The following is a 57671-nucleotide window of genomic DNA, read 5'->3' as shown; positions in this document are numbered from 1 at the left end:
GAAAATGAGGAACTAAAGATGAACAATGACGTTCAAGTAATATCGAAAGAGTTAAGATCTACATTTCCAAGTAACCTTGGAACATATGAAAAGATTGGACCACATACATGGAAATGGGCATTGCTATTTGCCTATTTTGCGATGGTGGTCGATGGTGTTGATATTATGCTGCTGTCGTATAGCCTCACTAGTTTAAAGGCAGAGTTTGGCCTAAGTACCTTTCAAGCGGGTGCTTTAGGTAGTGCTTCTTTAGCTGGTATGGGTATTGGCGGTATTTTGGGTGGCTGGGCATGTGACAAGTTTGGTCGCGTACGAACCATTGCTAACTCAGTAACCTTCTTTTCGGTAGCGACCTGTTTATTGGGCTTTACGCAAAGCTTCGAGCAATTTATGGCTTTACGTTTTATTGGTGCTTTGGGTATTGGAGCACTCTATATGGCCTGTAATACCTTAATGGCTGAATATGTGCCGACCACTTACCGTACAACAGTCTTGGGCACGTTACAGACGGGTCAAACCGTAGGTTATATTGCGGCAACCCTCTTAGCAGGGGCGATTATTCCAGATCATGGTTGGCGTATTTTGTTCTTCCTAACCGTCGTGCCTGCTTTTGTTAATATTTTCCTACAACGATTTGTGCCAGAGCCAAAATCTTGGCAGCTCACTAAAATTGAAAGCTTGCAAGGCAACAGACAACCTAAAGAAATAGCAGTGGCTGAAAAGCCTAAAAGTGGCAGTATTTATAAGCAAATTTTTAATAACTTTAAGCACCGTAAAATGTTTTTGTTGTGGATGACGACAGCATTCTTCTTACAGTTTGGTTATTACGGTATTAACAACTGGATGCCAAGTTATTTAGAAACAGAAGTGCATATGAACTTTAAAAACTTAACCAGTTATATGGTGGGTTCATATACTGCAATGATTCTAGGCAAAATTTTAGCGGGTTATCTTGCAGACAAATTTAACCGCCGTGCTGTTTTCGTGTTTGGCACAATAGCCAGCGCCGTGTTCTTACCAATCATTATTTTCTTCAATACCCCTGACAACATTTTGTATTTATTAATCACTTTTGGCTTTTTATATGGCATTCCATACGGTGTGAACGCGACCTATATGGCTGAAAGTTTTTCAACCGATGTGCGCGGAACAGCCATTGGCGGTGCTTATAACATTGGTCGTGTGGGGGCAGCGATTGCACCAGCAACCATTGGTTTCTTGGCTTCGGGTGGTACGTTTACCATGGCCTTTATTGTGATGGGTGCTGCGTATTTTGTTGCGGGTGTATTGCCAGGCTTATTTATTAAAGATCGTCAGTATGATCCGCAAAGACAATCATAAACAATGACAAGAAGGTGCGTTGAGTGCCTTCTAAAAAGATAAGGGTATCGTTATGGGTGCATTACAAGGAATTCGGGTTTTAGATTTAAGTCGTGTGCTTGCAGGGCCGTGGTGTGGACAAATATTGGCAGACCTTGGCGCGGAAGTGATTAAAATTGAACGTCCTCGAGTAGGTGATGACACACGTATGTGGGGGCCACCATGGATGCCCGATCAAGACGGAAACATGACCCGTGAATCGGGCTATTTTCAGTGTACGAATCGGAATAAATATTCAGTTGCGGTGGACATTACCACACCTGAAGGTCAGGCCCTAATTTATGAAATTGCCAAGACTGCCGACGTGGTGATTGAAAATTATAAGACAGGGTCTTTGGCTAAATATGGTTTGGACTATGCGTCCTTAAGTGCGTTAAACCCAAATATTGTTTATTGCTCGATTACTGGTTTTGGGCAAGATGGCCCACGTGCAGACGAACCTGGTTATGATTTTATTATTCAGGGTATGTCTGGCTTAATGAGCATTACTGGCGAGCCTGATGATGTGGCAGGCGGTGGTGCGCAAAAAGTTGGTGTGGCTGTTGTAGACATTCAAACTGGATTGTATTCCACCATCGCGATTCAAGCTGCCTTGATTGCACGCTCGCACACGGGGCGTGGTCAATATATTGATATGTCTTTGCTTGATGTACAGGTCGCGGCACTGGCAAATCAGGGAATGAACTATTTAGCTTCAGGTAAAGCCCCGCAGCGCATGGGTAATCAACACCCAAGCATTGTGCCGTATCAAACTTTTAAGGCTAAAGATAAAGAATTTATTATTGCTTGTGGTAATGATAAACAGTTTAAAGATTTGTGTATTGCGATTGGTTATGCAGAGTTACTCGAAAATGAAAAGTTTGTACGCAATCAAGACCGCGTCAAATATCGAAATGAGCTGATTCCTTTATTGTCGGAGCACTTTTTACAGAAAACTGCCAAAGAATGGGTTGAGATGATTCATGCACTTAAAGTACCCGTAGGTGTTATCAACTCTATTGAAGATGCTTTGGCTGAACCACAAATTGTACATCGCAATTTGGTGGTGAATATTCCTCATCGTTTAAATGAAAACTTCCAAACCATTGGCTCACCCATCAAGTTGTCTGATACTCCAGTTGAATATCATCATGCGCCGCCAGAGTTGGGTGAACATACCGCTCAAATCTTATCGAGATTTAAAACAGCAGAAGAGCTCGCCACGTTAAAGGAAAAGGGCATTATTGATGGGAAAATTGCTTAGGGCATTGCCGTTTTTAATGTTATTCAATTTAAATATAAACTGTGATTTGAAATAAATCACAGTTTTTTATTAGAAAATGAGAGTCTTAATATTTAAAAATAAGTGGCAACTCTGGTCTGAAATCATGAATCATTCCTAGAGGCTCATGATCAAAACTGATTTCCATTAAATGCTCCGATCCATCAGTCACTTCAAAACTATCAAGCGAATTGAACAGTAACGAAGTCGGATGCTGCTCTAGATTTGGAATAGAAACCTTGATCGCAGTGATTTTTGATAAATCTTTGCTATGCACAAGAGGTTGTTGTTTTTCTTTTGCAGCAAGGTCTGGTCGTGAAGCAAATGAAAGGAAGAACCACATTGGCTCAGATACAACAGAATCTTTGGCAACATTTACTTCTAAGCTGGCTGGTAAATAGCTTGGCTTGTAGACCCAATTAGGAAATTTTGCGCTGTTATCATCTTTATTTTTAGGCCTAAAACAAATACCAAAAGGGGATACGATATTGTCTTTAGCACTGAGTCGTTCAAAGAGTAGAGTGGGTTTGGTTAGATTACTTGAGGCTTCTTCTGGGTTATTTAAAAAGATTAATTCGATAAAGCTATTTTTAAAGAAAAAACGTCTGTTTTCTGTGCCTTGACCCGGATGCTTATTGGATGAACCTTCTGTTAGACCAAATTTTTTTAAAGTTTCAGCTTCAGGAGCTTCTGGTTTTACACAAATAAAAATATGGTCTACTTCCATTTTAAGTTCTCATGTTTTGTGGATGAATATTAAATAATTGATTAATCGAATTTTTCATGTTTATCGCAAGTGTTTCATCGAACCCATCGACTAAAAAGCGGCTAATGAGGCCTTCAATGACCGTATAGATCAGCTCAGATAAAGCTTCACCATTGGGTATATTGCAGTTCTGTGCAATCAGTACTTTAATCCATTGTTTATGGGCTTTAGAAATAGAAATAATGTCTTGGTCATCTTGATTAGATTCAGCGACTGCTCTTACAAATAAACAGCCTTTAAAAAAATCTTGTCTAAACCAATGGGTGTGCCAGTCCAGAATTTTATTGATGGCCTCTAACCCCGTTGCATCTCCAACATAGCCTAAAAGACTTTGCTTGAATCGTTCATCACGAGCGATCAGCACAGACTGAACCAGTTGATTTTTATTTTTATAGTACGTGTACATGGTGGTTTTGGAACAGCCCGATTCATCGCGAATCAGGTCGACACCAACCCCCACAAAACTATTTTCATTAAATAACTTCTCGGCTGTATCTAATATTTTTAAGGCAGATTTTGACATAAAACTTTTCCAAAAAATAAAATAGTACAGATCTGTACTATTTTTAATTTTATCTATATGCTTTTTAAAAAGCAACTTTTTGTTTGAGGAATACAACCCATGTTCTCGATCTTTTATGGCAAAGAAAAACTGGCTCCATCGCCCACAAAAGCTGATATTTTAAGAAGCCTTATTGGGGGGGCGGTCAGTATTTTTATACTTCTGTGGTTGAGTAAGCTCACACACAATATCTTTATCATGGCGCCGTTTGGTGCAACCTGTGTATTGCTCTATACCGTGTCGCAGTCACCTTTGGCACAGCCCAGAAATATTATATTTGGGCATCTTATCTCGGCTTTTGTGGGTTTGTTTTTTCTAAAATTTGTCGGTGTTTCCATTTTTACAATTGCTTTATCAGTGGGCTGCGCAATTGCGCTCATGCAGATTTTTAAGTGTGTTCATCCACCAGCAGGTGCCAATCCTTTAGTTATTTTGCTCACCGCGAGCAGCATTCACTACGAATGGAGTTTTCTGGTTTTTCCTGTTTTGGTGGGCGCAGTGTCTTTAGTTTTGGTGGCGATGCTGATTAATAATATTAAAGCGAGTACCAAGTGGCCTATGTATGGTTTGGGAATTTTAAATAGTAAAAAGTAGGCAAGGCATGAATGTTTTAAGCTTAAAAATAATAAAAGTATTCACTATGCCAAGACAGTGAATACTTTTGAGTGAAATTATGACTTTTTAGAAATACGTTCTTCGATGGCAAATTTGAGTAAAGAAGCGCTGCGGTAAAAACCATGTGCGAACTTTCCAAATGGCATGGTAATAAAAAACGTCATGACCGTAGCTAAATGGAAAATCAGTAAAAGTGCCATGTAAGGTGTATTGCGAAATGCCATAAGAGCTAAGCCTGAAGCACTGACTAAAATTAAAAGAAAAATAAAGCCTCGATCTACAGGTTTTTGCTCACGGTCACCATGTAGTGGATGGCGTTTAAGATTTAAATAGAGCAAGCCAGATGGTCCAATCACTAAGCCAAGCCCACCCAAAGTACCCAAAATAACAGGCAAGCTAAAGATAGGGTACGGCGCATGCAGGTTAAGGAAATAGTGATATAAAGTCGCTACGCCTGTGGCTGCAAAGCAAAGCATAAAGCCATAAAAGGTGAGGTGATGGAACACACGGCGGATTTGTGTGTAACGGTCATCTTGTTCATTACAGCCTTTGCCATGCCCACCATCTAAATATTTAAGCGTTAATACATTTTGGGTAGCTTGAACTAGGTCTGGTTTCTCAACTTTGCCATGAATAACTTTAGACGTCTGTCGCCAAAATTTACTAATCCCAATACCGAGCAGAACAATCGCAACTGTAAAGGTCGCTCCAAACAATAGCGCTAAAAAGTTATGCGGGAAAATTGCATAGAAATTACCTTGGTAGCCTGCAAATAGGTCGGTGCCTTTGTACCACACCACAGCTAACATGCATAAAAAGAAAATAACTGATAACGCCGAAACAAAAGGAATCCCAACAGACTTATAAAGTCGGCCTAAAGGCTGAGGGGTTGCAAACTCTTGGTAAGTTTCCAAACGTACTTGCGCCATCGCTTTTGGAATGTTTACACCAAACTCGTGCGGCGGGGCATATTGGCAAGCGTGTAGACAAGCACCACAGTTATGGCACAGATTTGCGAGGTAATGAATATCGGCTTGATTAAACTCAAGACGCTTAGTCATCGCCGCAAATACAGCACAAAAAGACTCACAGTAGCGACAAGCATTACAAATCTGTAGGGCTCTTTGAACTTCCTGCTCATGGTCAGAGAGCTGAACAACTGGAATTAGGGCTTTGGTACTAGCATTCATGTTCAACTCCTTGTGAAAGTGCATAGTGGGCTGCATTTTTTCCGGCAATGCGTCCAAAGGTCGTGCCAATCGACATGCCGACCCCTGCGGTATAGCCCTGACCGAGTACGTTACCTGCCATCATTTCACCTGCCACAAACAGGTTGCGGCTGGCTTTATTGTTAAAACGTACCGCAGCATCGTCTTCGACCTTTAAGCCTAAATAGGTAAAAGTAATGCCGGGTTTAAGCGCATAGGCATAGAACGGTGGGCGATCAAGAGGAACGGCCCAATGGGTCTTGTTGGGAACAATATTTTGGGTGGTGCAGTCATCTAAAACTGTGTGGTTAAAGGTGCCTTGCACACAGGCTTGATTAAATTCTTCTACCGTGTGACAGAAGGTTTTTGCATCTAGCCCGATTTTTTCGGCCAGTTCTTGAATGCTATTTGCTTTCACACCCTCAAACACAGGTGGCATAAAGCGACCAATCGCTTTTGAGTCGATAATCGAATAGGCGATTTGCTGAGGCTGTTTGGCAACAAGACGTCCCCAAATCGCATAACGTTTTGGCCAGAAGTCTTCGCCTTCATCGTAAAAACGTTCAGCTTTGTTATTGACCACAATTCCTAATGAAACGCAGTCAATACGAGTGCAGATGCCGCCGTCATATAGCGGTGCACGTGCATCTACGGCGACACAATGAGATTGTGATGGGTCACCAATAATATCGGCGCCTTGATCTATCATAAATTTGAGCAAGTTACCTTGATTAAAGCGGGTTCCGCGAATAATGAAATTATCGGCAGGCCATTCGCCGTTTTCATTTTGTCCCCATGCTTCTCTTAACCATTCCAGATTTGACTCAAAACCACCTGCGGCCAATACACAGCTTTTCGCTTTAAATACACGGCCATCTTCCGCAATTGCAGCTTCAAAATGTCCTTGGTTTAACTTTAGATCTTTAATTTTTGTGTTGTATAAAATCTCAATGCCAAGCTCTTGGGCACTACGGTAATACGCATTAATGAGGGCTTTACCGCCACCCATAAAAAAGGCATTGGTACGTGCAACATGCAAAGCACCCGATAGTGGCGGCTGAAAATTCACACCATGTTTACGCATCCAGTCGCGACATGTTGCCGTGCTACGAATGACCAGACGAGCTAAGTGCTCATTGGTTTTTCCAGCAGTGACTTTAAGTAGGTCTTGCCAATATTCTTCTTCGGGGTAAGCATCGACTAATACATCTTGAGGAGCATCATGCATGCAGCGAAGGTTACGAGTGTGTTGTGAGTTACCACCACGCCATTCTTTAGGTGCTGCTTCTATGACAAGCACAGACGCGCCACTTTCTTTTGCCGTGAGTGCGGCACACAGTGCGGCATTCCCACCACCAATTACAATCACATCATGCATGGATTTCTCCCTTTCTCAGCTAGGGCTAATGTAGCTTTAAAAGGGAGGATGAAGTGAGAGGCTAAACTTGAATGGGTGTTTAGTAAAAATAAACACTAATGGCTTAAGTGTTTATCAGCTCCGCACCGGGCCAGCGCTTTTCATTAATCAGGTTAGTCACACAAGCACGAATCACTACTTTGGTGGCTAAAGTAGCAGGCGAAAGTTCTTCTTCAGACAGACTAATTAAATAGTTAATACGCTCAATGGCAGGTTCTACAACGCGCAGTAAGCATAGGTCTTGCCGCGAGTTTAACGATGCACCAGCAGGTTGGATGGTTGCCATTTCGAGTTGGCTAATACTTTCCATTAACAAATGCAGCCCATCAATTTCATAGGCCACTTTAAGCTGATGAATTTTCTGTTCGAGCAACAAGCGCAGTCCATGCCGTTGGCTCGGTAAAATTAGCGGAAGTTCTTTTAGCTGTGAATGGGTAATGGTTTGAGTGTCTATACAGCTTTCAAGGTGGTACTGACTCAGCACTTCTTTAGGCGAGATTAAAAACATTTGTTCTTTGACTAAAGGCTGTATCGCCCACTGTGGGTCGACATCGTCGCTAAAGATGATAGCGACATCGAGCTGCCTTGCATTAACTAATGCCTTGAGGTCACCCGATAATCCTTCAATTAAACGGACTTTAATATCGGGATAACGATTTCTCATGAGTTTTAAAAAATGCGTACCAATAACCGCTGCAACGCTTGGCGAAAACCCCACGGTAACATGTCCACTTAAACGTGACGAATGAGCAGAATCTACGGCATGGTCTAGGTGTCTAAGTGCAAGTTGAACCTGTTGAAAAAAAGCTAAACCCGCAGGGGTGGGAACTGTACCCAAGGCAGTGCGTTGTAAAAGGCGAATGGAGAGTTCGCTTTCTAATTTTGAGATTTGCTGACTTAATGCCGACGTTCCAATATCGAGATTTTTTGCAGCTTTACCCAAGCTTCCTGACTCGATCACTGCAATAAAATACTTTAATTGTTTGAGTTCCACGGCAAATACTACATTAACCTTTATTGATTATTCTACACTGGTTTATCGCTATACATTTTGTTCTATTAGGCTGAGTAAACCACCAACAGAGTAAAGGCAACATTACCTCAAGACGTTGCCTTTTAGAGCTTTTATTGTTTAACCTGCTCCAGACCCTGTTCTTCAATAATTTGTGTTGCTTGTGGTGATTTCACAAACTTGATTAACTCTTTTGCAACTTTTTCATGTTCAGAGTTTTTACCAATGCCAGCCGCAAATACGGTGACTTTCTGATAAGGTGCAGGAATTGGACCGACTAAATCAACTTGACCATTTTGGCCAGTAAAAGGTTTGATTTCACTCACTTGCTGGAAACCAATATCGAACTGGCCTTCAACAATACGTTTTGCAACGCGGTCACCTACCACTTTTTCTGCTTTACCAGAAATCACTTTGTACTCGACAGGTGGGAAGCTTGGAAAAACATCTTTTTCAAGATGCGTACCGCTTGCACTTGCTGAATAGCCGATGTGCTTAGCATTTAATAAAACTTTTTCGAATTTTGCCGCAGAGCTAATATCTGGTTTTGGCGCACCTTTAGGTACAGCCATGCCAATGCTTGAATTGACTAAAGCACTTTGTGAATTTGAGTCGACATAACCTTTTTCTGCAAGCTTGTTCAGTTCAGGAGCAGCCAACACCACCACATCAAAATGTTCCCCACGATCGAGTCGATTTGGAATCGCAGTTGGCGATGCGCCCATTGATGAACCAGACGAAAGGTGAACCGTGTGACCAGTTTGCTTTTCAAATATTGGAATGAGTTTTTCCATAGATGAATAAAAACCGCCTGAGCTAATCACTTCGAGTGTATCTGCGTTAGCAAGGGTTGATCCCAAGCCTGCGCCAGCTAGACAAATGGTCATGAAGATAGGGGACTTTTTCATAGTATCTCGCTTTAATGATAGGAGAGCACAGTACGGCTGCAACATGCGCCGTACTGTTCATTAAAATTTCAGGTTAAGTTGTTGTTTTAAGCGCTAACCTTCGCAGGTTCAGCAATTGGGTCTGCATTCTTCTGCTTAGAACCACGACATAAATATAAGCTTGAGATGAGGCTACATACCGCTGCTAACATCAGCCAGAATGCTGGTGTACTTGCGTTACCTGTGTGTTCAACTAGATATGTACATGCAATTGGAGTCATGCCACCAAAAATAGCTGCTGCAAGGCTGAATGCTAAAGAGAAGCCAACTGTACGTACGCGTTTTGGCATTACTTCGGCAAGCGTTGCGACCATGGTGCCGTTGTACAGACCAAAGAAGAACGAGAAGTAAGCAAGCGTAATAATCAGATTGGTAAAGCTAATGTCACTCACCAACCAGCTTAAAACCGGATACGTTGTAAAGATGGCAAGGGTTGTGATGCCGACTAAAACTGGACGACGACCAATTTTGTCTGAAAGTAAGCCACCCATTGGTAACCAGAAGAAATTCGATAAACCCACAAATACAGTCGCTAAAAGGCTATCAGTTACCGACATTTCTAGAGTACGTTTTGCATACACCGTGGTGTAAACCGTAATGAAATAGAAAGTGGTTGTGGTCATGGCGCTCATCATCATGCCCGCAAGTACGATGCGCCAGTTGCTCGCAAGCGTGCTGAAAATTTCTTTGGTCGATGGATGAGTTTTTTGTGCTTTAAAGTCTTCAGTTTCTTCTAACGTGCGGCGGAACAAGAAGATTAAAGGAATAATCAAACAACCAATTAAGAACGGAATACGCCAGCCCCATTCACCCACTTGAGCATGCGTTAAAATGGTGTTGAGCCAGTAGCCAAGTAATGCTGCGAATACCACCGCAATTTGTTGGCTGCCAGATTGCCAGCTTGTGATAAACCCACGGTTTTTATCTGTTGCAATTTCAGCGAGATAAATCGATACACCGCCAGATTCAACACCTGCCGAGAAGCCTTGTAATAGACGTCCAATCACCACCAAAATTGGGGCAAGAATACCAATCGTCTCATAACCCGGTACAAAGGTAATTAAGATGGTTCCGATTGCCATAAGGCTTAAAGTCACAATAAGACCTTTACGTCGCCCAACTCTGTCGACATAAGCGCCCAAGAAAATAGCGCCGAGAGGACGCATAAGAAAGCCTGCAGCAAACACGGTAAATGTCATCATTAAAGAGACATATTCATTTTCAGAGTGGAAAAATTTTGCTGCGATGTAAGTGGCATAGAAACCAAAAAGAAAAAAATCGTACTGTTCTAAAAAGTTGCCACTCGTTACATTTAATATTTTTTTAAAAGTAGCCCTACGATTATTCACGACATCCATTGGAGACCTCCTTGGCCTGACAAAATGGAAACATTCACGATTTTCAATAGAGGGCTTTAAATCGACTCATTCAATAAACCTAAATAGCAAATGGGTTAGAGATGAGGTTTAAAGGTGTTTCTCGTAGAAAATGTGATGCCTTGTTTCCAGTTCAAACTACACATCTATAATTCGATAAACAGAAATCCACTTATCATTCGAAAGAAAATGTAATCTCAAACAGCAGGAGGGAGTGAGAGGGCAAAATTAATTAGGTCTTTAATAAAATTAATGACTCTTTATAAAATAATTTCAGAACACGGCCAAATTTGATTTTGAATTAACTCTTTCACACACGCTTTAATTGCCGATTTTGCAGCGAGTGCAGCAGGTGACAATTCTTCTTCAGCAAGGCTCACCAAGTAATTGATTCGCTCAACTTCAGGGTCGATCAATTTTAGTAATTGAAGCTTATGTTTGTATTCTTGCAGACAGGCACTTCCGGGGCGAACACTTGCAAGGTCAAGGTGAATCAGGCTGTCCATGAGTAAGTGTAGACCATCAATTTCATAGACGACATTAAGCTGTCCAATCTTGTGTTCAAGCAGTTTTCTTAAGCTATGACGCTGCCGTGGTAGTACTAAAGGAATATCACCAATTTGTTGAGACTGGATAATTCCACTTTTGATGCACTCGGCAAGACCATATTTTTCGAGTACTTCTTTTCGTGCCATTAAATACATTTGTTCGCGTACCAAAGGCTGTATCGACCACTGCTTATCAATTTCATTGGTAAAAATAATGGCAATATCAAGCTGACGCGAATTAATCGACTGAATCAGGTTGCCCGACAGGGTTTCCACAATTTCTAGACGAATGTCTGGATAGCGTTCAGACATTAGTTTCATTAAAGGGATGCCAATTAAAGCAGTAATGGTTGGTGGAAAACCAAGGCTGACATGACCTGAAAGCCGTGCTGAATGTGCAGCGTCTATTGCAAAGTTAACTTGACGCAAAATAAGTTGAGAGTGTTTTAAAAACGCGAGGCCTGCTGGGGTGGGAGTCACACCAAAAGCATTCCGCTGTAATAAGCGAATGCTTAGCTCCTGTTCTAGTTTACTAATTTGCTGACTAATAGCCGAAGCGCCGACATCGAGTTTTTGGGCAGCTTTACCGATACTGCCTGCTTCAACCACTGTCAAAAAATATTTTATTTGTTTGATTTCCATAATAAATATATTCGCTCATCATCCTTGATTTATAGAAATATGAAGGATTGGAAAATCTATCATGCGTTTTAATATTAACAGTAATAAAGATCAAAGTTCTCTCAAAATAGAGCAACTTTTTGATTTTAGTTTTATTAAATCTTTTTTATTTGGATAGAAGATAAGCAGGAAATTAAATATACAACTTTTAATAAAACTTAATAATAATTATTTTCATTTAGATTTAGTTTATTTATAATGTTATTGTTTTATACCGTTGTTTAAAATTTTGTAATTTTGAGCTGAAAATAGGGTTGCTTTAAGTTGTTGTATTTATGATTAAATTGCGTTTACTAAGCACCCAACCATCTTTTGCTTTTACACTTTCTAGTAAAAAGGCACTTAGTATTTGGGTAATAATCTGTATCTTACATGTGCTTTTTGTACTGTGGATTATCTATTCTTTGAATCAGATAACTGTCTTTCAAAATTCTTCTTCTTCAAATAATGGTTCACCAATTCAAGTTAAATTTTTAAGAACGTTGGTAAATTCCACGGCTATACCAGTAAGTAATAATGTTGACGTTAAAGAACAAAAAACTCAAATAGCCAAACAAGAATCAAAAATTATTACCTCTGAAATATCTCAAAAAGAAATTTCGCATCATCAAAATATTCCTAAAGTTGAGGATAAAAAAGAAAATCTAAAAGTTGTAGAAAAAAACCAAAAAAATCTAAATGAGCAAGTAGAAGAACCCAGTTCTACATCCCCAAAGAAAGAGTCATTAACAAAGCATGAGGGAGACACACCAACCCTTTCTATGACTGCAGCAAGCTTTTCAGTATCAAATAATACAAGTCATTCATCTCAACAACAGAAATCATCATCTTCAGAATCTTTAGAAAAATCAAAAACAACAAGTGTTGCATTAAAAGCGCTTAATCGACGTTTAAATTATCCCACACGTGCACGTTCGTTGGGGGTGGAAGGTCGTATTCGCATGCAATTTGATATTACCAGCAATGGCACTGTGACCAATATTCGTGTTGTGTCAGAAACTCCTGTTGGCGTTTTTACAGATTCAGTTGTTAAAGATATGGCCCGTTGGCGTTATCAAACTACGGGCGAAGTCAAAAATCAGATTGTCAATATTGTATTTAAGTTAGATGGACGAGTTGTTCTGGATAACTAACACCTAATGACCAAATTTCTACTATAGGTTGAATGATTCATGTATCGAAAGGCATATTTAGTTCTGGCTATGGCCGCACTTGCTCCATTTGCAGCTTATGCTGTGGAAAATGATATTACTCCAGTAGATGTTGATACCAAAAATTCAACACAAACTGATGCTGATAAAGGAGGGGAAGATACGCTGATTGTTCGCTCAACACCTACTAGTCAAACCATGGGAACCCAAATTATTACGGCTGAACAAATTAGTAAAATGCCGACAAGAAATGGTTCAGTGACAGAGTTATTAAAAAACAACCCAAATGTTCAGTTTGCGAATGCTGCCGATAACGGCAACACCCAAGGTGAAATCCAACCTGAAAATGTGTCATTTCATGGTGAAAAGTTTTATCAAAACAACTATATGATTGATGGATTATCAAATAATAACACCATTAATCCTGGTGCTAATGGGGGAGATTTAACAGCTGACCCTGACGGTTATTCTCCTACCGATTTACCGGCAGGTGGAGCACAATCATTTTGGATTAATTCTGAGTTAATCGAGTCACTAGAAGTTTTTGATAGCAATATTGCTGCTAAGTATGGAGACTTTACTGGTGGTGTGGTTGATGCAAAGTTAAAAGATCCTGATTTGCAAAAAGCTTCTGGAAGAGTCTCATTTCGTACAACGAGTGATAGTTTGACTGAATATCATGTTGATGAAAAAATTCAGGAAGATTTTAATCAGGCATCTAGTTTGTATTATCAGCCTAAATTTACCAAAAAATTCTATTCTGCAACGATCAATCAACCATTAAGCGATAAAGCTGGCTTAATTTTTTCATATAACCGCCAAGAGTCTGAAATTCCTTACTATCATTCCATTATTGGAGCATGGGAAAACCAAGAGCGTCTTGCAGAAACATTTTTATTAAAAGGTAACTATCTCGCAGATAACGGTGATACCTTTCGTGCAACAGCGATGTATTCACCTCATGAGTCGACCTATTTAAAGCGTAATGTAAAAAATGGTGCTTTTACTAATGAAGGCGGTGGGTACAGATTTAATGTTGAATGGGAGCATCTGGCAGATTGGGGTAAGTTAAGTAGTCTAGTGGGATATCAGCATGAGCAAAATCATATTGAACATGCTGCGGATTATTATGCGAGTTGGTATAGCAGATATAAAAATGAAGAGTCTGACCAGATTAATTGGTATTCATCAGGTAGTGAAACAGCAGCCAACCGTTTTGGATACTATGGTGGATATGGTGAATTTGAAACAGAAAAAAATACTTATACAGCCAAACAAAATTATGAGTTTAATCCTTTTAAGCTGGCTCAATTAAATCATCAAATTGATTTAGGTTGGCAGTTAGATTTGTATGATGCCTCTTACCGACGTTTCAGAGATGTATATCTTGGACGTAGTACTCCAACTTGGGACAGTTCGACGGTTTGTCAGGCGGGTGACAGCTTATGTATTGATGGGGAACAATACTATAAAAGTCGAACACTTTATCCTACGCGAAGTGTTGAAGGAAATTACACCAATTATGCAGCATACTTGCAAGACAGTATGACATGGGGACGACTTGAGGTAACTCCAGGAGTGCGTGTTTCATATGACAATTATTTGGAAAATGTGAACATTGCTCCACGTCTAGCAGCATCATTTGATGTTTTTGGAGATCGTAAAAGTCGTATTTTCACAGGTGCCAATCGATACTACGCTCAGAATATGTTGGCTTATAAATTGCGTAGTGGTATTAGCCAATACTATGTAGAGACTCGTACAGATGCTAGTTCACCATGGGTGAGTGGTGATTTGACGACATCAAGTTATGATTATGATGTTTCAAAACTTAAAACACCTTATAGCGATGAGCTTAATTTGGGGTTGTCTCAGCGTATTTTAGATACTGTTTGGACAGTAAAATATGTACATCGTGATGGAAAGAATCAATTTGGTCGTAGTTCGACAACTGATGAAAATGGGAAAAAATATTATGTCTTGACCAATGAGGCAACCACGCAAGGAGACACTGTTTCACTTAGCATTGAACCGATCAGTCCATACAAATTTAAATATGCAGATGTGAACTGGAGCTTAGGTGCAAATTATTCGAATAATAAATCCAGTTCTCAAACCTATTATGATCAAAGTAGCTCCGATGACAATATGGTCATTTTTAAAGGAAAACTAATGGAGAAAGGGGATATGGATGCATTGGATTACAATACTCCTTGGACTGTTTTCTTGAATGTAGATACGCATATTCCTTTATTAAATCTTAATTGGTCACAACGCCTTGGTTATACCTCTGGTTACACAGGCTATTCAACCTCAACAGAAACATGTGTTGAGGGGAATATTATTTGTGGAAATTACACGGGTAACGCAACTTTATATACAGAAGAAAAATATGACGATTACTTTTCTTATGATTGGCGTTTGATGTATAACCAGCCGATCTTTAAAGATCAAAGTTTACAAATTAGTTTAGATATCTTGAACGTCTTTAATACAGCAGTTGAAACCCATAAATCGACTAGCTCCAGCTCAGCAACAACTTATAAAACCGGACGTCAAATCTGGTTAGGGGCTTCTTGGAGCTGGTAAGTCTTTTTCTTGCATTTATGGATGGAAAATTCTGATCCATCCATTCTTTTCCTTTTATTGAATTTAAGTTGTATTAAATGAAAAACTCTATTCTGACGGTTTGTTTATTAATGGTTGTACCCGGTTTTCCTGTTTATGCTGCTAAGAGCCCTTTGCCGCAAATTACCGAAGGTACCTTAGAAAATGGTCTTAAATACACTTTGGTGCCATTAATTGGCCAACAAAAACGTATTGATATTCGATTATTAGTAAATGCCGGTTCACTTAACGAAAATTCCCAGCAGTTAGGGGTTGCACATATGCTTGAGCATATGGTGTTTCACCAAAGCGAAGCTTTCCCATTGGGGGTTGCCCAAACATTGCACCAGCAGGGTTGGACCAGAGGTAAAAATTATAATGCCGTGACAAATCACGAACGCACTATGTATATGTTTAGTCCGCCAAAAGGAAGTCAGCAAACACAAGACAGTTTAAAAGTACTGAGCCAAATGGTAGGCCATACAACTTTTACAGCTCAAGATCTGGAAAAAGAGCGCCCAATTATTTTGGAAGAGTGGCGAGGGAAGCTAGGAGTTGCTGAACGGATGAATCAACAACGCATGCAGGCTTTAAGAGCAGGTTCCCTTTATCCTGAAAGACCAGTTATTGGTACTGAAGATTCGATTCGAACTACAAATGTCGAAACTATTCATCAATTTCACAACACATGGTATCAACCTCAAAATATGCAATTAATGCTAATTGGGGATGTGGATCCTAAACAAGTTATTCCTCAAATACGACAATATTTTGGGTCACTTCAGTCGAGAAGTCTTCCAGAGCAAAAAAATTATGATCCACAACTGACTAAACAATTGCGAATCGTGCGGTTATACGATAGTGAAAGTGGGAGCAGCCAAATTTCATATGTGTTTCGTTTAGATGATCAGTTAAGCAAACAAAATAGCCGTGAAGGCATGCGTCAGCGTTTGCTAGATCAAATTGCGACCACGGTCTTGACTCAACAAGTGCGACGTCAAGCTGAAAATTTACCTGATCATATTGCCAGTATGGTGATTCGAAAGGCTGATATTGGTCAACACACCACTGCTGTTGGATTGTTTGTAGATGTGTTGCCAACACAACATGAAGCTGCATTGCCAGTTTTATTGGAAGAAATTACTCGTTTGCAACGTTACCCTTTAAGCTCAAAAGAAATAGAACAAGCCAAAGCTGATGTCCTGAATGTTGCCAGAAAAATGTTAAAGCAACCTGAGCAGCGCGACTTTGAAGAATGGGTGCAAAAATTGACTTTGAATTGGCAACAAGGCCGAGACTTCAAAGGAAGTTGGGCAGTTGCAAAAGATGCATTGGCTATTTTACCGACAATCACAACTCAAGAAGTAAATCAACGTATACAAACTTGGTTAAGCTCTCCAGATCAGGTTTTACAATATAGCGTACCTGGTCGTGCTGACTTTGAGTTACCTCAAGCTCAGGAAATTTATCAACTTCAAGCGGAAATACAGCAACGAACGCTTTCTCCATTACAACAGGCAATTCAAATAAAAACTCAGGTATTGGCGCCAGTAAAAAAACAGGGGAAAATTACAGCTATTCGTTCTCAAAATGAAAATCATGTTGAGGAATGGACACTTAGTAATGGGGATAAGGTCGTATGGTTAAAAACCCCATTAGCAAAAGACAAAATCTATTTTACTGCCCACAGCTCAGCTGGTTTTATGGCACAAGGTTTAAGCCCATGGAAGGCTCAAATTGCCAGTCAAATTATTGGTCAAACTGGCCCAGCAGGATGGCAAGCCAATGAATTGAACGCATGGAAAAAGCAGCATGGTATTTCTTTTAATATTTCCCAAAATATGAATGAACTAGTTCTTAATGGTCAAAGTTCTGAAAGAGAATTTAAGCAGCTTCTTCACCTTTATCATGCAGTACAACAAAAACCACAACTTGAATCTCAAACTCTCAAAAATACATTAGCTGCATTAATGCGCCGCAAAGCACATTCTGATTCATCTGTGTCAGGCAAACGTGAAATGGAGATTAAAGAGCTACGTTTTGGATCACAGCAAGATCAGCAACCGACTTTAAGTGAACTACAGCATGTCACGGAATCAGATTTGACAGAGCAATGGGTAAAGTCAACTCAGGCGCCTGTAACCTATTATATTTTGGCAAATCTTAATGCCAAAAAAATGAAAGCGCCCATAGAAACTTATTTAGCTAGTATTTCGCGTCAGCAGGTATTCACTGAAAATACTTTCTTGGCGCAAGTTGGCAATCGCCATAAGACATCTGCTATTAACATAGAACCACGTGCAGAAATACGTGCTTGGAGCTTTTCTCCTATGCAATGGTCTCCAGAAGAGGCTGTTAAAGTGAGTATTGCTCGTAATCTGGCCGAAAAATATTTAAAAAATACTTTAAGAGATCAAGAACAAGGCATTTATCGAATGAAGATAAATAGTACTTTAAATGATCAAAATCAGCGCATTGAAACAGATGTCAGTTATACAGCATCACCTGATCGTGTAAATGAATTGTGGGAAAAAACGCAGGTAACGCTGAAACAACTTCCACAATTGATTAGTGATGAAGATGTTTTGCTGCAACGACAAAACTTTGAACGCAGTGAAAAAGCACGAGTTCAGGATATTTATACGTTGCAAAAACGATTATTGCTGAGTTACGAACACTACGGTGATGCCCGTTATCTTTCATCTGTCGATCACCTATCTACAGCCATAACCACTCCTCAAATACGTGATATGGCTGCTCGTCTGCTCAACATAGATAATCAGGTTTTATACATTACATTGCCACGACCTGAAATCTCTACTGAATAACTCAGCCTTTTACATGTGCTCATAAGCGGTCTGCTTATGGGCCTGTTTTGTCTTATCTAATAAATCGAGTTTGAACATGTTTATCACTTTAAAACGACTTTCCTTAAGCTTATGTCTTCTTGGATTAACGCCTGCTGTATGGGCTGATATAGAAAAAGTGACTCAACACCAAGGTATTGAAGAATATAAATTAAATAATGGATTGCGTGTTTTAGTTGCACCGAATGATCAAGAAACCAAGGTCATGTTAGATGTTTTATATTTCACAGGTTCACTTAATGACCCTCAGGGAAAAAGTGGTCTGGCTCATTTACTTGAGCATTTAGCGTTTAAAGGAACCAAAAATATTGTAGGAGATGATTTTCAAAGACGCTTAGATAAATACACATTACGGGCAAATGCAGTTACAAACCATTATGCAACTCGTTATCTCAATGTCGTACGACCTGACTCCAATGCTATTTCTCAGGTCTTATTGCTTGAAGCTGAGCGTATGAATAATTTGGTGTTAAAAAAAGAATATGTTGCTCCTGAAATTGAAATCGTTAAACGTGAACGTGAAGTACGAATGGATAAACCCACTGCTCTTATGGTAGATCGGGTGCTTAAAAATCTCTATGGTGAACAATCATTAGGAAGGATGCCGATAGGAAGCCTCGAAGAGCTTCAAACAATAGAGTTACCCGAAATAGAGCAGTATTATAAAACTTGGTATGCCCCAAATAATGCGGTACTCATTCTGACAGGAAAATTTAATAAACAAGATATCCTTAAACAAGTTGATCAAACCTTTTCAGCGCTACCTTCAAAAGTATTACCACAGGTAAAAGAACCTCCTAAACCAGCCATTCAACAAGTGGCAGAAAAAACATTTACAGTTCAAAAGGGACGCGATTATTCAACACAGTTGATTTATGTTGCAGGACAAAATGATCAATTACAAAAAGCTTTATCGTTTGTTCCATATCTATATAGTGCGCAACCCACGGGACAGTTATATAAAAGTATGGTGATGAATGGTGATGCTAATAATGTGAATGCAAGCACATGGCTGACCAAAGACTTTAATATTGTATATATGGGAGCCGGCTATAACGAAAAATTAAAAGTTCAGGGAATAACGTCGACTTTGATTAAAGAAAGTGAACAGCCTGCTCAATTTGATCAAACACAATTGCAACGCGCTAAAAACCAAATGAAAAATGCACACGAGCAGATGATGTCTGATTCAAGTGCAATTAGTTCAATGCTAGGTGGAGTTTTAATTCAGGAAAAAGGAAACTGGAAAGAATATTTCAATAGGTATAACGCATTACAAACAATTAATGTGTCAGACGTTAATCATGAACTAAAGACATTCTTTAATCCTGAACGACGCCTGATGACTTACATTGAGCCGACACCTTATACCCAGCAAAAGCAACTGCAAACATTAGTGCCTCAAGCAATGCAGGTTGCAAACAAGGTTGCCGAACAACCTGCTTGGTCTAAAAAAGATTTCATGCGTTTTGATAAAGAATTAAAGCAATTACAGCAACAATCTCAGACACAATTGGTTAATTTAGATAAAAATATTTATCGCGGACAGCTCAAAAATGGATTGAAATACGCCATTTTTTCAACGCCGACGCCAGATAAACTGACTTACGCTACGCTGACGATGAACTTTGGTACGGAGAAATCATTGGCAGCTCAAGGGGCTGCACTTGAACTGATGAATAGCTTGTTGTTCAAAGGTACTAAGAAATATACATATGAACAAATTATTGACCAGTCTATTAAGCTACAAGGGCAGGTAAAGTCGAGTATTGAAAATAATCAACTGAAAGTAGACATTCAAGCACCAAAGGAACAATTCGAAGCATATCTGTCCTTTATTAGTGAGTTAATAAAAGATGCAAGTTTTGATCAACCTGAATTCGAGATATTAAAAAAACAGCGTCTCGCACATTTGCAACAGAGCTTTACAGAGCCTAAATTCGTATCAGAAATACAGATGGGGCGTTTATTAGAGCATTATGGAGCAGATGATTTACGCTACCATTTTGAACCTAAGAATCTTTATGCTCAATATAAAGCTGTGACTCAGCAGCAAGTGAAACAACTTCATCAAAAAATGATGGGTATGACTCACGCACAGATTGCGATCACGGGTGAGGTTCAGCAGGCAAATATGCAAGCATTTATACAAAAAGAGTTTGAAAACTGGAATGCTACAACGCCGTTTACTCGTATTGGGCAGCAATATACTCAATCTTTAGTCCAGCATTTGCACGTACAGTCAGAACCGCGTGAGTTCGGATCTTATAAAAGTTATTTAAACTTTCCTGTTGGGGCTGAACATCGTGATGCTGCAGCCATAACTATATTTGCTCAAGTTTTGGGGAATTCACAATTGTCTTCACGTCTAGCAATGGAGTTAAGAGAAAAGAATGCTTTGGTCTATGGCTTTAGTAGCCGCTTAAATTTAGATGCTTTTGAACAAGTGGGTACCCTAAAAATTTCGGCAGACTATAGCACGGAAAAAACCTCCCAAATTTCGACAGCAGTTCATAAAACTTTGTCAGACTTGGTGGAAACTGGATTAACTCCCCAAGAAGTTGAAGTGGCTAAGCTGGAAATCATGAAACAACGTGCTGCTGCAGCATATGATGTAAGCCGTGTACACCGCTTATTGAATAGCCAACTAGAACGCGATTTGGCGATGGATAGTCGAATATTGCGAGATAAAGAGATTACTTCATTAACAGCTGAAGAGGTCAATCGTGTTATTAGAAAATATATTGATCCTAATAAAATGATTGAAGTTCGTGCTGACCAGTTTGGTCAAGTGGAAATTGCTCAGCAATTATTAAAATAGTGTGGTGATTTATAGTGCGCACATTTAAATAAAGTTATCACACGACAGACTATCCCTTTTCATCAAAGGGATAGTCTGAAGAACTGGCTTTTAAAAAGAAAAACTCAATCTAGAGAAACGACAAGCTCACTTTACAGTTTCTTAGAAATTAGTAAAAAGCAAAATCACCCCTAATACACATAAAATTGAGCCAATCACTTTATTAATTTGCACTTGCTTGGCTAACATTTTTTGCCTTAACAGCATGGATGAAAAAAGCACTGCGACAAGTGAAAACCATACAAAATGAGCAAAGGACATAAAAAAGCCATAAGCCAAAAGAACGGTTTTAGGCGTAGTTAAACTTACAATTTGCGTATAGGTACTAATTACAAATAGTGTGGTTTTAGGGTTCAGGGCATTGGTAAAGAAGCCGTATTTTATGGCTTGCAAAGTGCCTATAGAAGTTAAGGCAGCGTTGTCTAAAACAGGTTCTTGAGTAAAAGTTTTATAGCCAATATAAATCAAATAAATCGCACCAATATATTTAACAATATTCAAAATTTGCGGCGTATAAGTCATCACAAACGCAACGGCAATTAATGTGTAGGTAACATGTACCAACACGCCAAACGATATTCCGAGTGAAGTGAACACACCTATTTTTCTGCCGTACAGATAACTGTTTTTTGTCACAATCGCGAAGTCAGCGCCGGGGCTTACCACTGCCAAAATCGTAATGAGAATAACCGCAATGAACTCTGCCATTATCTTGTACCCTCACTGAAAGCGAGAGGGTTAATCTGTACTTTTTGGAATGTATTTGAGAGGGGTGCTGTTTTACTTAAAGCTGCTATTCTTTTAGTGAGAAAGATTGGGGCTTTACATTTGTGAAGATAGATATCGATATTCAATATGTTTTTCATCATCTAAAATAGGGTTTAATCAAGATGATTTTTATTTTGAACAGAAGCCTAGAAATAAAAATCGATAAAAACGACTACATATCTATGAGTTTTTAGAATGATCGAAAGAATATCGCTGAATTCACTAAAATTTTTCTATTTTGTGGCGAAGTATGGCAGCGTCACTTTAGCTGCAAAGAAATTATTTGTGACGCAAAGTGCGGTCAGTAAACAGATTTATAATTTAGAAGAAGCCTTAAATACGCCTTTGTTCGACCGTAAAAATAAAACACTAGTGATGACTGAGCAGGGCGAAATTTTATTGAATTGTTGCCATCAAGTTTTTGGTCAACTTGATGAATGTTTAATAGAGCTAAGCCAGCCTAAAACTGAAAACAAACAACTGGTTTTATCGTGTGAACCGACTCTTTCCATGAAATGGCTCATTCCACGGTTATCAAAATTTAAAAAGCTCGGCCATGATTTTGAGGTTGTACTACTCACCGCAGGCGGGGTGGTCGACTTTGAAAAAGATAATATTGATATCGCAATTCGTAGAAATGATTTTGATTGGGGAGAGCATATCTATAGCGAAAAAATTGCCGATGAATATATCGCTCTAGTTCAAGCAACCAAGCCATCGGACACCAAAGACGTACTTATTTCGATCTCTAGACCGAATTTTTTCAAAAGCGTTAGCCGCATTGCTGAGCTAAAGCAGAGTTTAAAAGGCTACACGAAAGTTGAACTCGAACATTTTTATCTGTGTTTAGAAGGTTGTTTGGCTGGACTCGGCGCAACGGTCATCTCAATTTATATGATTGAAAAAGAGCTTGAGTGGAACTTACTGAAAAAAATTTCACCTGTTGTGCAAGATAATTCAGCCTATTTTTTACTTTCTCATAGTGCTTTTGAGGAAGATTCACGGAAGATTATATTTTTAGAATGGCTAAAAGCAGAGATGAATGAAAGTCAGCATAAATTACTTTAAGTCTAGGCATTCTCTTAAAGGTTTTGTTATTTAAGTTGTTGAAAATACTAATAAATATTTAGGTTTGTAAAGGTGATTTGCGAGCGCCGTATATTGAATTTCTGCTGTCTAAAATTCCCCGAGATGAAAAAAATTTAACTTCATACTTATTTATTAAACCCTAAACATGAATTTCACTCAGTTTTGAATGAGACTAAATCATTTTTATTCATGTTGTGATTGCGGTATAAATCTATTCACGCTCTGAAGCGCTCCAGTAATTCAGTTTTGATAAGACCTTAAGGCACAAATCTGACAAGGCTGGAAAGTTTAAAAAGAGCTCGAAATTTTTTTAGGTTTATCTCAGAAATTAGGGTACTGATCAAAATGAGTAAAGAATTTACATTTACGATTAAGAGTATTTGTTTCGATGAAAACTATCGTCCAGCAGACAATACGCGTATTACAACCAACTTTGCTAACTTGGCGAGAGGGATGAGCCGCCAAGAAAATCTGCGCAACACATTACAGATGATCGACAATCGTTTCAATACTTTAGCTCATTGGGACAACCCTAAAGGCGACCGCTATGCGGTTGAACTTGAAATTATTTCAGTTGAAATGAATGTTGATGCTGCAAGCCAAAACAGTGCGCTTCCTTTAATCGAAATATTGAAAACCAATATTGTTGATAAAAAAACCAATGAACGTATTGAAGGTATTGTAGGCAATAACTTCTCTTCTTATGTACGTGACTATGACTTTAGTGTGCTGTTGCTAGACCACAATAAAAATCAGTCTACTTTTAGCACTCCAGAGAAATTTGGTGAATTGCACGGTAACTTGTTTAAGAGCTTTATTAACTCTGAAACTTATAAAGCCAACTTTAAAAAAGCGCCTGTGATTTGCTTAAGCGTTTCAACAACGAAAGAGTACCACCGTACTGAAAACGAACATCCAGTTTTGGGCGTCGAATACAAGCAAGAAGACTATTCACTCACTGATGAATATTTCCAAAAAATGGGCTTAAAAGTTCGCTATTTCATGCCTAAAAACAGTGCTGCACCTTTGGCGTTCTATTTTACTGGTGATTTGCTGAGTGATTACACCAACCTTGAGTTGATCAGCACCATCAGCACCATGGAATCGTTCCAAAAGATTTACCGTCCTGAAATTTACAACGCAAATTCAGTGGCTGGAAAATCTTATCAGCCAAGCTTGAAGAACGAAGATTACTCACTTACTCGAATTGTGTATGACCGTGAAGAACGTAGCCGCCTCGCTATTGAGCAAGGGAAGTTTGTTGAAGAGCAATTTATCAAACCATACCAAGCGATTCTTGAGCAGTGGTCTGCTAATTACGCTCTTAATTAATCAACATATAGGTCATTGATCATGAAAAAATTACTACCGACTTCAACTGCTGGCAGCTTACCTAAACCGTCTTGGCTTGCAGAACCTGAAAAGCTTTGGTCGCCTTGGAAACTCGAAAACGAAGGTCTACTTGAAGGTAAAAAAGATGCTTTACGTTTAGCGTTGCACGAACAGCGCCTTGCTGGCATCGACATTGTGAGCGATGGTGAACAAACCCGCCAACACTTTGTGACCACGTTTATCGAACACTTAAATGGCGTAGATTTTGAGAAGCGCGAAACAGTTCGAATTCGTGACCGTTACGACGCAAGCGTACCGTCTGTAGTAGGTGCAGTGTCTCGTCAAAAGCCTGTGTTTGTTGAAGATGCTAAGTTTTTACGTCAGCAAACTGATCAACCAATTAAGTGGGCATTACCTGGCCCAATGACCATGATTGATACGCTTTACGATGGTCACTACAAGAGCCGTGAAAAACTTGCTTGGGAATTTGCAAAAATTTTGAACCAAGAAGCACGTGAGTTAGAAGCTGCTGGTGTAGATATTATTCAGTTTGACGAACCAGCATTTAACGTATTCTTTGACGAAGTAAATGATTGGGGCGTTGCGACTTTAGAGCGTGCAATTGAAGGTCTTAAGTGTGAAACTGCGGTTCACATTTGCTATGGTTACGGCATTAAAGCCAACACTGACTGGAAAAAGACACTTGGTTCAGAATGGCGCCAGTACGAAGAAGCTTTCCCGAAACTGCAAAAATCTAACATCGATATTATCTCGTTAGAATGTCACAACTCACATGTGCCTATCGATTTGCTCGAACTCATTCGCGGTAAAAAAGTGATGGTCGGCGCAATTGATGTTGCATCTAACCAAATTGAAACACCAGAAGAAGTGGCGAACACACTTCGTAAAGCGCTTCAGTTTGTAGATGCTGACAAGCTTTACCCTTGCACAAACTGTGGTATGGCGCCTCTTTCACGTGAAGTGGCACGTGGCAAGCTAAATGCTTTAACGGCAGGTGCAGAAATCGTTCGCAGAGAACTTACTGGTTTTGATCTTACTGCTTAATATTTACCAATAAGTGGTATAAAGGGTTACTTTTTTGATGGCAGTTGATAATCAAACAAGTAACCCTCATTTTACTTACTACATGTAGTTCTAATCAGGACTCATGTTGATAAAGTACCTTCCTGATGGAGTTGGGCGGTATAGCAAACCCTCAGGACAAGGTACGATTCAATTTAGGAATAATGTCATGGTTCAAGCAACAGACTTTAGAAATGCAATGTCTTTACTCACAAGTGCGGTTAGTGTTGTGACTACGGCAGGCATGTCTGGCCGTTTTGGATTTACTGCCTCTGCTGTTTGTAGTGTGACTGACACACCTCCGACATTATTGGTGTGTATGAACCAATCTGCGAGTTCACATGCACATTTCCTAGATAACAAAATCTTAACTGTGAATGTTTTAGGCGCACACCACGAACATATTTCAAAAGCATTTTCATCTAAGCTCACGCCAGAAGAACGCTTTAAACATGGCGCATGGATTGAGTTAGAAACGGGTTCACCTGTGTTAGATGATGCTTTGGTAAGTTTCGATTGCGAGATTGAGCAAGTTCAACAAGTGGGCACACACACTATTCTTATTTGTCCGATTGTGGCGATTAAACAAAGCCAGCATGACCAAAGTTTGGTTTATTTTAATCGTGCTTATCACCAAGTGGGGCAGACGGAGATTGTCTAAACCGACTTTCCGCTGTGTATTCGCACATTAAAAAGTTAAAAGATAGAAATGAATAAGCATGGATCGCTTCATTTAATTTAAAAATACAATTAAATATAATATCTAAAATAATAATTAAGTTAATCTAATGAAAAATAATAATAAATTTAAATGCTTGTCATAAAAGCTACATTGACACCTATCAACTCTCGGATTATCCTTTGCCTGCTGGCCACATTGCCAGCCGGCTTTGACAGGCTGTTTTTTCGAGTACATTGAAAAGACTTGTTTTTTTTGATGTATACCCACTCGTCTCCCTTTTTGTAGCGGTAGGACGGAAGGGGGACGCCTTCGTGCGTGCTGGGTTCTCGAAAACCAGTCTGTCAACCCTCTTTCGTTCTGCCACCATAATTCCAAATGAATGCTTTGGCAGAACTCCCAAAATCAGGAGTTGGCTATGCACATCCATCATTTTTTGGCACTCATTGCCAAAAGTTATAACAACACAGCTTAAAAAATTACAGCAGCTTGAACGCCGTAGGGTTTTCAGGCTTTAAGTCATTTTTACTTAAAACTTAGCAACAACAAAACTTGAGATGTGCCAAGCATCGTCTTACGGCTTTGCTGTGCCTTTTTTTCTCCCAGAAAGGGCACAGGCTTTTTATCTCAGCCAGACATAACAACTTATTTTTATAATGGTAAAACTATGCCAACTTTAGAAACGGCTTCAAAAAAATTAAAAGTTATTCATAGCGCAGTAGATCTATTTAATCACTATGGATTTCACAACACGGGCGTAGACCTGATTGCCAAAGAAACTAAAATTCCTAAAGCCACGCTTTATAACTACTTCCACTCAAAAGAAAAGCTCGTTGAAACCTGCATAAGCTTTCAAAAAAGCCGACTGAAAGAAGAAGTACTGGCAATTGTCTATTCACACCGCTACCCAAAACCAAGTGATAAACTTAAAGAAATTGTGCGTTTACATGTTGATGTAAATAGCCTTTACCACCTGTTGTTTAAAGCCATATTTGAGATCAAACAGCTTTATCCAACGGCTTACCGCATAGCCGTTGAATATCGGAAATGGCTACTTCGAGAGCTTTTTGATTTGGTCTTTAGTCTGGAAACCAATGCATTTAACCCCGATGCCAACATGGTTTTAAACCTAATTGATGGCTTGATGTTACAGGTTTTGAGTTCAAATCGTGTGGATGAACGGGATGTGGTGTTGGAGAGGTTTTGGGGGAGGGGGTATAAATAATAAAATAGTATACGGTAACTATACTTAAGGTTATTCAATAAAAATTTTTTTTCATGCTAATATTTACCCGCTAAGAGTATATGAAACATATTTATATATTATTTTTAGTTGAGTTGAAATTCTTTTATTTTGATCGGGATATATATTAATAATGAAATTATTTATAAAAATTATTTTATCCTTACTAGCTGTTTTTCTTATTTTATTAGTTGTAACTTCATCTTTTAACCTACAATCAAAAGTTTTTAAATTATTTCATCCTGACTGGATTGAGATAAAAGATTATGAAATTTTAGATTATAACGTTTATTGTAAAAGAAAATATTGGCGACGAGGAATGGATAGAAGTGCTCGTGGAGATATAAGGTATCAATATACATATCAAAATAAAGTTTATAAATCAGAAGAAAAAGATTTTTTGGTTGTATATAGATTGTTTATTTCTGAGAATTGTGATGAGATGAAAGACCAAAATGTATCTATATTTAATGAGATAAAGAAAAAGAATGAAATAAAAGTTTTTATTTCACAAGATACAAAAAAATCGAAAATATTAATAACAAAAAAAGGTTTATCATTTAGAAACTCATGGATGATAAACCTTTTTTTAGAGATTCAGTTAATATTCTTGGTCTTAATTGGATTAATTGTATATTTGATGGTGACTTCTAAGAAGTAAATTACTTAGAACTATTGGAACTGTTCTAAAGCTTCTTTTGCTGGCTCATATCCATTGTCGGCAGATTTTTGGAACCAAAATTTTGCTTTTTCATAATCTGAGTAAACATTAGCATACATATAGGCGAGGTTATTTTGAGCCTCAGGTACGCCTTTTTCTGCTACCTTTGTATATAACTCTAGAGCTTTTTCATTATCTTGTTTAACTAGACTGCCATCAGAATAAATATTTGCTAAATTATATTGAGCTTCAGAAAGATTTTGATCCGCAGCTTTCTTATATAATTCTAGAGCTAAATTAATATCTTTATTTATTCCATTCCCTGAAAGATAAGCATTTGCTAAATTATATTGAGCTTTAGCATATCCTTGATCAGAAGATAATTTATAAAATTCTAAAGCTTTTGATCTATCTTTATTTACATAATAGCCATTATCGTACATCAAACCCAAATTATATTGAGCTTCCGGAAAGTTGTTTTTAGCAGCTTTCTCATACCAATAGTAAGCTTTTTCTTCATTTTTCGGGGTACCTATTCCTTTGGAATACATTCCTGCTAAATCATTTTGTGCAATAGGTAAGCCTTTTTCAGCTGCCATTTGGAAATAAGAAAAAGCTTTTTGATAATCTTTAGGAGCATCTTTACCTAAAAAATATTTACCGCCTTGTTCATATAATTGGCTTGCTTCACTTTGAGTCTTATTTTGTGGGGGAATAGGTTCTGAGCAGCCTGCACTACCTAATAAAAATATACTTATGAGGCTAGAAATCATTAAATACTTTAAATTCATAATATATCTCTTTTAAATTAATCTGCTCCAACTATATGCCATTCTACCATTGGATCTTTTTTTATAGCCTCTTGTCTCTCTCTCTCAGCCGCTTTTGTCTCAACTTGATCCAATATGTCTACTGCATCGAGAACGCCTTGAGCTGTCTGGATGGCAGTATTTGTTTTTCCAACCGTATTTCCTAACTCATCTCCTTTGTCTTTTAACCAGTATTTCACACCTATGGCTGCACCAGCACAGGTGAGACCAACAACTGTAGCTTTTCTAGGATCTAACCGTTTTATTGCTACTTTTGCACATTTTCCAGCAGCAGCAAGTCCAGCAACTTCACCCGTTTTTTCTCCAGCTTTAGATAGCACTAATGTAGAAGATTTTGTTGCAAGGGCTTCAGGGTTTCTATCGACAATAGCTAATGCTAACTCTACTCCATCTCCAAAATTACCTGCTTTTGACCCTAATTTATCAATCTTGGTTCCGAATTTTTTAGTATCGAATACTTTTGTATGCTGATTACCTTTAAAAATTCGTCCTGTCTGAGGGTTTTCTTTATAAAATCGGAATTCCCTAGCTTTTTCTAACCTTTCTTTACTAAACAAAGGCGTATTTTTTGAGTGGATAAGACCCCATCTAAAATTGTAATTATCTACAACAGAAGTTCCATCTTTTAAATAACCTAATATATCTGAAGATTCTGAGGCTACATTAGCAGCTGTTTCGAGATGTTCTCTAGTAAACACTGAAACAGGCCTACCATTTTGGTTTACTTTCTGTTGTAAATCTTTCTGTTCATTTGCCATCTTTATCACTCACAATACTTTTTGAATATTCAATTATTTATGATAGTTACTTCTTAAATAATCGCCTTTCTCATCTGTTTCTTGTAATAAATCGATTTCTTTTAAGATCTTAGGACTTACTAAAATTATTTCTCTTACTAAGTTATTTTCTATTCTTAGTATTGGCTTAAATTCATTAGTAATTAAACTTTTAACGGATAGGATTGGAAAGTCATCTTTAGGACATACAAATACGGCTTCACCATCATTATTTGTTCTACATTCCATAAGAGTTTTATTATTATCATTGCTTAAGTTAAATTCTAAATTTGGTATAGGATCTCCTATAAAATCTAGGAATTTAATATAAGTATTATCCTCAATAGTTCCACCAAAACGGCTAATATAATAGTGCCATTCATCGCCACCAATCAGAACTTTAACTTTTTCCTGTTCCTGAGATCTGATGCGTCCAGTCCTACCATACTGGTCAAGGAAGCCAGTTTTTACTTGTCCATTTGAATGTAAAACAGAATATTTAATATGAGATGTTTCCTTAAATAGATTATAAACATCTAATTTATTACTAAAAGGAGATTGAACATTAGGGATTTCTGGCAAAGAAAAATTAGCCTTTTCACCACTTTTAAAAAGGTGTTGTCCAGCTTTCGGCTCAAATTTTCCTGGTGTAATCAGGGTAATACCATCTTTATTAATAATGATTTGAGAACCACCAGCCATTAATAACCTCAATTTTTATAAAAAATATTCAGAACTTTGCATAGATATAGCCTAAAATAAATGTATATCAAATGTCTCGTTATTTTACGTAAAATATGACTTTCATCTTAGCTATTCAATTAAACGATAGCATTATTGTTGCAGTTGACAATAAAAGAGTAACTGTAAATGAAACCTTAGATGTGGAGCTTTCTACTACACATTACTCGAAGTTATACGCTTGGGAGCAAGGTATTATTACTGGTACTGGCGAATCAAGAGTGGTTCAGCAATCAGTTGATATATTTAAAAATATAGCAAAATCTAAATTAATAACTTTACCTGAATGTCTAGATATTTCTAAGAGAATACGTACCTTAGAATTAGGTCAAGACCTTGATCAAGTTCATAATGGAAAACTACTTTGCACTAGTTATAGTCAATCTGGTGCACAATTATATAAAATTGAAAGATTTGATAAAACATCCCAGCATACGCTGAAAAAAGTTTCTCCTATGGAGATTATTATTTGGTTGTTTCATCCAAATGTAGAATTGATTGCGGATAACTTGGATAGCCTATATTTTGACCTTAAAGATTATTCTTATTTTTCAAATCAAGTTGATTGGATCAATTATTATATCAATAGGCTTACACCAATTTACCAAAAACAAAGTGAAGTCGATCCATTTATGAGTCAAAGCTTTGATATTTTTTTCCAAACAAAAGATGAGCATTTCTTTGGGCATATACCTAATACACAAAATATTCCTTTAAGTTTCAAACAAGTTTTTAAAAAGAATAGCTACATTAAATAGATATAAAAAACTCGAAATAAAGCTAGATTTTACGATGGCTATTACCTTAGGCATAGCCATAAAATTACTGGCTTGTGCATCACTGGTTTGATAAAAAGTTATACGCGTTTTTACGAGAAACATTCTTCATACTCCACATACCCATCTTCAATTGCAGGAATAATCTCTACAAACTCAAAGTAGGGCACTGTACAAAACTCAGAGTCTCGAATGGCATCAATCACAAAATAATAATCTTGTAGAGATGTGGTCTCAAACACAGCAATATCACTGGCTTTAGTGCTAAACGCTTCAACGTCATACCACCGAACTTTTACAGTTGGGTACTTCGCAAAAATAGGTTCAAGCTTCTGTGTACTAAACTCAGCCCGCTTTTCACGAGCTAAAGCCAACCAAGCAGGCAAAGCTCTTAAATGAATAAAAAAAGTATAGGTTCTAGACATAACCACTCCATGACTGGGCCGAGTTATAGTTCAATTGAAAAGACAGCATTTGCTTGTCATATCAACATGACTCAGTCAGTATATGAGTGATTACTCACATTACATACTCGTATTTCGGCTCATGTCAGAAACACTTCCAGACCCACGCAAACGCCCGCGTCAAGCACGCTCAGTGGCTACTTTTGAAGCAATTTTAGAGGCGGCTGCTCGCATTCTGGAGTCTTTAGGCTTTGCTGGATTTAACACAAATGCCGTGGCTGAACTTGCTGGCGTAAGCATTGGTAGCCTATATCAATACTTTCCTTCTAAAGATGCCTTAATCGTCGAGTTAATTCGACGTGAGCGCGCCAAGCTTTCAAATCGTATCGTTGAAGCCATACAGCAACATGACGCCGCAGACTTAAAAGAAAAACTAAAACTCACCATACACGCTGCTGTGCAACATCAATTAAGCCGTCCGCAGTTGGCACGAACCTTAGAGTTTGCTTCTGAAATCATTGGTAAAGACACTGAGGAAAATGAGCATCAACACGAACTTGAAACCATAATTTCCGATCTGTTTATACGTTCGGGTATTTCACATGCACAGTTAGCCGCACAAGATGTGATTGCTTTAAGTAAAGGAATGATTAACGCGGCAGGCATAGCTGGGGAAAGTGATTTAAATCATTTACAGCAGCGAGTTGAAAAAGCTGTATTTGGTTATTTGGATTTGAGCTAGCGGACATAAGCCAATGTTACAGCGGCACAACCCATGTCATTATGAAGAAAGAGCATATAGATTTGATAAATTCATTGGAAGATGCTTTTAGATACTCGAATTACTTAAGTGTATGTATGCAGGATAGGGCAGTGAGTCATTGTAAGAAGGATTTAGATTAGAGTGGATATTTATCTCCTTTACAATTAATAGAGATTACATGAAATTGTGGAGAGTTGATCAATAAGTAATCTTGAAAGGTGACAAATCATTAAAAAAGCCCAAGTACTATGAGTCGGGCTTTTTTAAGCATTAAGACTATAATTTATATCAGATAAAATTAAATTTCGTATAAAGCGTATTATGTTGATTTTAGGAAAACTTAACTCCCATTCAATCTGAAGTGTGTTTCAAAAATATATTTAATTTTTAAAAGTATGTGTAAATTAAGCAGAAATTAGGTCTTGCTTCAATTCATTTAGTAGACTGGTGAACTCTTCTAATGGAAATTTGAATATTACCTGATCTGGTAATATTCTCCACTCATGAAAAAACTGAATTTCGATATTGTCATTCCCCTTATCTTTATTCAATTGACAAAGTATTTGGTTTTTATATGAGATTTCTATTGTAATCTTTTCATATCTAGTATCACTGAGATAATCAACACTAAAGTCGTTATATGTGGTCATTTATTAAGCTTTTTTATTAGGGTATCAATAGATTATCCTATGATTTAAAGATATCAAAGCATCTATCCATTTAACATAATGGGTGTTGTCTGAAACCATATTTAAAAAGATTTTTAAATCAAAGTTTTAAGAATTTTTATCTACCGTAAAAAAGCAAAATTCCAATTTTGACACAAGTCAGATTTTTGAGGAAAGTGAGTTTCAACATGAACTTGAAACCATAATTTCTGACCTGCTTACGCGTTCTGACATTTCACATGCACAGATAGCCGCACAAGATGTGATTGCTTTAAGCAAAGGAATGATTAACGCAGCAGGTATAACAGGGGAAAGTGATTTAAACCATTTACAGCAGCGAGTTGAAAAGGCTGTATTTAGTTATTTGGATTTGAGCTAGCGGACATAAGCCAATGTTACAGAAGAATTTTAAAGATCCTTCATCTCTGTGGGTAATATTTTTTAACTATGCTATATTTTTGATGCACTTAGAATAATTTAGTGGAGAAATAGTTATGTTTAAAAGAAATTTTTATCGTATTTTTTCCTATTTATTTGTTTCTCTATTAACTTCAACTTATTTTAACTTAGTGGATGAGTTCTTTTCTGAGCTTTTAAAGGTACTTCAGATCGAAAATAAGTCTGTTGTATATTTAATTGTTGCCTTGGGTATTTTTTTAACAAACCCCTATTTTCAAGAACTGTTTAGAAAAAGAATTCGAGAGGCATGCTTAATAAATTTTATGACATATCGATTGAATTTTGAAATTTCTAGATTTAAGTGATTTCTCTTTAAAATATTTTATAAAAAATAAAAAAGCCCAAGTACTATGAGTCGGGCTTTTTTTAAAATAAGACTTTGATTTATATCAGATAAAATTAAATTTCATATAAGGCGCATTATGTTGATTTTAGAAAATTTAGAATAGTTCCTCTTGGTCCTAAATTTAATAATTTATAGTATAACTTAGCACAAAAGTACGACCTTCGGCTGGGATTGCTAACAATGAGTTAGCATTGGTTACTGCTGCTTGTTGAGCGAATACAGTTTTATATTGATTTCCCCATAGATTATAGACACCAAAGTCCACACGACCTTTCGCCACAGGGAAATGTGCTAATACATCCATGGTTGTATAACCTTTAATCTCTGCTGCGCTATTACTATCACTCAGTCCAGCTGATTTTAACTCTAGATCGTCTTTATAAGCTTTATCAGTTCCTTTGATTGCAAGCATTTGAGCACGTACACCATAGCCTTCCGTATTATTCCATTCAGCAAACAACGTACCTTTCATTGGTGAAACTGCAAAAGCATTTAACTCATGCCAATTATTGGCCTCATCCTTGTACTGGCCTCTTGTATAACCTAAAGTCCCACCTACCTTATAATTTTCCATGAATGGGTAACTTACTGTTGCTTCAGCCCCATAAACTCGCTGGTCGGTATCAACAACATTTACAGAACGATCCGAGTTAAATTGAACGACTTTATCAGAAGTATTATAAAAACCTGTTAGGCCTAAATTTAAACCTTTATCTTGGTTCAAGCGCCAGCCTAGTTCATAGCTATTCACAGTGATTGGAGCAATACCAGACGTAGTTAAGGTATATGCTGCAACATCACGTAATACACGTTGCACATCTGGATAACTGTAGCCTTGTGAAAAGTTAGCATAGACTTGCTGAGCATCAGTGAGTTTATAGACGGCACCTAGGTTAAACAGGAATTTATCTGAATCTGTAGAGTCTGCAGCCATTAATGTATACGGCTTACGTGCAGTTAAATAGCTGTCTGTGTCCGCTTGAACATATTGGTAACGCACTCCAGCTTGAATATTAAGCTGATCTGTTACTGCATAGTCCCCTTGTATAAAGGTACCAATATTCTGAATTTCAGTATCTGGTCCTGAGCCTTGTTTTTCTCCAGTTGGGGTATAAGCTAAACCATTATTGCTTGGCATGTAGTAGTCAGCCCACTGATGATCTTTTTCCCAGTCATAGTCTAAGCCATAAGTTAGTTTTAAATCACGGTCAGCAACCACAAGATCAGACTGTAAAGTTGAACGAATACCTGCATAATCCACATTTGATTGACTTTGCTTTACACTAACACCGTCAGCTGAATAACCATAAGGTACAAAGCGTGACTTCTCCTTTCGATAGTAAGCTTCTACATTCAGAACTTGACCTAAGAAATCCTGATTTTGGTACTGTGTATTAAAAGCATAACGTTCAGTAAACGGCTGATTATCTAAGCTCCAACCTTTGACAGCTTTGTAAGATGGATCTGTTTTTGTGAGTAAATAAGAATAATCAGGCCCATATTCTGTATCTTGTTCATCTTTATAGTACTGAGCACCAAAACTAAGAGTCTGATTATCTGTTAAATTAAAGTTTACACGACCATTTACATCAATGGTGTCGGTATCCATAGTGCTACCCTGCCAAGGGCTTAATGAAATACGATCCCCATTACCATCAAATTGAGAGCCTCGATTGGTATAGTCGATGCCAAGAAAACCATCGACTTTATCATTTGCAAATGAAGCCGTTTGGCCAACTTGATAAGCTAGGCTGTCACCGCGGAAATTATCGGCCGATGTCACACCTAATTTTGTTTGAAAGCTAACAGGCTTAGACTTGTCAGCACGTTTGGTAATAATATTAATAATTCCGCCAGTCGCACCTGAACCATAGATACTGGTCGCACCTGAAACTACCTCAATATGATCAATCATATTTGGGCTAATACTATTCAACTGACGTGCTACATCACGTGAACCCGTTTGTGATACGCCATCAATCATCACCAGTACATTACGTCCACGCATAGTTTGACCATAATTACTACTTGTTCCACTGCTTGGTGCTAAAGATGGAACTAGTTGTGCCAAAACATCTGCAACTTTACGACTTGGACCAGCCTGTTGCGCAATTTCATCAGCAGAAATGGTTTGAACTGTTCCTGCAATTTCAGCAATGCTTTTGGGTGTACGTGTCGCTGTTATCACAATTGTCGGAAGTTTAGCTTCAGCATTTTGTGATTCGGTAGTTGTTTTAATTGAACCATCGGCATAGAGATGGGTACAAATTGCTGTTGTAAGTAAGCAAAGACTGAAGGGTAACAAGCGCATTTTTATTCCCAATTAGTAAGTGTTAATATTAATGCAAATAGTAGTCATTATCATTATGGATGTAAAATCTTTATTGGTTATTTAATATAATGGGTGTTATCTGAACCATATTTAAAAAGATTTTAAAAATCAAAATATTAAGAGCTTTTATTTACTAAAAAATTCCGTTTTTGACACAAGTTAGATTTTTTATGAGCAGATTTGATAGTTCTCGGACAAGCCGTTTTAGTTGGCTCAGTTTTGTACTCTGGAAAAGATTGATTATATTTAAGAAATCATGAGATTTTGAGTAATAAAAAATCCGACATAGAGTCAGATTTTTTATAGCTTTAAGTTACTTTAAAATTAATGTACTGCCAGTTTGGTAGTCTGTTACCGCATTTTAACTAATGTTGAATTTAATGAGGGTTTAATTAGTTTTACTAATTAATTACATGTGTGGTGCTCATTTAATTAAAATAAATAATGATTATTTAGCATAAGTAATACAATTGTAGTATTTCGTATTGCCATGCCCATTACTATGATTAAGAAATATAACTTTAATTAATATAGATAAAATTTAAAAATGCTAGACAAAATTAAATGCGATGCCTTTTCTGCTGTTGTTGAAACAGGAAGTTTCGAAAAAGCTGGTAAAAAATTATGTGTATCTCAGTCAGCAATTTCTCAAAGAGTTCGATTATTAGAGGAAAGATTAGGGAATGTATTATTAGTTAGAGAAAGACCATGTAAACCAACACCATTTGGTGCGGAGTTATTTGCTTATCTTCAGCGAGCATCTTTATTAGAGAATGTTTTTTTAAAGACAGTCATCAATAATAATAAATTTAAACCATTACCCATTGCTGCGAGTATCGGTACATTTGAGTCATTGCTTTTCCCTATATTAGCCAAGTACTGTCTTTCTGAGGCTATTACAATAGACATAAAGATTGATACGCTTTGCAATACCATCGAACTTTTAAAAAAAGGAGAAGTGCAGGCCTGCATTTCTTCAGAGTCTGAGATAATCAGAGGTTGTACAAGTGTATATTTAGGTAATATGGTTTATTGTCTTGTTGCCTCAGAGACTTTCATTGATAAATGGTTTAAAAAAGGAATTAATAGAGAGAGTCTGCGTTTAGCTCCTTTGGTTTTATTTAATGAGAATGAAAGAATATATTTCGATTTTTTAGAATCTAACTTCGGACTAAAAAAATCAATGATTCCTTTTCATATTATTCCTTCGACTGACTCTTATATCTCTGGACTTGCTTGTGATATGGGCTATGGAATAATACCTATATGCAAAATGAATCAGGATTTATTGAATCAGGGGATAAAGGAAATTTCAAAAGAATATAGAATTAAGATTCCATTATACTGGCATCAGCTCTCTTATCTTTCTCCAGCAGTTTTAATAATGAATGATATTATTATTAACCACTCAACAACAATCTTGGCTACCGTAGGGAATGAAGATGCTTAAGCATGAGGGTCAAAGTCCAATCGAGATATACAACTCCATGATTGATACTGGCGTTGTTCTTGCAGATCCGTCTCAGCGACAAGCTATTGAAACATTGGATGAGATTTGGAATAAACTTGAAACCCAGTCTAATCATTTCTTTAGTCCCCAGATTAAAGGTCTCTATATGTGGGGGAGTGTAGGAACAGGCAAGACATGGATTATGGACTTGTTCTATAACTCTCTTAATTTTAAAAAGAAAATGAGAGTGCATTTTCATCATTTCCTAAAAGATATTCACAAACAACTTATGGGCTATCGTGGAAATAAAGATCCTTTAAAACTGATCGCTAATGACATAGCAAGCAACTATAAACTGATTTGCTTCGATGAGTTTTTTGTTTCAAATGTTGCCGATGCAATGATACTTTCAAATCTATTTAATATGCTTTTTTCAAAGAAAGTGATATTGGTTGCTACCTCGAATATTGATCCGAAGGATCTTTATAAAGATGGCTTAAATCGCGATAGATTTTTAGAGACCATAGATCATATCAATCAGAATTGCACAGTCTTGAAGATCGGTAATCAACTAGATTATAGAACCATCAAAGAAAGTAATGCCAATGACGATTTCTATAGATTTCCATTAAATGAAGAATCAGAACAATGGCTTCATTCGGTTTACCAGCAACTTACAAATAACCAGAAAGAACTCAAGACGAGCATCTTAATCAACCATAGATCAATAGATGTTAAATCTTGTGATAAGAACGTGATTTGGTTCGACTTTGAAGCCCTTTGCAGAGAAGCCAGAAGCCCAGCTGATTACATTGAGATCGCTACGCAATATGACTATGTTCTAATCAGCGGAATTGGTGATTTAACAGATAGAATTTATGATAGCGTGAGACGTTTTATTTATTTGATTGATGAACTTTATGATCAAAAAATCAAACTATACTTTGTTGCTTCACAACCATTAAATCAATTATATAAAGGTGAGAGGCTTAAATTTGAATTTCAAAGAACTTACTCACGATTACAGGAAATGCAAAGCATAAGTTATAACAAGGAACTTCAGGAGCCTGCTTGAATATATGATTATGCTTTGCATGGCTAACACGCAGTGGGATTAAGCAAAAAAGTACGATTTATCTGGAAATTTTGACTTATACCCATTCTGCAAGAAAACTTCTAATGCTTGAATAATGTCTGCTTGTTCCTCGGTACTAATTTCCTTTTTTCTATTCTTTTGAAAGTCTTCAATAATATATTGAATGTCAGCGTTATAGTCCTTAATAAAAATATCTGAACTCAGTCGAATTTTAGGTTCAATATTGGCAAGTAGTGGTTCTATCTCTTCAATATTTTTAAAAAACTCAATACTAAATTCTCCAATTTGAAGAATGATATAACGGCTTTCAACCTCAATATCTTTATTTGCAAATCTGTGTCTAACATTTGGGGGAATTTGAAAAAAGTCACCCTGATTAACAATATATTTCTGCTGCAAATCTGGTAACTCAACCTGAATAGCACCTTTTGAGCAGTACACAAGATCGGGGATATTAGTATGTCTATGAAACGGAAACAGGCTATCTTTTAAGTTGCACAGCACTATCCTAATATCACGGTCATAACAAAACTGATGCATTTCCATTGATCATTTTCCTAGTCCGATTAACTAATTTTATAAAGTTGTTCTGGCGTAAATATTGGTTCACTGAGATGTTTTTGAAGCAATTCAACCCAATCAGTCGAGACAGAATCAGCAGCATCAACAATCGCTTTGGAAAAGTTACGTTCATTCTGCCAGTATCGGGTAAGCACACCAAAAGAGTAAAAATACTCCGAGGGCTTTATGGATCCTCTACGGTTTTCCATGAGTTTGTAGGTCTCGAAACCATCCAGCATTAAACCCCCAGTGTTATATTCATCCTCCACATTTGGGACAATATTCTTTTTCTCTAACAACGATTTAACCAATGTTGAGGGATGCTTATAGATATCAAAGTCTTGACTGATCGTATTCACCACAAGATCAAAATCAAATGAATACCCTAGACAATCAGTGAGTTGTACACGGCCATCCATTATCTTTAGAGGTTTGCTGTTATAGCCAAGTTTAATTGATTGGAGTAGACCAGCTTCAAATAAGCATTTCAGCTTTTGTGCATTTTCCAGTGGAATGGGTACGGCAAGACGAATGAATAAATGATCAAATTCTTGGTCGTAGCGTTTTTTATCATGACCGCTTAAATAACGATAAAACTTCATTCTTCGTACTTTGAGAATGATCATATTAATTAAGTCATTAAGCTCTTGGTGCTCCAGATCATATTTCAACTTTTCATAGGCATTTGCAAATTTCAAGTTGCATAGATCATTGAATGAAACTTCACCATTAGTTGCATTTTTAAGCTCAAGGTCAAGCAGATGAAGAATATCATCCAGTGATAAAACCTTATTTAAGTGCTGCTGCAACTCAGGAAAAGATTCATGAGTGAAATACTTAAAATCATAGTCTGGTTTATTGCCTCGTACTGCTGGAAAGTACCCTGAACGACTGACAACATAGGCTTTGAAGTATTCATCTGTCTGTGCCTTCTGATAGCTTGAAAAGGCTCCATTTTCAGTTAGAAACGATCCTTCACTAAATAAAGTAATGACCGTATCAACTCCACTAGGCCCCATACCACGCACAAGAACATTTGGCTTATGATCTTGTTTTATAATTTGATTAAGTCTCATTAAGACTTTTTGGAAAGGGTATGGTTTCACGAATAAACTGTGCTCGGAGTCTAAACGACTTGCAGTCCAGTGTCCGATAGTGAGTAACAGCTTAGAAAACCCTTTTAATTCAATTGTTCGATTTAAGTTTTGATTCTTAATAACGAGATTGTAACCACCTTTAGTTTCGTAGCCATCGATAGCTTCATACCCATTGTAAACTTCAATTTTAATGAGATTGGATTTAGCTAATTCTAAGTATTTTTTGAATCTATCATTGAGATAGACACCAAACAAAGCTCTAGGGTAAAAAGCGTTAGGATCGGGGAAGACTTGCGGTTCACCAGTCAAAGATTTCTTATAAATTAGATGTGGATAATGAGTAATCAGGCGATCTTTATTTTCTTCCATCCAATCCACAAAGTCGTTATCCCAAAGCGACATTGAATGGGCAGGGTTATTACACAGATGACCAGCTAACAATTCGTCTTTATCGTATGGATTCCCATGTCCAATTGATTCACGCATTTCAACAAGAGTGATAGAACATGACTTATGATCAATATCTTGATTCAGTATTTTTTTTACAAAGCTAATGAAGGTACATGTACCTGAGAATCCCATTCCAATGATACAGAACTTTTTCAAAGTAATATCGTCCATAAAAATGTAAATTCAGGAAGTTAAAACTTAACTTCCTGAATAATATGAGTTAGTTTAATTTCTGAAGGGCTTCTTTAATACGTGCTGCTGCAGCCTTTAGAGTCACTGGGTCACGTCCACAATTCATGCGAATGTAATGTCGGAGGCTATCGATGTTTTCACCAAAATGCATGCCTCCAATAGAAGCAACTTTTGCTGTTTCCAAAAGATATTGATCGGCTGAATCAAATCCTAGCTTTTGGATTTTGTCGCCATACTTTGATAAGTCCAAGAATAAGAAAAATCCACCTTCAGGCTCAGTCACTTCTAAATCTTTGCAGCTTTTTAAATCCTCAATGAATGTCTGCATGTTCTGTCTTGCCACTACCGCACGTTTCTTTGCAACGTCATCCATATATTCTTGCATTGCTTCATGTGTAGCAATTTGGGCATAGGTCGAAGCAAACGAATTTAAGTTAACCTGTACCTTTTCCATAACTTTAATCAGTTTGTCCGAAGCACAAATATATCCAGATCGGTCGCCATGCATTCCATAGGTTTTACCGGGACCAGTAATATAAATTGTGTAGTCCCACATAGAGTGTGTCTGGGCCTTAAACTGCTGCGTAATATTTGAAATGTTTGCAGGCTTAGTGTTCAAAATATGTGATTCATATGGGCAATCAAAAAGCACATAAATTGGGCTTAGACCTTTTGATAAACGTTCGGCATTGGCACTCAAAATCACCTTCGAAATCGACTCTAAGTCATCACGAGTATAAATTTTGCCAGAAGGGTTTAGACAGTCACCAAGAATGATAATTTTGGTTTTATCTGTAATAATCTTTTCTAATTCAACTACATCAATTGCTTGATTATAAAAGTCTTTGACATAGATTGGCTTAGCTTTACCTAAGTGCAATTCAATCATGTCTGCGTAATGGGGCCAGTTTGGTACCGGGTAAATCACTTCATCGTCTGGATTTAGAAGTGTGTGGAATACAACGGTGATAGCGCCTTTAATACCGCCGGGAGTCACCATGATTTCAGTATCTGGATTGAAACTGATGTCACGTAAACGCTTCACACGCTCAGCAATAGACTTTCGTAAGAAAGGGAAGCCTTTAACTGGAGCAAACTCATGGATAATTGCAGCATTATTCGAGATATAACTCTTAACTGCATCATCAATGCCGCTATTGGTCTTTTCATCCAATGTGCCAATACTTAAATCAATGACCTGATCATCTACACTAGACTTTTTATTTAGTTCTAAAATTTTTGCCTTGGTTCCATGTGTAATTGATTCACGTAAATTCAAGGCTGCTTGTGAAATACCTAAGTTTTGCATGATTAGATCTCAAAATCCGTTTTTAATTAAAGTGATACAGCTTGATCAAACATTGCATTCCACATCTTAAGCTGGGCTTTCAATGTTTCATTCGCACCGAACTTAATCTCATCAAGGTCTTCTTGATCATTACAGTTGTTATGGACACATTGTTTAGCATCTTGAGCGTGACGATCTTCGACGCCATTTTCGATATGGGCATTAAAGTAGACTTCAACTTTCTTAACGAATTCATTTGGATCAAGGTTTTTGTTATTAAATCGGAATGCTTCACGGAATACTGTAAGCATCTTATCAGCATGGTTTTCTAGGGCCATTACTGCTCCCAGCATGCGAGGATAACTGCCTGTAATCAAACCTTGGATAGTATCTCGATACTGCAATGTCTCTGCGATGATTCGATCACTATCCTTAGCTTTTTGAACCTTCATCTCTGGAAGATTGTATTCTGCGGCGCCAAATATATTGAGCGCATTCTCCATAAAGATTTCATGACACTTTGCCTTTTCCCCCATACCTGTTTCTTCACTTAAGATGTGGGTGAATAGGACTAGCGTGTCCATATCATTTTCAAAAGCAGATCGAGAACATACATGAGCAATTCCTTTTACGGTCAGCTCGGTACGATAGAAAAAGTTGTCACGAAATAAGATATATGATTCTTGCGTCCAAGACGTAGAAGTCAAATGCTTGAAATAATTGTTTTGGAAAATTTCATGATCATCCATTTTAGTAATGAATTCATCTAACTCAGCACTAATAGTTCCTTTACAATCAACATTTCCATTGATGATTACTTTAGAATTCATTCTTGAATTTCCTTTTATAATGAAATTTATTTTTACAGCAAAATTTTTATAACAAAGAAATAATCAAAAAAAATGAGTATTAATTATTTTAATGTTTGATAAAATTATCTAATATTTATGTGGTAATTCATGTTTTAGTGTAGTTTGGCTTGGTTAAAAAACGAAAATGGAATTTTAAATGTATCTTTTGGAATATTTTTCAGCGCTGCAACTTTCAATAATGTTAATAACAATAGTTTTTTCTTATATTATTTTTGGAATGGTTGGTTTTGGAACTGCGTTAATTGCGAGTCCTGTATTACTTAACTTTCTCCCTCTTTCACAAATTATTCCCCTTTTAGCCCTACTAGATATGTTTGCTGCCATTTCGAACGTCATTAAAGACGGTAAGAAGGCAGACTTTTCTGAATTAAAATTTCTAATACCACTTATGTTTGTTGGTAGTTTTCTTGGCTTTATACTGCTGATGAGAGTTAATGCAAGTTACGCACTTCTAGCATTTGGTATATTTACTCTTTTATATGCTATTTACTCATTAAGTGGCTTTAAACCACAGAAAAAACTAGAGAAAAAATTTGTTTTCCCTTTTGGGTTATCTGGTGGTTTCTTAGGAGCTATGTTTGGTAGTGGTGGGTTTTTATATGCGATTTACCTCAATGGGCGAATTGAAACCCCAGAAAAAATTCGTGTCACTCAAACCACATTAATTGGGTGCAGTACGGTTTTTCGAGTCATTCTATTTACTACAGCGGGTGTGTACTTTTCCGATAATTTATTGTCACTTGCGCTTCTGTTTATCCCATCAATGTTGATAGGTGCATTCATTGGCAAGCGGATTACACTCAAATTGTCTAAACAACAATTCTTGAAAATTATTAATGTCATTGTACTGCTATCAGGAATCTCTATTATTGTTAAATATGCTTTAACAATATAGATTCATTATTATTGGTGTCTAAACTAATTGATTTAGATATTAATGATTTTAATCTTAAATTTATTCTACTTGTTTTAATGATGAAGGGTAAGGTGCGTATATTGTTTTGTAGGAAATATTAATTAATACCTTGGTGCCTGTGGTGAGTTTAAACCAATTAATAAACACCTAGTTATAGCTTTTGATTTTGATGGTGTGATAGTGGATTTAAAAAACTATCTTTAGACGCAATAAACTTTGCATTAAACTCATTTAAAATTAATTTAAATGAGAAAGTCATAAGGGATAAGTATAGGGATAGTCAATTTAGTAAGATTGCTGAAGATTGATACATACTTGCACGTGATGTGCGTGAGATACAGCAGGCGATAGCCAATAAGAAACCGCTATAGATAGCGGTTTTTTATTTAGTAGATGCTTAAACTTACCAGCTTAATGCACCACCAGTTTGGTAGTCAGTTACGTGAGTTCCAAAGAAGCTCTTCTCTTTATGGCAGCGAGTTGAAAAGGCCGGATTGGGTTATTGAGATTTGACTTAAAGATCATCATTTTATGAATATATAGATATGGAAAAGGGTTGCTATTGGCACCTCTTTTTGAAAGTTATATATTGTGTTTCTAAAATAGATAGAGAATACTTCTTATTAATTCTATATGATTTTTAATCATATGTTTTAATTTTATTTAAATTAATCATTATTGATGATTTTAAATAAATAATATATCTTTAATAATATTATTTTTTAGAGTTTATAGCCTACCACTTCCCCAAGGGGTAGGTTTTTTTTATGGAAATTATTTATTCTAGTTGTTGATTTTATAATTTCATAGGTTTTAAATTTATATGTTTTAAATCTATTTTAATAATTTAAATTTTAATAAAATTAAGCAGTTAGTTATTGTTGTTGAAAATTAATCATTTTTCACTTTATTTTTTTGCAAAGAAAATTATTCTGAAAATTATTTATTTAAAATATGGGATTTAATAATTTTAAATGAGTTTTTGATTGTTTTACAATATTTCAAGAGATTAGATCTTCTAATGAGTAAATTTCCTTTTTCCCACAATGATTTCCAACTTATAATCAGATCGGGTACTAAATTATTTTTATATTTTTGTATTGCTTCTAGTGTTTCAATATCAATCACAAAGGCAGAGACCACGTCTGTTAACTCGGGAAAAAGCTTAACAAAAAAAGTTTCTCAACTCTTTAAACCCACATCGGACGAAAGCTACCGATCTGTCGATTTTCAAAAATTAAGCAATTTAGGATTTGATCAAAACCAATTTCAGCGGCTAGGAAATGATGGGAACTATTTACCTACTTCCACTGCTATGTGGAACAATCAAGTCAGTTTAATTGATGCAATTCAATATGCAGTTCAACGAAACCCCAATATTTCTCAAGCCATTTCAACTTTAGCAAGCCAAAACGCAGGTATTGATTATGCCAAAGCTGGTTATTATCCCCAGCTTTCAGGTGGTATCACTACAGGTGATTTAAGTAGTGGTGAGCGAGGGAGACAGTTACTCACATTATCTGCGACTCAAATGGTTTATGATTTTGGTAAAGTTAAATCAGGTGTATCAGTTCAGCGCGCCAAAGTACTAGTTGAGCAGGCCAATGTGCTGGTCAGTATTGATGATATTTCACTTGATGTTGCGCAGTCGATTGTCAATATTCAGCGCTATCTTCAATTAAATAAAATTGCCGAACAGCAAATTGCGGGTATCCAGCGCATTCAGGAAATTGCCAATTTACGTGCAAATGCCGGTATTAGCAGCCAAGCTGATCCAGTTCAGGCACAAACATATTTAGAATCTGCACAGTCGACGCTAATTGCTCAACAATCTTTATTGCGTCAGTACCAGCAACATCTAAGAACTCTGGTAGGTGTAGATGTTTTTAATAAGATATGGGTTATCCCTGATGATCTGGTGAAACAGTCGGGTCTCTACAGCGAACCTGAGTTTAATACCATCCCAAAAATGATCGCGGCTCAAGCCAGTGTTGAAGTCGCTAAAGCCCAAAAGGAACAGACGCGTTTAACACGTTATCCGACCTTGTCGGTTAAAGGTTCCTTGAGTCAGGCCATTAATGGCAGAAACCCAAACAATGATAAAGACGACGGTCTATATAGTTCAGTCATGCTTGAAGCAAGCAGTCAGTTTTATCAAGGTGGGGCCGTTTCTTCTCAGGTAAAAATGGCAAGTTATGCCGAAGAAGCTGCTAAATCTCAGGTCAATTCAGTTTATCTGGATGTTCTGGATCAAATTAGAACGAGCCGTGAGCAAATTGAAAATAAACAACGTCAAATGCAGGTGTTGACCAATCGTCAAGCCACCACGGTTCGTACACGTGAACTTTATCAAGAGCAGTACAAGCTCGGGACACGTTCACTGGTCGATTTATTGAATGCGGAACAGGCCATTCATAGTGCTAATTCAGAACTTGAGTCGGCACGTTATGACATCTACAACAGTATTGTTCAGTATATTTCGGCAACAGGACGTTCCCGCCAAGCCTATGGCTTAAATAATATTTCAATTCAGGGGTTCGAAGTACAACCATGATGACAAAAATAAACTACCAGCCCTGGTTACAGGCGGTCTTAACGATTGCTAAACATTACCGAATTGAGCCTTCAGAAGAAAGAATCCGTTTACAACTTGACTGGAATCAGAATCAAAACCTTGATGATATTTTACAGCTCATTACGCGTCAGGTTGGACTAAATTCACGTAAAGTACCATTTTCCTTAGATGTGCTGAACCCGTGGCGCCTGCCTGTTATGGTCGAGTTTAACGACGGACAGGTCGGTGTTGTTGATAAAGCTGATACTCAAGGAAATGTCAGTATCCAGTTTAGTGGGGATCAGGGACTTTCACAGAACGTGTCTTTAGGTGCTTTAAAAGATACGCTAAAAAATATTTATATCTTGCGTCCTGAGAGTTCTATTCCCGATGCGCGTATTGACGAATATATCAAACCGTATGAAGCAAGCTGGTTCTGGTCAATTGTACTCAGAGACTGGAAGCGCTACATTGATATTATGTTTGCCTCACTCATTGCCAATGTCTTGGCACTGGCGACTATTGTTTTCTCAATGCAGGTCTATGACCGCGTTGTTCCATCACAGTCTGTTCCAACCTTGTGGGTTCTTGCAGGCGGTGTACTCATTGCAGCGCTCTTCGAATTTACCTTACGTGTAGCCAGAGTTTATTTATCCGATATTATTGGTAAACGTGCGGACTTACGGGTTTCTGACCGTGTATTTGGTCATGCCTTGCGCATCAGAAATAAAGACCGCTCAAAGTCTACAGGTAGTTTTATTTCCCAGATTCGTGAGCTTGAAGGTGTTCGTGAACTGGTGACTTCAACCACCATTAGTGCAATTGCCGATTTCCCATTCTTTTTCTTGTTCCTCACGATCTTTGCCATTATTGGCGGGAAGTTGTTCTGGGTGATGTTGCTGGTTGTTCCGCTGATGATTTTGCCGGGCATTCTCGTGCAGAAAAAGCTAGCTCAACTCGCACAAGAGGGCATGAGAGAATCTTCAATTCGTAATGCCATTCTTGTAGAAGCAGTGCAAGGTATTGAAGACATCAAGCTATTACGTGCTGAATCCCGTTTCCAAAACCAGTGGAACCACATGAACGAGGTTTCAGCTGATATTGCTATGAGACAACGTAAAATCGTTGGTACTTTAATGGCATGGACTCAAAAGATTCAAGGCTTGACCTACGCACTTGTCGTTTTGGTGGGATGTTTTGCGGTAATGGATGGTGAAATGACGACAGGTGCGTTAGTGGCCTGTTCAATTTTATCTTCACGAATGTTGGCGCCGATTGCACAGATTACAGGCGTTTTAGGACGTTTACAGCAGGCGAAAGTTGCAAAACAAAGTTTAGATGAGCTTATGCAACGTCCAATTGATCAGGCTGACCGTTCACATCTGGTACATAAAGCTGTTTTAAATGGCGATTACGAATTAAAAAATGTCTTATTCCAATATAGTGAGGATGAACCACGTCCTAGCTTGGCAATCCGTCATTTAAAAATTCGTGCTGGTGAAAAAATTGCAATTTTGGGGCGTAATGGTGCAGGTAAATCGACACTGCTTCAGCTTTTATCAGGCATGCAAGTTCCAATTCAAGGTGCTGTGCATTTAGATGGTCTGGATCTATCTTTAATTGACCCATCTGATGTACGTCGTGATATGGGTTTACTCAACCAGAATGCGCATATTTTCTACGGTACGATTCGTGAAAACCTGACTTTGGGTGCGCCACTTGCAACGGATGAAGATATTCTTCGGGCTTTAGTGGTGACGGGCGCATTACCTTTTGTCCAAGAGAAAAAAGAAGGATTAGATCACCTGATTTTAGAGGGTGGCGTTGGTTTCTCGGGTGGTCAGAAACAAGCATTGTTATTGGCCCGTTTATTGATTCGTCAACCTAACATTTTATTACTGGATGAACCAACAGCAGCCATTGATGATGTGGCAGAGAAACAACTGATTGATCATTTAAAAGGATGGCTGGCACATCGGACCTTGGTCGTTGCGACCCACCGCCGAGCTGTTTTAGAACTGGTGGACCGTATCATTGTGGTTAACGATGGCAAAATCGTGATGGATGGTCCAAGAGATCAAGTCCTTAATCAATCAATAGCCCAACAAAAACAAGTGCAAGGGGGTAATTCATGAGCGAACCACAACAAGAACAAGAACTCACCCGTTCAATGAATGTCTCTTATACTGAACCACCATTACCACGTGCCAGTTTAGTGATCTGGATTGTGGGGATTGGTTTGGTTATTTTCTTTATCTGGGCATGGGTATTTAAACTTGAGGAAGTTTCTACTGGTACGGGTAAAGTGATTCCATCATCTAAAGAGCAGGTTATTCAGTCTTTGGAAGGTGGTATTTTAACCAAGCTTAATGTACAAGAAGGCGATATTGTTCAAAAGGGCGAAATTCTTGCGCAATTAGATCCAACCCGTTTTGCATCTAATGTGGGTGAATCAAGATCTTTACTGATTTCTGCTCAGGCGACAGCAGCGCGTTTGCGTGCGGAAGTAAACGGTACACCATTGGTTTTTCCAGAAATTGTGATGAAAGAACCAAAACTTGTACATGAAGAAACGGCATTATATGCGTCCCGCAGAGCTAATCTCGAACAAACACTTGCAGGTTTTAGACAGGCTTTGCAACTGGTACAACAAGAACTGGCAATGACCGAACCGTTAGTTGCTAAAGGCGCGGCCAGTGAGGTTGAAGTTTTACGTTTACGTCGTGAAGCAAATGATTTGCAAAATAAAATGAATGATGTGCAGAACCAGTATTTTGTGCAGGCTCGTGAAGAGTTATCGAAAGCCAATACGGATAGTGAAACGCAGCAACAAGTCGTACTTGGTCGTAGTGACAGCTTGGATCGTGCCGTGTTTAAAGCACCGGTACGTGGTGTTGTAAAAGAAATTGCGGTTACCACCCATGGTGGTGTTATTCCACAAAACGGTAAATTAATGACCATTGTTCCGATTGATGAGCAGCTGCTCATTGAAGCGCGTATTTTACCGCGTGACATTGCTTTTATTCGTCCAGGACAAGAAGCACTGGTTAAGATTACTGCCTATGACTACTCAATCTATGGTGGTTTAAAGGGTAAGGTTACGGTGATTTCACCGGATACGATTCGTGATGAAGTTAAACAAGACCAATTCTATTATCGTGTTTATATTCGAACCGATTCCGACAAGCTTTATAATAAAGACGGTAAAGCATTTGGAATTACACCGGGTATGGTGGCAACAGTAGATATTCGTACGGGTGAAAAAACAGTACTCGATTACTTACTTAAACCATTTAATAAAGCCAAAGAAGCTTTAAGAGAAAGATAATAAATATATATCTATATGGTTTTTAAATATTTAAAGCCATATAGATATTAATAAAGATAATATCTTGTTTTAAATGTGTGGTTTTTATTGATTATGTTTTAAAACATAAAAATATTAAAAGCATATTATTGTTTGAAATAGGTTCTAATACTTTGAAAAATAATAATTAATCTTTAATTTTTTCTTTTGGTTAATAAATAAACTAGTTGTTACTGAATTTTTTGTGATGCAATTCATGTTTACAATTACTTTGTGCGTTGAGGTTGACCTTTGTTTTATCTAATTTATTCCTTAATTTGGGCTCTTCTTATTTAACGAAATTTAAGAGCTCTAAATTGGATTGGTTTAATTAAATAATCCTACGAAGGGGAATAAATATGTCTGAGATAAGGGTAGTTTCTAAGGAGAGTCATGAAACCTTAGAAACTACGACTAAGGATACAGTCTCTCTTTCCGAAGCATCAGTTATTTTAATAAAAGTAAATAAAGATGATGTTTCTGAAATTAGACAAGACGGTAGAAATGCAATTATTACTTTAAAAAATGGTGAACAAATAGTAATAATTGATTTCTTTAATGGTAGTAACTATTCAAGCGATAGTAGTTTAGTTTTTGAAGATGATAATCATAAGTTGTTGTGGGTACAGTTTACTGACAATAATGGCGTATTATTAGAGCATATTACTTATAATTATATCGATAGTATAGAACCGCTGCTTTATCATGATGGGGCTGCATCTCCATGGGCATGGTTATCTGTACCGTTAACTGCAGCAGGAATTCTGTGGTGGGCACATAATAGTGATGATAAAAATAATAATTTAAATAACGACTCTGATTCTGACAGCGACTCAGACTCTGACAGCGACTCGGACTCTGACAGCGACTCTGATTCGGACAGCGATTCTGACTCTGACAGCGACTCGGACTCTGACAGCGACTCAGACTCGGATTCTGACAGTGACTCGGATTCTGACAGCGATTCTGACTCTGACAGTGACTCTGATTCTGACAGCGACTCAGACTCGGATTCTGACAGTGACTCTGATTCTGACAGTGACTCGGATTCTGACTCTGACAGTGACTCGGATTCTGACTCTGACAGCGACTCAGACTCGGATTCTGACAGCGATTCGGACTCTGACAGCGACTCGGACTCTGACAGCGACTCAGACTCGGATTCTGACAGTGACTCGGATTCTGACAGCGATTCGGACTCTGACAGTGACTCTGATTCGGACAGCGATTCTGATTCTGATTCTGACTCTGACAGTGACTCTGATTCTGACAGTGACTCGGATTCTGACAGTGACTCGGATTCTGACAGTGACTCGGATTCTGACAGCGATTCTGACTCTGACAGCGACTCGGATTCCGACAGTGACTCTGATTCTGACAGTGACTCGGATTCTGACAGCGACTCTGATTCAGACAGCGACTCTGATTCAGACAGCGACTCGGATTCTGACAGTGACTCGGACTCTGACAGTGACTCTGATAGCGACAGCGACTCTGACAGTGACTCGGATTCTGACAGCGATTCGGACTCTGACAGCGACTCGGACTCTGACAGCGACTCAGACTCGGATTCTGACAGTGACTCGGATTCTGACAGTGACTCGGATTCTGACAGTGACTCTGATAGCGACAGCGACTCTGACAGTGACTCGGATTCTGACAGCGATTCTGACTCTGACAGCGACTCGGATTCCGACAGCGACTCTGATTCGGACAGCGATTCTGACTCTGACAGCGACTCGGACTCTGACAGCGACTCAGACTCGGATTCTGACAGTGACTCTGACTCTGACAGTGACTCGGATTCTGACTCTGACAGTGACTCGGATTCTGACTCTGACAGTGACTCGGATTCTGACTCTGACAGCGACTCAGACTCTGATAGCGACTCGGACTCGGACTCTGACAGTGACTCGGATTCCGACAGCGACTCGGATTCTGACAGCGATTCTGACTCTGACAGCGACTCGGACTCTGACAGCGACTCGGACTCTGACAGCGACTCGGACTCTGACAGCGACTCAGACTCGGATTCTGACAGTGACTCGGATTCTGACAGTGACTCTGATAGCGACAGCGACTCTGACAGTGACTCGGATTCTGACAGCGATTCTGACTCTGATAGCGACTCGGACTCTGACAGCGACTCTGATTCGGACTCTGACAGCGACTCGGACTCTGACAGCGACTCAGACTCGGATTCTGACAGTGACTCTGACAGTGACTCGGATTCTGACTCTGACAGTGACTCGGATTCTGACTCTGACAGTGACTCGGATTCTGACTCTGACAGTGACTCGGATTCTGACTCTGACAGCGACTCAGACTCTGATAGCGACTCGGACTCTGACAGTGACTCGGATTCCGACAGCGACTCTGATTCGGACAGCGATTCTGACTCTGACAGCGACTCGGACTCTGACAGCGACTCAGACTCGGATTCTGACAGCGATTCGGACTCTGACAGCGATTCGGACTCTGACAGCGATTCGGACTCTGACAGCGATTCGGACTCTGACAGCGATTCGGACTCTGACAGCGATTCTGACTCTGACAGCGATTCGGACTCTGATAGCGACTCGGACTCTGACAGCGACTCTGATTCGGACAGCGACTCGGATTCAGACAGCGATTCTGACTCTGACAGCGACTCAGACTCGGATTCTGACAGTGACTCGGATTCTGACTCTGACAGCGACTCGGACTCTGACAGCGACTCTGATTCTGATAGTGACTCGGATTCTGACAGTGACTCTGACAGCGATTCGGACTCTGACAGCGATTCGGACTCTGACAGCGATTCGGACTCTGACAGCGATTCGGACTCTGATAGCGACTCGGACTCTGACAGCGACTCTGATTCGGACAGCGACTCTGATTCGGACAGCGACTCTGATTCGGACAGCGATTCTGACTCTGACAGCGACTCTGATTCAGACAGCGATTCTGACTCTGACAGCGACTCAGACTCGGATTCTGACAGCGATTCGGACAGCGATTCTGACTCTGACAGTGACTCTGATAGCGACAGCGACTCGGATAGCGACAGCGATTCTGACTCTGACAGCGATTCTGACTCTGACAGCGACTCGGATTCTGACAGCGATTCTGACTCTGACAGCGACTCTGATTCAGACAGCGACTCGGATTCTGACAGTGACTCGGATTCTGACAGTGACTCGGACTCTGACAGTGACTCTGATAGCGACAGCGACTCGGATAGCGACAGCGATTCTGACTCTGACAGCGATTCTGACTCTGACAGCGATTCTGACTCTGACAGCGATTCTGACTCTGACAGCGACTCTGATTCTGATAGTGACTCGGATTCTGACAGCGACTCTGATTCTGACAGCGACTCTGACTCTGATAGCGACAGTGACTCTGACTCTGACAGTGACTCTGATTCGGACAGCGACTCGGACTCTGACAGCGACTCGGACTCTGACAGCGACTCTGATTCTGACTCTGATAGCGACAGCGATTCTGACTCTGACAGCGACTCTGATTCTGACAGCGACTCTGACAGTGACTCGGATTCGGACAGCGACTCGGATAGCGACAGCGACTCGGATAGCGACAGCGATTCTGACTCTGACAGCGACTCTGATAGCGACAGCGACTCTGATAGCGACAGCGACTCTGACTCTGACAGCGACTCGGATTCGGACAGCGACTCGGATTCTGACAGTGACTCGGATTCTGACAGTGACTCGGATTCTGACAGTGACTCGGACTCGGACAGCGATTCTGACTCTGACAGCGACTCGGACTCTGACAGTGACTCGGATAGCGATTCTGACTCTGACAGCGATTCTGACTCTGACAGTGACTCTGATTCGGACAGCGATTCTGACTCTGACAGCGACTCGGACTCTGACAGCGACTCTGATTCGGACAGCGACTCTGATTCGGACAGCGACTCTGACTCTGACAGCGACTCGGACTCTGACAGCGACTCGGATAGCGACAGCGATTCTGACTCTGACAGTGACTCGGATTCTGACAGTGACTCGGACTCTGACAGTGACTCGGATTCCGACAGCGACTCTGATTCGGACAGCGATTCTGACTCTGACAGCGACTCTGATTCGGACAGCGACTCTGATTCGGACAGCGACTCGGACTCTGACAGCGACTCGGATTCTGACAGCGACTCTGATTCCGACAGCGACTCGGATAGCGACAGCGACTCGGACTCTGACAGCGACTCGGATTCTGACAGCGACTCGGATTCTGACAGCGACTCGGATTCTGACAGTGACTCGGATTCTGACAGCGATTCTGACTCTGACAGCGACTCTGACAGTGACTCGGATTCGGACAGCGACTCGGATAGCGACAGCGATTCTGACTCTGACAGTGACTCGGACTCTGACAGTGACTCTGATAGCGACAGCGATTCTGACTCTGACAGCGATTCTGACTCTGACAGCGATTCTGACTCTGACAGCGATTCTGACTCTGACAGCGACTCTGATTCAGACAGCGATTCGGACTCTGACAGCGACTCGGATTCTGACAGTGACTCGGATTCGGACAGTGACTCGGATTCGGACAGTGACTCGGACTCTGACAGCGACTCTGATAGCGACAGCGACTCGGATAGCGACAGCGATTCTGACTCTGACAGTGACTCTGATTCTGACAGCGACTCGGATAGCGACAGCGATTCTGACTCTGACAGCGACTCGGATTCGGACAGCGACTCTGATTCTGACAGCGATTCTGACTCTGACAGCGACTCAGACTCTGACAGTGACTCGGACTCTGACAGCGATTCTGACTCTGACAGCGACTCTGATTCGGACAGCGACTCAGACTCTGACAGTGACTCGGATTCTGACAGTGACTCGGACTCTGACAGTGACTCGGATTCCGACAGCGACTCTGATTCGGACAGCGATTCTGACTCTGACAGCGACTCTGATTCTGACAGCGACTCAGACTCGGATTCTGACAGTGACTCTGATTCTGACAGCGACTCGGACTCTGACAGCGACTCGGACTCTGACAGCGACTCGGACTCTGACAGCGACTCGGATTCTGACAGCGACTCTGATTCCGACAGCGACTCTGATAGCGACAGCGACTCGGACTCTGACAGCGACTCGGATTCTGACAGCGACTCGGATTCTGACAGCGACTCGGATTCTGACAGTGACTCGGATTCTGACAGTGACTCGGATTCTGACAGTGACTCGGATTCTGACAGTGACTCGGATTCTGACAGTGACTCTGACTCTGACAGCGACTCTGATTCGGACAGCGACTCTGACTCTGACAGCGATTCTGACTCTGACAGCGATTCTGACTCTGACAGCGATTCTGACTCTGACAGCGATTCTGACTCTGACAGCGATTCTGACTCTGACAGTGACTCAGACTCTGACAGCGATTCTGACTCTGACAGCGACTCTGATTCCGACAGCGACTCTGATTCCGACAGCGACTCAGACTCTGATAGCGACAGTGACTCTGATTCTGACAGCGACAGCGACTCTGATTCCGACAGCGACTCTGATTCCGACAGCGACAGCGACTCTGATAGCGACAGCGACTCTGATTCTGACAGTGACTCAGACTCTGACAGCGACAGCGACAGCGACTCTGATTCTGACTCTGACAGCGACAGCGATTCTGATAGCGACAGCGACTCTGATTCAGACAGCGACAGTGACTCTGATTCTGACAGTGATTCTGACTCTGACAGCGACTCTGATTCCGACAGCGACTCTGATTCTGACAGCGACTCTGATTCGGACAGCGACTCAGACTCTGACAGCGACTCGGATTCGGACAGCGATTCTGACTCTGACAGCGATTCTGACTCTGACAGCGATTCTGACTCTGACAGTGACTCAGACTCTGACAGCGATTCTGACTCTGATAGCGACAGTGACTCTGATTCTGACAGCGACAGCGACTCTGACTCTGATAGTGACAGCGACTCAGACTCTGACAGCGACTCTGATAGCGACAGCGACTCTGATTCTGACAGCGATTCTGACTCTGACAGCGATTCTGACTCTGATAGCGACTCTGACTCTGACAGCGATTCTGACTCTGACAGCGATTCTGATAGCGACAGCGATTCTGACAGCGACAGCGACTCTGACTCTGACAGCGACTCAGACTCTGACAGCGACTCTGACTCTGATAGCGACAGCGATTCTGATAGCGACAGCGACTCTGATTCAGACAGCGACAGTGACTCTGACAGTGACTCGGATTCTGACAGCGACTCTGATTCCGACAGCGACTCTGATAGCGACAGCGACTCAGACTCTGACAGCGATTCTGACTCTGACAGTGACTCAGACTCTGACAGCGATTCTGACTCTGACAGCGACTCTGATTCGGACAGCGACTCTGATTCAGACAGCGACTCTGATTCAGACTCTGACAGCGATTCTGACTCTGACAGTGACTCTGATAGCGACAGTGACTCAGACTCTGACAGCGATTCTGACTCTGACAGCGATTCTGACTCTGACAGCGACGCAGATTCGGACAGCGATTCTGATTCCGACAGTGACTCTGATAGCGACAGCGATTCAGATACAACTGCGCCAGATGCACCAGAGATTGATCCAATCAATGGCACGGATCCGATTACAGGTACGGCAGAACCAGGTTCAACAGTGACAGTGACTTACCCTGATGGCACCACAGCGACAGTCGTTGCAGGTACAGATGGAAGCTGGACAGTACCGAACCCAGGCTTGAATGATGGCGATGTTGTGACAGCAACAGCGACAGATGCAGCGGGTAACGAATCAGTACCGGCAACAGAAGTTGTAGATGCATTGGCTCCGGCAGCACCAGAGATTGATCCAATCAATGGTACGGATCCAATCACAGGTACGGCAGAACCAGGTTCAACAGTGACAGTGACTTATCCAGATGGCACCACAGCGACAGTTGTTGCGGGTACAGATGGAAGCTGGACAGTACCGAACCCAGGCTTGAATGATGGCGATGTTGTAACAGCAACAGCGACAGATGCAGCAGATAACGAATCGGCACCGGCAACAGAAGTTGTAGATGCATTGGCTCCGGCAGCACCAGAGATTGATCCAATCAATGGTACGGATCCGATTACAGGTACGGCAGAACCAGGTTCAACAGTGACAGTGACTTATCCAGATGGCACCACAGCGACAGTTGTTGCGGGTACAGATGGAAGCTGGACAGTACCGAACCCAGGCTTGAATGATGGCGATGTTGTAACGGCAACAGCGACAGATGCAGCAGGTAATGAATCAGTACCGGCAACGGAAGTTGTAGATGCATTGGCTCCGGCAGCACCAGAGATTGATCCAATCAATGGTACGGATCCGATTACAGGTACGGCAGAACCAGGTTCAACAGTGACAGTGACTTATCCAGATGGCACCACAGCGACAGTTGTTGCGGGTACAGATGGAAGCTGGACAGTACCGAACCCAGGCTTGAATGATGGCGATGTTGTAACGGCAACAGCGACAGATGCAGCAGGTAATGAATCAGTACCGGCAACGGAAGTTGTAGATGCATTGGCTCCGGCAGCACCAGAGATTGATCCAATCAATGGTACGGATCCAATCACAGGTACGGCAGAACCAGGTTCAACAGTGACAGTGACTTATCCAGATGGCA

General features: G+C 39.3%; 41 protein-coding genes and 1 pseudogene (1 of these 42 running past the window's edge). 24 read left to right on the top strand and 18 right to left on the bottom strand.

Translation table 11 applies throughout. The features are described from left to right. The first annotated feature begins 18 nt into the window (after positions 1-18). Complete coding sequence (locus tag MMY79_RS15995; protein ID WP_252610197.1) at positions 19-1341, top strand: MFS transporter; 1323 nt, start codon at positions 19-21, stop codon at positions 1339-1341. A 52-nt stretch (positions 1342-1393) separates the two neighbouring features. Beyond that, positions 1394-2623 carry a CaiB/BaiF CoA-transferase family protein gene (locus tag MMY79_RS15990; RefSeq protein ID WP_252610194.1) on the top strand — a complete coding sequence of 410 codons (1230 nt, stop codon included), beginning with the start codon at positions 1394-1396 and terminating at the stop codon, positions 2621-2623. 85 nt (positions 2624-2708) lie between these two features. Here MMY79_RS15990 and MMY79_RS15985 read toward each other — a convergent pair whose 3' ends face one another. Together MMY79_RS15985 and MMY79_RS15980 are read right to left on the bottom strand one after the other, a co-directional pair. Further along, the gene (locus tag MMY79_RS15985; protein WP_252610192.1) at positions 2709-3368 is read right to left on the bottom strand and encodes a VOC family protein; all 660 of its coding nucleotides are present in this window, start codon (positions 3366-3368) and stop codon (positions 2709-2711) included. Position 3369: 1 nt separating this feature from the next. Then, complete coding sequence (locus MMY79_RS15980) at positions 3370-3930, bottom strand: TetR/AcrR family transcriptional regulator (RefSeq protein ID WP_252610190.1); 561 nt, start codon at positions 3928-3930, stop codon at positions 3370-3372. 99 nt (positions 3931-4029) lie between these two features. Here MMY79_RS15980 and MMY79_RS15975 point away from each other — a divergent pair, with 99 nt between their 5' ends. After that, a complete protein-coding gene (locus MMY79_RS15975; RefSeq protein WP_252610187.1) occupies positions 4030-4563 on the top strand; it encodes an HPP family protein in 534 nt (177 codons plus the stop codon). A gap of 77 nt (positions 4564-4640) precedes the next feature. Here the strand turns inward: MMY79_RS15975 and tcuB are convergent, their stop codons facing one another. From tcuB to MMY79_RS15945, 6 genes are all read right to left on the bottom strand, one after another. Next, positions 4641-5774 (bottom strand): tricarballylate utilization 4Fe-4S protein TcuB, encoded by a 1134-nt coding sequence (gene tcuB, locus MMY79_RS15970; protein ID WP_252610183.1) that lies wholly within the window; start codon positions 5772-5774, stop codon positions 4641-4643. Beyond that, positions 5764-7170: an FAD-dependent tricarballylate dehydrogenase TcuA gene (gene tcuA / locus MMY79_RS15965; RefSeq protein ID WP_252610180.1), complete on the bottom strand. Its 1407-nt coding sequence runs from the start codon at positions 7168-7170 to the stop codon at positions 5764-5766. The genes tcuB and tcuA overlap by 11 nt, the downstream gene beginning before the upstream one ends. A gap of 103 nt (positions 7171-7273) precedes the next feature. After that, a complete protein-coding gene (locus tag MMY79_RS15960) occupies positions 7274-8203 on the bottom strand; it encodes a LysR substrate-binding domain-containing protein (protein ID WP_004703627.1) in 930 nt (309 codons plus the stop codon). Positions 8204-8334: 131 nt separating this feature from the next. Further along, positions 8335-9129, bottom strand: coding sequence for a substrate-binding domain-containing protein (locus tag MMY79_RS15955; RefSeq protein WP_252610177.1), 795 nt, complete (start codon positions 9127-9129; stop codon positions 8335-8337). A gap of 86 nt (positions 9130-9215) precedes the next feature. After that, positions 9216-10526 (bottom strand): MFS transporter, encoded by a 1311-nt coding sequence (locus tag MMY79_RS15950; protein ID WP_016139159.1) that lies wholly within the window; start codon positions 10524-10526, stop codon positions 9216-9218. 278 nt (positions 10527-10804) lie between these two features. Further along, entirely contained in the window at positions 10805-11734 is a 930-nt protein-coding gene (locus tag MMY79_RS15945) for a LysR family transcriptional regulator (RefSeq protein WP_144735732.1), read from the bottom strand. Positions 11735-12048: 314 nt separating this feature from the next. Here MMY79_RS15945 and MMY79_RS15940 point away from each other — a divergent pair, with 314 nt between their 5' ends. The 4 genes from MMY79_RS15940 to MMY79_RS15925 all read left to right on the top strand — a co-directional run bounded on the left by MMY79_RS15940 (position 12049) and on the right by MMY79_RS15925 (position 21219). Continuing rightward, positions 12049-12906 (top strand): TonB family protein, encoded by an 858-nt coding sequence (locus tag MMY79_RS15940; RefSeq protein ID WP_252610174.1) that lies wholly within the window; start codon positions 12049-12051, stop codon positions 12904-12906. Between the two features lie 39 nt (positions 12907-12945). Continuing rightward, positions 12946-15513 carry a TonB-dependent receptor plug domain-containing protein gene (locus MMY79_RS15935; RefSeq protein WP_252610171.1) on the top strand — a complete coding sequence of 856 codons (2568 nt, stop codon included), beginning with the start codon at positions 12946-12948 and terminating at the stop codon, positions 15511-15513. Between the two features lie 77 nt (positions 15514-15590). After that, entirely contained in the window at positions 15591-18359 is a 2769-nt protein-coding gene (locus MMY79_RS15930) for a M16 family metallopeptidase (RefSeq protein WP_252610169.1), read from the top strand. Between the two features lie 76 nt (positions 18360-18435). Next, the gene (locus MMY79_RS15925; protein WP_252610167.1) at positions 18436-21219 is read left to right on the top strand and encodes a M16 family metallopeptidase; all 2784 of its coding nucleotides are present in this window, start codon (positions 18436-18438) and stop codon (positions 21217-21219) included. A gap of 141 nt (positions 21220-21360) precedes the next feature. On the opposite strand, the gene MMY79_RS15920 is transcribed toward MMY79_RS15925, so the two are convergent. After that, a complete protein-coding gene (locus tag MMY79_RS15920) occupies positions 21361-21966 on the bottom strand; it encodes a LysE family translocator (RefSeq protein WP_252610165.1) in 606 nt (201 codons plus the stop codon). Between the two features lie 255 nt (positions 21967-22221). Here MMY79_RS15920 and MMY79_RS15915 point away from each other — a divergent pair, with 255 nt between their 5' ends. The 6 genes from MMY79_RS15915 to MMY79_RS15890 all read left to right on the top strand — a co-directional run bounded on the left by MMY79_RS15915 (position 22222) and on the right by MMY79_RS15890 (position 28113). Next, entirely contained in the window at positions 22222-23094 is an 873-nt protein-coding gene (locus MMY79_RS15915) for a LysR family transcriptional regulator (protein ID WP_252610163.1), read from the top strand. A 366-nt stretch (positions 23095-23460) separates the two neighbouring features. Beyond that, positions 23461-24447 (top strand): DUF1852 domain-containing protein, encoded by a 987-nt coding sequence (locus MMY79_RS15910; RefSeq protein ID WP_252610161.1) that lies wholly within the window; start codon positions 23461-23463, stop codon positions 24445-24447. Positions 24448-24468: 21 nt separating this feature from the next. Beyond that, positions 24469-25512, top strand: coding sequence for a methionine synthase (locus tag MMY79_RS15905; protein WP_004703605.1), 1044 nt, complete (start codon positions 24469-24471; stop codon positions 25510-25512). A gap of 187 nt (positions 25513-25699) precedes the next feature. Then, positions 25700-26191, top strand: coding sequence for a flavin reductase (locus tag MMY79_RS15900; protein WP_127494445.1), 492 nt, complete (start codon positions 25700-25702; stop codon positions 26189-26191). Between the two features lie 685 nt (positions 26192-26876). Further along, complete coding sequence (locus MMY79_RS15895) at positions 26877-27434, top strand: TetR/AcrR family transcriptional regulator (RefSeq protein WP_252610159.1); 558 nt, start codon at positions 26877-26879, stop codon at positions 27432-27434. Between the two features lie 151 nt (positions 27435-27585). Beyond that, positions 27586-28113: a hypothetical protein gene (locus tag MMY79_RS15890; RefSeq protein WP_252610156.1), complete on the top strand. Its 528-nt coding sequence runs from the start codon at positions 27586-27588 to the stop codon at positions 28111-28113. Positions 28114-28124: 11 nt separating this feature from the next. On the opposite strand, the gene MMY79_RS15885 is transcribed toward MMY79_RS15890, so the two are convergent. The 3 genes from MMY79_RS15885 to MMY79_RS15875 are packed head-to-tail and all read right to left on the bottom strand — an operon-like array spanning position 28125 to position 30421. Beyond that, on the bottom strand, positions 28125-28904 hold the full coding sequence (locus MMY79_RS15885) for a tetratricopeptide repeat protein (RefSeq protein WP_013198863.1): 780 nt from the start codon (positions 28902-28904) through the stop codon (positions 28125-28127). A 17-nt stretch (positions 28905-28921) separates the two neighbouring features. After that, positions 28922-29701 carry a hypothetical protein gene (locus MMY79_RS15880; protein ID WP_252610154.1) on the bottom strand — a complete coding sequence of 260 codons (780 nt, stop codon included), beginning with the start codon at positions 29699-29701 and terminating at the stop codon, positions 28922-28924. A 33-nt stretch (positions 29702-29734) separates the two neighbouring features. Further along, positions 29735-30421: a type IV secretion protein Rhs gene (locus MMY79_RS15875; RefSeq protein ID WP_252610151.1), complete on the bottom strand. Its 687-nt coding sequence runs from the start codon at positions 30419-30421 to the stop codon at positions 29735-29737. Between the two features lie 95 nt (positions 30422-30516). Between MMY79_RS15875 and MMY79_RS15870 the strand changes: the two genes are divergently transcribed. Continuing rightward, positions 30517-31218, top strand: coding sequence for a hypothetical protein (locus tag MMY79_RS15870; RefSeq protein ID WP_252610148.1), 702 nt, complete (start codon positions 30517-30519; stop codon positions 31216-31218). Between the two features lie 110 nt (positions 31219-31328). Here MMY79_RS15870 and MMY79_RS15865 read toward each other — a convergent pair whose 3' ends face one another. Next, on the bottom strand, positions 31329-31661 hold the full coding sequence (locus MMY79_RS15865) for a darcynin family protein (RefSeq protein WP_252610146.1): 333 nt from the start codon (positions 31659-31661) through the stop codon (positions 31329-31331). Between the two features lie 121 nt (positions 31662-31782). On the opposite strand from MMY79_RS15865, the gene MMY79_RS15860 reads away from it, so the two are divergent. From MMY79_RS15860 to MMY79_RS15850, 3 genes and pseudogenes are all read left to right on the top strand, one after another. Further along, the gene (locus MMY79_RS15860; protein WP_252610143.1) at positions 31783-32382 is read left to right on the top strand and encodes a TetR/AcrR family transcriptional regulator; all 600 of its coding nucleotides are present in this window, start codon (positions 31783-31785) and stop codon (positions 32380-32382) included. An 858-nt stretch (positions 32383-33240) separates the two neighbouring features. Then, positions 33241-33450: pseudogene (locus tag MMY79_RS15855) on the top strand (TetR/AcrR family transcriptional regulator); the annotation flags it as partial. A gap of 115 nt (positions 33451-33565) precedes the next feature. After that, positions 33566-33835, top strand: coding sequence for a hypothetical protein (locus MMY79_RS15850; RefSeq protein WP_252610140.1), 270 nt, complete (start codon positions 33566-33568; stop codon positions 33833-33835). Between the two features lie 162 nt (positions 33836-33997). Here MMY79_RS15850 and MMY79_RS15845 read toward each other — a convergent pair whose 3' ends face one another. Then, entirely contained in the window at positions 33998-36187 is a 2190-nt protein-coding gene (locus MMY79_RS15845; protein WP_252610138.1) for a TonB-dependent receptor, read from the bottom strand. 568 nt (positions 36188-36755) lie between these two features. Here MMY79_RS15845 and MMY79_RS15840 point away from each other — a divergent pair. Beyond that, positions 36756-37658, top strand: a complete 903-nt coding sequence (locus MMY79_RS15840; protein WP_252610135.1) for an ArgP/LysG family DNA-binding transcriptional regulator — start codon at positions 36756-36758, stop codon at positions 37656-37658. Further along, positions 37651-38733 carry a cell division protein ZapE gene (gene zapE, locus MMY79_RS15835; protein WP_252610132.1) on the top strand — a complete coding sequence of 361 codons (1083 nt, stop codon included), beginning with the start codon at positions 37651-37653 and terminating at the stop codon, positions 38731-38733. Before MMY79_RS15840 ends, zapE begins: the two co-directional genes overlap by 8 nt. 39 nt (positions 38734-38772) lie before the next feature. On the opposite strand, the gene MMY79_RS15830 is transcribed toward zapE, so the two are convergent. Genes MMY79_RS15830 through MMY79_RS15815 form a run of 4 tightly spaced genes read right to left on the bottom strand, consistent with a single transcriptional unit; the run spans position 38773 to position 43172 of the window. Beyond that, positions 38773-39300, bottom strand: a complete 528-nt coding sequence (locus MMY79_RS15830) for a cupin domain-containing protein (RefSeq protein WP_252610130.1) — start codon at positions 39298-39300, stop codon at positions 38773-38775. Between the two features lie 20 nt (positions 39301-39320). Next, entirely contained in the window at positions 39321-41033 is a 1713-nt protein-coding gene (locus MMY79_RS15825) for an FAD/NAD(P)-binding protein (RefSeq protein ID WP_252610129.1), read from the bottom strand. A 49-nt stretch (positions 41034-41082) separates the two neighbouring features. Further along, entirely contained in the window at positions 41083-42363 is a 1281-nt protein-coding gene (locus MMY79_RS15820; RefSeq protein WP_252610128.1) for a pyridoxal phosphate-dependent aminotransferase, read from the bottom strand. A gap of 26 nt (positions 42364-42389) precedes the next feature. Next, positions 42390-43172, bottom strand: a complete 783-nt coding sequence (locus tag MMY79_RS15815) for an iron-containing redox enzyme family protein (RefSeq protein WP_252610127.1) — start codon at positions 43170-43172, stop codon at positions 42390-42392. A gap of 178 nt (positions 43173-43350) precedes the next feature. Between MMY79_RS15815 and MMY79_RS15810 the strand changes: the two genes are divergently transcribed. From MMY79_RS15810 to MMY79_RS19460, 5 genes are all read left to right on the top strand, one after another. Further along, the gene (locus MMY79_RS15810; RefSeq protein WP_252610126.1) at positions 43351-44109 is read left to right on the top strand and encodes a sulfite exporter TauE/SafE family protein; all 759 of its coding nucleotides are present in this window, start codon (positions 43351-43353) and stop codon (positions 44107-44109) included. A gap of 1138 nt (positions 44110-45247) precedes the next feature. Beyond that, positions 45248-46684, top strand: a complete 1437-nt coding sequence (locus tag MMY79_RS15805) for a TolC family outer membrane protein (protein ID WP_354669043.1) — start codon at positions 45248-45250, stop codon at positions 46682-46684. Continuing rightward, the gene (locus MMY79_RS15800; RefSeq protein ID WP_252610120.1) at positions 46681-48819 is read left to right on the top strand and encodes a type I secretion system permease/ATPase; all 2139 of its coding nucleotides are present in this window, start codon (positions 46681-46683) and stop codon (positions 48817-48819) included. Before MMY79_RS15805 ends, MMY79_RS15800 begins: the two co-directional genes overlap by 4 nt. Further along, positions 48816-50012 (top strand): HlyD family type I secretion periplasmic adaptor subunit, encoded by a 1197-nt coding sequence (locus MMY79_RS15795; RefSeq protein WP_252610118.1) that lies wholly within the window; start codon positions 48816-48818, stop codon positions 50010-50012. The genes MMY79_RS15800 and MMY79_RS15795 overlap by 4 nt, the downstream gene beginning before the upstream one ends. A 377-nt stretch (positions 50013-50389) precedes the next feature. Continuing rightward, positions 50390-57671: the 5' portion of an ABSDF2314 family large adhesin gene (locus tag MMY79_RS19460; RefSeq protein ID WP_354669042.1), read on the top strand. Its footprint extends 3383 nt past the window's final position; the window shows 7282 of its 10665 coding nt (coding positions 1-7282); the start codon lies at positions 50390-50392; its stop codon lies off the right edge, out of view.

This window comes from Acinetobacter sp. XS-4 (genome assembly GCF_023920705.1).
In the GTDB taxonomy this organism is placed as follows: Bacteria; Pseudomonadota; Gammaproteobacteria; order Pseudomonadales; family Moraxellaceae; genus Acinetobacter.
This window is presented reverse-complemented; position numbering and strand designations above follow the sequence as displayed.

What these genes read in the sequence shown, in the direction of transcription:
- MMY79_RS15955 (WP_252610177.1), bottom strand. Translation starts at nt 9,129, where the DNA reads ATGAAAAAGTCCCCTATCTTCATGACCATTTGTCTAGCTGGCGCAGGC.
- MMY79_RS15860 (WP_252610143.1), top strand. Translation starts at nt 31,783, where the DNA reads ATGTCAGAAACACTTCCAGACCCACGCAAACGCCCGCGTCAAGCACGC.
- MMY79_RS15915 (WP_252610163.1), top strand. Translation starts at nt 22,222, where the DNA reads ATGATCGAAAGAATATCGCTGAATTCACTAAAATTTTTCTATTTTGTG.
- MMY79_RS15985 (WP_252610192.1), bottom strand. Translation starts at nt 3,368, where the DNA reads ATGGAAGTAGACCATATTTTTATTTGTGTAAAACCAGAAGCTCCTGAA.
- MMY79_RS15880 (WP_252610154.1), bottom strand. Translation starts at nt 29,701, where the DNA reads ATGGCAAATGAACAGAAAGATTTACAACAGAAAGTAAACCAAAATGGT.
- MMY79_RS15950 (WP_016139159.1), bottom strand. Translation starts at nt 10,526, where the DNA reads ATGGATGTCGTGAATAATCGTAGGGCTACTTTTAAAAAAATATTAAAT.
- MMY79_RS15995 (WP_252610197.1), top strand. Translation starts at nt 19, where the DNA reads ATGAACAATGACGTTCAAGTAATATCGAAAGAGTTAAGATCTACATTT.
- MMY79_RS15900 (WP_127494445.1), top strand. Translation starts at nt 25,700, where the DNA reads ATGGTTCAAGCAACAGACTTTAGAAATGCAATGTCTTTACTCACAAGT.
- MMY79_RS15945 (WP_144735732.1), bottom strand. Translation starts at nt 11,734, where the DNA reads ATGGAAATCAAACAAATAAAATATTTTTTGACAGTGGTTGAAGCAGGC.
- MMY79_RS15845 (WP_252610138.1), bottom strand. Translation starts at nt 36,187, where the DNA reads ATGCGCTTGTTACCCTTCAGTCTTTGCTTACTTACAACAGCAATTTGT.
- MMY79_RS15885 (WP_013198863.1), bottom strand. Translation starts at nt 28,904, where the DNA reads ATGAATTTAAAGTATTTAATGATTTCTAGCCTCATAAGTATATTTTTA.
- MMY79_RS15890 (WP_252610156.1), top strand. Translation starts at nt 27,586, where the DNA reads ATGAAATTATTTATAAAAATTATTTTATCCTTACTAGCTGTTTTTCTT.
- tcuB (WP_252610183.1), bottom strand. Translation starts at nt 5,774, where the DNA reads ATGAATGCTAGTACCAAAGCCCTAATTCCAGTTGTTCAGCTCTCTGAC.
- MMY79_RS15980 (WP_252610190.1), bottom strand. Translation starts at nt 3,930, where the DNA reads ATGTCAAAATCTGCCTTAAAAATATTAGATACAGCCGAGAAGTTATTT.
- MMY79_RS15905 (WP_004703605.1), top strand. Translation starts at nt 24,469, where the DNA reads ATGAAAAAATTACTACCGACTTCAACTGCTGGCAGCTTACCTAAACCG.
- MMY79_RS15865 (WP_252610146.1), bottom strand. Translation starts at nt 31,661, where the DNA reads ATGTCTAGAACCTATACTTTTTTTATTCATTTAAGAGCTTTGCCTGCT.
- MMY79_RS15930 (WP_252610169.1), top strand. Translation starts at nt 15,591, where the DNA reads ATGAAAAACTCTATTCTGACGGTTTGTTTATTAATGGTTGTACCCGGT.
- tcuA (WP_252610180.1), bottom strand. Translation starts at nt 7,170, where the DNA reads ATGCATGATGTGATTGTAATTGGTGGTGGGAATGCCGCACTGTGTGCC.
- zapE (WP_252610132.1), top strand. Translation starts at nt 37,651, where the DNA reads ATGCTTAAGCATGAGGGTCAAAGTCCAATCGAGATATACAACTCCATG.
- MMY79_RS15925 (WP_252610167.1), top strand. Translation starts at nt 18,436, where the DNA reads ATGTTTATCACTTTAAAACGACTTTCCTTAAGCTTATGTCTTCTTGGA.
- MMY79_RS15870 (WP_252610148.1), top strand. Translation starts at nt 30,517, where the DNA reads ATGACTTTCATCTTAGCTATTCAATTAAACGATAGCATTATTGTTGCA.
- MMY79_RS15920 (WP_252610165.1), bottom strand. Translation starts at nt 21,966, where the DNA reads ATGGCAGAGTTCATTGCGGTTATTCTCATTACGATTTTGGCAGTGGTA.
- MMY79_RS15815 (WP_252610127.1), bottom strand. Translation starts at nt 43,172, where the DNA reads ATGAATTCTAAAGTAATCATCAATGGAAATGTTGATTGTAAAGGAACT.
- MMY79_RS15935 (WP_252610171.1), top strand. Translation starts at nt 12,946, where the DNA reads ATGTATCGAAAGGCATATTTAGTTCTGGCTATGGCCGCACTTGCTCCA.
- MMY79_RS15825 (WP_252610129.1), bottom strand. Translation starts at nt 41,033, where the DNA reads ATGGACGATATTACTTTGAAAAAGTTCTGTATCATTGGAATGGGATTC.
- MMY79_RS15820 (WP_252610128.1), bottom strand. Translation starts at nt 42,363, where the DNA reads ATGCAAAACTTAGGTATTTCACAAGCAGCCTTGAATTTACGTGAATCA.
- MMY79_RS15830 (WP_252610130.1), bottom strand. Translation starts at nt 39,300, where the DNA reads ATGGAAATGCATCAGTTTTGTTATGACCGTGATATTAGGATAGTGCTG.
- MMY79_RS15850 (WP_252610140.1), top strand. Translation starts at nt 33,566, where the DNA reads ATGTTTAAAAGAAATTTTTATCGTATTTTTTCCTATTTATTTGTTTCT.
- MMY79_RS15910 (WP_252610161.1), top strand. Translation starts at nt 23,461, where the DNA reads ATGAGTAAAGAATTTACATTTACGATTAAGAGTATTTGTTTCGATGAA.
- MMY79_RS15875 (WP_252610151.1), bottom strand. Translation starts at nt 30,421, where the DNA reads ATGGCTGGTGGTTCTCAAATCATTATTAATAAAGATGGTATTACCCTG.
- MMY79_RS15940 (WP_252610174.1), top strand. Translation starts at nt 12,049, where the DNA reads ATGATTAAATTGCGTTTACTAAGCACCCAACCATCTTTTGCTTTTACA.
- MMY79_RS15895 (WP_252610159.1), top strand. Translation starts at nt 26,877, where the DNA reads ATGCCAACTTTAGAAACGGCTTCAAAAAAATTAAAAGTTATTCATAGC.
- MMY79_RS15975 (WP_252610187.1), top strand. Translation starts at nt 4,030, where the DNA reads ATGTTCTCGATCTTTTATGGCAAAGAAAAACTGGCTCCATCGCCCACA.
- MMY79_RS15810 (WP_252610126.1), top strand. Translation starts at nt 43,351, where the DNA reads ATGTATCTTTTGGAATATTTTTCAGCGCTGCAACTTTCAATAATGTTA.
- MMY79_RS15990 (WP_252610194.1), top strand. Translation starts at nt 1,394, where the DNA reads ATGGGTGCATTACAAGGAATTCGGGTTTTAGATTTAAGTCGTGTGCTT.
- MMY79_RS15840 (WP_252610135.1), top strand. Translation starts at nt 36,756, where the DNA reads ATGCTAGACAAAATTAAATGCGATGCCTTTTCTGCTGTTGTTGAAACA.
- MMY79_RS15795 (WP_252610118.1), top strand. Translation starts at nt 48,816, where the DNA reads ATGAGCGAACCACAACAAGAACAAGAACTCACCCGTTCAATGAATGTC.
- MMY79_RS15800 (WP_252610120.1), top strand. Translation starts at nt 46,681, where the DNA reads ATGATGACAAAAATAAACTACCAGCCCTGGTTACAGGCGGTCTTAACG.